Annotated in this window: 51 protein-coding genes (1 of these 51 running past the window's edge); 26 read left to right on the top strand and 25 right to left on the bottom strand. The window is 70.8% G+C overall.

Translation table 11 applies throughout. The features are described 5' to 3' along the window. The 4 genes in view from zwf to tkt are tightly spaced (at most 33 nt apart) and all read right to left on the bottom strand, a layout consistent with a single transcriptional unit that may run on beyond the window. Positions 1–1003: the 5' portion of a glucose-6-phosphate dehydrogenase gene (gene zwf, locus ACZ6SD_RS17950; protein WP_465318052.1), read on the bottom strand. It extends 530 nt beyond the left edge of the window; the window shows 1003 of its 1533 coding nt (coding positions 1–1003); the start codon lies at positions 1001–1003; its stop codon lies off the left edge, out of view. Next, positions 1000–2628, bottom strand: a complete 1629-nt coding sequence (locus ACZ6SD_RS17945; protein WP_465318051.1) for a glucose-6-phosphate isomerase — start codon at positions 2626–2628, stop codon at positions 1000–1002. Before ACZ6SD_RS17945 ends, zwf begins: the two co-directional genes overlap by 4 nt. 33 nt (positions 2629–2661) lie before the next feature. Beyond that, complete coding sequence (tal, locus tag ACZ6SD_RS17940) at positions 2662–3771, bottom strand: transaldolase (RefSeq protein WP_465318050.1); 1110 nt, start codon at positions 3769–3771, stop codon at positions 2662–2664. Then, entirely contained in the window at positions 3768–5870 is a 2103-nt protein-coding gene (gene tkt / locus ACZ6SD_RS17935; RefSeq protein WP_465318049.1) for a transketolase, read from the bottom strand. Before tkt ends, tal begins: the two co-directional genes overlap by 4 nt. A gap of 385 nt (positions 5871–6255) precedes the next feature. Here tkt and ACZ6SD_RS17930 point away from each other — a divergent pair, with 385 nt between their 5' ends. After that, a complete protein-coding gene (locus tag ACZ6SD_RS17930) occupies positions 6256–7143 on the top strand; it encodes a heme o synthase (RefSeq protein ID WP_465318107.1) in 888 nt (295 codons plus the stop codon). 15 nt (positions 7144–7158) lie between these two features. On the opposite strand, the gene ACZ6SD_RS17925 is transcribed toward ACZ6SD_RS17930, so the two are convergent. Beyond that, positions 7159–7914, bottom strand: a complete 756-nt coding sequence (locus ACZ6SD_RS17925; RefSeq protein ID WP_465318106.1) for a phosphate ABC transporter ATP-binding protein — start codon at positions 7912–7914, stop codon at positions 7159–7161. Positions 7915–8295: 381 nt separating this feature from the next. On the opposite strand from ACZ6SD_RS17925, the gene ACZ6SD_RS17920 reads away from it, so the two are divergent. Continuing rightward, positions 8296–9264, top strand: coding sequence for a substrate-binding domain-containing protein (locus ACZ6SD_RS17920; protein ID WP_465318048.1), 969 nt, complete (start codon positions 8296–8298; stop codon positions 9262–9264). Between the two features lie 77 nt (positions 9265–9341). On the opposite strand, the gene ACZ6SD_RS17915 is transcribed toward ACZ6SD_RS17920, so the two are convergent. From ACZ6SD_RS17915 to ACZ6SD_RS17870, 10 genes are all read right to left on the bottom strand, one after another. Further along, the gene (locus ACZ6SD_RS17915) at positions 9342–9905 is read right to left on the bottom strand and encodes a hypothetical protein (protein ID WP_465318047.1); all 564 of its coding nucleotides are present in this window, start codon (positions 9903–9905) and stop codon (positions 9342–9344) included. 184 nt (positions 9906–10089) lie between these two features. Beyond that, on the bottom strand, positions 10090–11010 hold the full coding sequence (locus ACZ6SD_RS17910; RefSeq protein WP_465318046.1) for a class E sortase: 921 nt from the start codon (positions 11008–11010) through the stop codon (positions 10090–10092). 28 nt (positions 11011–11038) lie between these two features. Continuing rightward, positions 11039–13639 (bottom strand): hypothetical protein, encoded by a 2601-nt coding sequence (locus ACZ6SD_RS17905; protein WP_465318045.1) that lies wholly within the window; start codon positions 13637–13639, stop codon positions 11039–11041. Positions 13640–13737: 98 nt separating this feature from the next. After that, positions 13738–15393: a phosphate ABC transporter substrate-binding protein PstS gene (locus ACZ6SD_RS17900; RefSeq protein WP_465318044.1), complete on the bottom strand. Its 1656-nt coding sequence runs from the start codon at positions 15391–15393 to the stop codon at positions 13738–13740. A gap of 38 nt (positions 15394–15431) precedes the next feature. Beyond that, positions 15432–16598 carry a phosphate ABC transporter permease PstA gene (gene pstA / locus ACZ6SD_RS17895; RefSeq protein WP_465318043.1) on the bottom strand — a complete coding sequence of 389 codons (1167 nt, stop codon included), beginning with the start codon at positions 16596–16598 and terminating at the stop codon, positions 15432–15434. Between the two features lie 13 nt (positions 16599–16611). Then, on the bottom strand, positions 16612–17634 hold the full coding sequence (pstC, locus tag ACZ6SD_RS17890; RefSeq protein WP_465318042.1) for a phosphate ABC transporter permease subunit PstC: 1023 nt from the start codon (positions 17632–17634) through the stop codon (positions 16612–16614). 126 nt (positions 17635–17760) lie between these two features. Further along, positions 17761–18096, bottom strand: a complete 336-nt coding sequence (locus ACZ6SD_RS17885; RefSeq protein WP_465318041.1) for a YegP family protein — start codon at positions 18094–18096, stop codon at positions 17761–17763. A gap of 517 nt (positions 18097–18613) precedes the next feature. Then, positions 18614–19276 (bottom strand): HD domain-containing protein, encoded by a 663-nt coding sequence (locus tag ACZ6SD_RS17880; protein WP_465318040.1) that lies wholly within the window; start codon positions 19274–19276, stop codon positions 18614–18616. 58 nt (positions 19277–19334) lie between these two features. Beyond that, the gene (locus ACZ6SD_RS17875; protein ID WP_465318039.1) at positions 19335–19970 is read right to left on the bottom strand and encodes a hypothetical protein; all 636 of its coding nucleotides are present in this window, start codon (positions 19968–19970) and stop codon (positions 19335–19337) included. A 5-nt stretch (positions 19971–19975) separates the two neighbouring features. Then, positions 19976–20980: a hypothetical protein gene (locus tag ACZ6SD_RS17870; protein ID WP_465318038.1), complete on the bottom strand. Its 1005-nt coding sequence runs from the start codon at positions 20978–20980 to the stop codon at positions 19976–19978. Between the two features lie 168 nt (positions 20981–21148). Here ACZ6SD_RS17870 and ACZ6SD_RS17865 point away from each other — a divergent pair, with 168 nt between their 5' ends. After that, positions 21149–21745 (top strand): FKBP-type peptidyl-prolyl cis-trans isomerase, encoded by a 597-nt coding sequence (locus ACZ6SD_RS17865; protein ID WP_465318037.1) that lies wholly within the window; start codon positions 21149–21151, stop codon positions 21743–21745. Between the two features lie 329 nt (positions 21746–22074). Here ACZ6SD_RS17865 and ACZ6SD_RS17860 read toward each other — a convergent pair whose 3' ends face one another. Beyond that, positions 22075–23046 carry a quinone oxidoreductase family protein gene (locus ACZ6SD_RS17860; protein ID WP_465318036.1) on the bottom strand — a complete coding sequence of 324 codons (972 nt, stop codon included), beginning with the start codon at positions 23044–23046 and terminating at the stop codon, positions 22075–22077. 104 nt (positions 23047–23150) lie between these two features. Between ACZ6SD_RS17860 and ACZ6SD_RS17855 the strand changes: the two genes are divergently transcribed. Next, positions 23151–23459: a hypothetical protein gene (locus tag ACZ6SD_RS17855; RefSeq protein WP_465318035.1), complete on the top strand. Its 309-nt coding sequence runs from the start codon at positions 23151–23153 to the stop codon at positions 23457–23459. 47 nt (positions 23460–23506) lie between these two features. Here ACZ6SD_RS17855 and ACZ6SD_RS17850 read toward each other — a convergent pair whose 3' ends face one another. Beyond that, positions 23507–24469 carry a COX15/CtaA family protein gene (locus ACZ6SD_RS17850; RefSeq protein WP_465318034.1) on the bottom strand — a complete coding sequence of 321 codons (963 nt, stop codon included), beginning with the start codon at positions 24467–24469 and terminating at the stop codon, positions 23507–23509. A gap of 335 nt (positions 24470–24804) precedes the next feature. Here ACZ6SD_RS17850 and ACZ6SD_RS17845 point away from each other — a divergent pair, with 335 nt between their 5' ends. The 3 genes from ACZ6SD_RS17845 to ACZ6SD_RS17835 are packed head-to-tail and all read left to right on the top strand — an operon-like array spanning position 24805 to position 26974. Then, positions 24805–25230, top strand: coding sequence for a helix-turn-helix domain-containing protein (locus tag ACZ6SD_RS17845; RefSeq protein WP_465318033.1), 426 nt, complete (start codon positions 24805–24807; stop codon positions 25228–25230). After that, the gene (locus ACZ6SD_RS17840) at positions 25227–25769 is read left to right on the top strand and encodes a hypothetical protein (protein WP_465318032.1); all 543 of its coding nucleotides are present in this window, start codon (positions 25227–25229) and stop codon (positions 25767–25769) included. The genes ACZ6SD_RS17845 and ACZ6SD_RS17840 overlap by 4 nt, the downstream gene beginning before the upstream one ends. Continuing rightward, on the top strand, positions 25769–26974 hold the full coding sequence (locus tag ACZ6SD_RS17835; protein ID WP_465318031.1) for an MAB_1171c family putative transporter: 1206 nt from the start codon (positions 25769–25771) through the stop codon (positions 26972–26974). The genes ACZ6SD_RS17840 and ACZ6SD_RS17835 overlap by 1 nt, the downstream gene beginning before the upstream one ends. On the opposite strand, the gene ACZ6SD_RS17830 is transcribed toward ACZ6SD_RS17835, so the two are convergent. From ACZ6SD_RS17830 to mptB, 3 genes are all read right to left on the bottom strand, one after another. Beyond that, complete coding sequence (locus tag ACZ6SD_RS17830; protein ID WP_465318105.1) at positions 26915–27631, bottom strand: ABC transporter permease; 717 nt, start codon at positions 27629–27631, stop codon at positions 26915–26917. The genes ACZ6SD_RS17835 and ACZ6SD_RS17830 overlap by 60 nt on opposite strands. A gap of 68 nt (positions 27632–27699) precedes the next feature. Continuing rightward, a complete protein-coding gene (locus tag ACZ6SD_RS17825) occupies positions 27700–28626 on the bottom strand; it encodes an ABC transporter ATP-binding protein (RefSeq protein WP_465318030.1) in 927 nt (308 codons plus the stop codon). Positions 28627–28637: 11 nt separating this feature from the next. Beyond that, complete coding sequence (mptB, locus tag ACZ6SD_RS17820) at positions 28638–30248, bottom strand: polyprenol phosphomannose-dependent alpha 1,6 mannosyltransferase MptB (protein ID WP_465318029.1); 1611 nt, start codon at positions 30246–30248, stop codon at positions 28638–28640. Between the two features lie 232 nt (positions 30249–30480). On the opposite strand from mptB, the gene ACZ6SD_RS17815 reads away from it, so the two are divergent. The 11 genes from ACZ6SD_RS17815 (at position 30481) to glmS (ending at position 40726) form a co-directional block, all read left to right on the top strand. Continuing rightward, entirely contained in the window at positions 30481–31263 is a 783-nt protein-coding gene (locus ACZ6SD_RS17815; protein WP_465318028.1) for a helix-turn-helix transcriptional regulator, read from the top strand. Next, positions 31260–32708 (top strand): Fe-S cluster assembly protein SufB, encoded by a 1449-nt coding sequence (gene sufB / locus ACZ6SD_RS17810; RefSeq protein WP_465318027.1) that lies wholly within the window; start codon positions 31260–31262, stop codon positions 32706–32708. Before ACZ6SD_RS17815 ends, sufB begins: the two co-directional genes overlap by 4 nt. Next, positions 32709–33845 (top strand): Fe-S cluster assembly protein SufD, encoded by a 1137-nt coding sequence (sufD, locus tag ACZ6SD_RS17805; RefSeq protein ID WP_465318026.1) that lies wholly within the window; start codon positions 32709–32711, stop codon positions 33843–33845. Beyond that, on the top strand, positions 33842–34156 hold the full coding sequence (locus tag ACZ6SD_RS17800) for a Rieske 2Fe-2S domain-containing protein (protein WP_465318025.1): 315 nt from the start codon (positions 33842–33844) through the stop codon (positions 34154–34156). Before sufD ends, ACZ6SD_RS17800 begins: the two co-directional genes overlap by 4 nt. A 19-nt stretch (positions 34157–34175) precedes the next feature. Next, positions 34176–34949, top strand: a complete 774-nt coding sequence (gene sufC / locus ACZ6SD_RS17795; RefSeq protein ID WP_465318024.1) for a Fe-S cluster assembly ATPase SufC — start codon at positions 34176–34178, stop codon at positions 34947–34949. A 62-nt stretch (positions 34950–35011) separates the two neighbouring features. After that, positions 35012–36304 (top strand): cysteine desulfurase, encoded by a 1293-nt coding sequence (locus tag ACZ6SD_RS17790; RefSeq protein ID WP_465318023.1) that lies wholly within the window; start codon positions 35012–35014, stop codon positions 36302–36304. Further along, complete coding sequence (gene sufU, locus ACZ6SD_RS17785; protein ID WP_465318022.1) at positions 36304–36750, top strand: Fe-S cluster assembly sulfur transfer protein SufU; 447 nt, start codon at positions 36304–36306, stop codon at positions 36748–36750. Before ACZ6SD_RS17790 ends, sufU begins: the two co-directional genes overlap by 1 nt. Positions 36751–36859: 109 nt before the next feature. Then, the gene (locus tag ACZ6SD_RS17780; protein ID WP_465318104.1) at positions 36860–37201 is read left to right on the top strand and encodes a metal-sulfur cluster assembly factor; all 342 of its coding nucleotides are present in this window, start codon (positions 36860–36862) and stop codon (positions 37199–37201) included. Between the two features lie 779 nt (positions 37202–37980). Continuing rightward, entirely contained in the window at positions 37981–38526 is a 546-nt protein-coding gene (gene mug, locus ACZ6SD_RS17775; RefSeq protein WP_465318103.1) for a G/U mismatch-specific DNA glycosylase, read from the top strand. Between the two features lie 68 nt (positions 38527–38594). Further along, on the top strand, positions 38595–38864 hold the full coding sequence (locus tag ACZ6SD_RS17770; RefSeq protein ID WP_465318021.1) for a hypothetical protein: 270 nt from the start codon (positions 38595–38597) through the stop codon (positions 38862–38864). 35 nt (positions 38865–38899) lie between these two features. Then, positions 38900–40726 carry a glutamine--fructose-6-phosphate transaminase (isomerizing) gene (gene glmS, locus ACZ6SD_RS17765; protein WP_465318020.1) on the top strand — a complete coding sequence of 609 codons (1827 nt, stop codon included), beginning with the start codon at positions 38900–38902 and terminating at the stop codon, positions 40724–40726. A gap of 304 nt (positions 40727–41030) precedes the next feature. On the opposite strand, the gene ACZ6SD_RS17760 is transcribed toward glmS, so the two are convergent. Beyond that, positions 41031–42755, bottom strand: coding sequence for a bifunctional diguanylate cyclase/phosphodiesterase (locus ACZ6SD_RS17760; protein WP_465318019.1), 1725 nt, complete (start codon positions 42753–42755; stop codon positions 41031–41033). A gap of 96 nt (positions 42756–42851) precedes the next feature. Further along, positions 42852–43946 carry a lycopene cyclase family protein gene (locus ACZ6SD_RS17755; RefSeq protein ID WP_465318102.1) on the bottom strand — a complete coding sequence of 365 codons (1095 nt, stop codon included), beginning with the start codon at positions 43944–43946 and terminating at the stop codon, positions 42852–42854. 394 nt (positions 43947–44340) lie between these two features. On the opposite strand from ACZ6SD_RS17755, the gene ACZ6SD_RS17750 reads away from it, so the two are divergent. From ACZ6SD_RS17750 to ACZ6SD_RS17740, 3 genes are all read left to right on the top strand, one after another. Beyond that, the gene (locus ACZ6SD_RS17750) at positions 44341–45897 is read left to right on the top strand and encodes a deoxyguanosinetriphosphate triphosphohydrolase family protein (protein ID WP_465318018.1); all 1557 of its coding nucleotides are present in this window, start codon (positions 44341–44343) and stop codon (positions 45895–45897) included. A 79-nt stretch (positions 45898–45976) separates the two neighbouring features. Further along, positions 45977–46639 (top strand): acVLRF1 family peptidyl-tRNA hydrolase, encoded by a 663-nt coding sequence (locus tag ACZ6SD_RS17745; protein ID WP_465318017.1) that lies wholly within the window; start codon positions 45977–45979, stop codon positions 46637–46639. Between the two features lie 49 nt (positions 46640–46688). Then, positions 46689–47192: a hypothetical protein gene (locus ACZ6SD_RS17740; RefSeq protein ID WP_465318016.1), complete on the top strand. Its 504-nt coding sequence runs from the start codon at positions 46689–46691 to the stop codon at positions 47190–47192. A 51-nt stretch (positions 47193–47243) separates the two neighbouring features. Here ACZ6SD_RS17740 and ACZ6SD_RS17735 read toward each other — a convergent pair whose 3' ends face one another. After that, the gene (locus tag ACZ6SD_RS17735; RefSeq protein ID WP_465318015.1) at positions 47244–48005 is read right to left on the bottom strand and encodes an SDR family oxidoreductase; all 762 of its coding nucleotides are present in this window, start codon (positions 48003–48005) and stop codon (positions 47244–47246) included. A 174-nt stretch (positions 48006–48179) separates the two neighbouring features. Here ACZ6SD_RS17735 and ACZ6SD_RS17730 point away from each other — a divergent pair, with 174 nt between their 5' ends. Both ACZ6SD_RS17730 and ACZ6SD_RS17725 read left to right on the top strand, forming a co-directional pair. Beyond that, entirely contained in the window at positions 48180–49808 is a 1629-nt protein-coding gene (locus tag ACZ6SD_RS17730) for an ABC-F family ATP-binding cassette domain-containing protein (RefSeq protein ID WP_465318014.1), read from the top strand. Positions 49809–49996: 188 nt separating this feature from the next. After that, positions 49997–50206, top strand: coding sequence for a helix-turn-helix domain-containing protein (locus tag ACZ6SD_RS17725; protein ID WP_026425090.1), 210 nt, complete (start codon positions 49997–49999; stop codon positions 50204–50206). A gap of 34 nt (positions 50207–50240) precedes the next feature. On the opposite strand, the gene ACZ6SD_RS17720 is transcribed toward ACZ6SD_RS17725, so the two are convergent. Then, on the bottom strand, positions 50241–51503 hold the full coding sequence (locus ACZ6SD_RS17720) for a glycosyltransferase family 87 protein (RefSeq protein WP_465318013.1): 1263 nt from the start codon (positions 51501–51503) through the stop codon (positions 50241–50243). A gap of 183 nt (positions 51504–51686) precedes the next feature. Here ACZ6SD_RS17720 and ACZ6SD_RS17715 point away from each other — a divergent pair, with 183 nt between their 5' ends. Next, entirely contained in the window at positions 51687–53531 is a 1845-nt protein-coding gene (locus ACZ6SD_RS17715) for an ABC transporter ATP-binding protein (protein WP_465318101.1), read from the top strand. A 325-nt stretch (positions 53532–53856) separates the two neighbouring features. Here the strand turns inward: ACZ6SD_RS17715 and ACZ6SD_RS17710 are convergent, their stop codons facing one another. Further along, complete coding sequence (locus ACZ6SD_RS17710; RefSeq protein ID WP_465318012.1) at positions 53857–55104, bottom strand: PucR family transcriptional regulator; 1248 nt, start codon at positions 55102–55104, stop codon at positions 53857–53859. A gap of 112 nt (positions 55105–55216) precedes the next feature. On the opposite strand from ACZ6SD_RS17710, the gene ACZ6SD_RS17705 reads away from it, so the two are divergent. Beyond that, positions 55217–56080, top strand: a complete 864-nt coding sequence (locus tag ACZ6SD_RS17705) for an SGNH/GDSL hydrolase family protein (RefSeq protein ID WP_465318011.1) — start codon at positions 55217–55219, stop codon at positions 56078–56080. Between the two features lie 699 nt (positions 56081–56779). Beyond that, on the top strand, positions 56780–57314 hold a 535-nt coding region (locus ACZ6SD_RS17700), incomplete at its 3' end, for an IS30 family transposase (protein ID WP_465318100.1).

Genomic DNA, 57314 nt, shown 5'->3' with positions numbered 1-57314 from the left:
TGGAGGTCTTCGCGAAGCCCTCTTCCTCCAGCAGCCCGAGCACCTTCTGCCCGCCCTGCCAGCCGCCGGTGTACTGGCCGCGCGCGGAGGTCTCGGCGAACGGCCCGACCGGCTTGGTCGCCTCCAGCACCTTGATCTTCTCGGTGCGCAGCGCCCGGGGCTGGAACGAGACCGGCTCCTCCATCGCGGTCAGCGCCAGCAGTTGCAGCAGGTGGTTCTGGATGACGTCGCGAGCGGCGCCGATGCCGTCGTAGTACCCCGCGCGGCCGCCGAGGCCGATGTCCTCGGCCATGGTGATCTGCACGTGGTCGACGTAGTTGGCGTTCCAGATCGGCTCGAACAGCTGGTTGGCGAAGCGCAGCGCCAGCAGGTTCTGCACCGTCTCCTTGCCGAGGTAGTGGTCGATGCGGAACACCGAGTCCTCGGGGAAGACCTCGTTGACGATCTTGTTGAGCTGCCGGGCGCTGGCCAGGTCGTGCCCGAACGGCTTCTCGATGACCACCCGGCGCCACTCGTCGGGCCCGGTCGCCTTGGCCAGGCCGGAGCGGGCCAGCTGCTTGGTCACCACCGGGAACGCGCTGGGCGGGATGGACAGGTAGAACGCGTGGTTGCCGCTGGTGCCGCGCAGCTTGTCGAGTTCGGCGACGGTCTCGGCGAGGTGGTCGAACGCGGCGTCGTCGTCAAAGGTGCCGGAGACGAACCGGAACCCCTCGGCGAGCCGGTCCCACACCGCCTCCCGGAACGGCGTGCGGGCGTGCTGCTTCACCGCCTCGTACACGACCTGGCCGAAGTCCTGGTCGGCCCAGTCGCGGCGGGCGAACCCGACCAGCGAGAAGCCCGGCGGCAGCAGGCCGCGGTTGGCCAGGTCGTAGATGGCGGGCATCAGCTTCTTGCGGGACAGGTCGCCGGTGACCCCGAAGATCACCAGGCCGCACGGTCCCGCGATGCGCGGCAGGCGCTTGTCGCGCTCGTCGCGCAACGGGTTGATCCAGGTGCGGGTCACCGACCCACCTCCGCCAGGCTCGTGACCAGGTGCGCCAATCCGGCGGCGCGGTCGGTGAAGTGCAGCCGCAGCACGGGCCTGCCGTGCTCGGCCAGGACCTGCCCGTCGCCGAGCGCCTGCGCGGTCTGCAGGACGCCGAGGGTGTACGGGCGGTCGGGGACGGCCAGGTCGTCCTCGACGACTCCGGTGATCTGCAGGAATACGCCGTTCTGGTGGCCGCCCTTGTGGTATTGCCCGGTGGAGTGCAGGAACCGGGGGCCCCAGCCGAACGTGGTCTGCAACCCGGTGCGGCGCGCGATCTCCGGGCGCAGCAGCACCGCGGAGGCGTCGTCGAGCCGGTCGAGGTAGGTCTGCACCGACAGGTAGCCGAATCGCGGCGCGGTGGCGAACAGCGCGTGCAGCGCCCCGGCGAGCGTGTCGGTTCCCTCCGGCAGCAGCCCCTCGGTGGCGTGCACCTCGACCGGGCCGTCCACAAAGGACGGTTCAGCCGCGGCGCCGTCGCCGGGGGAGTCCAGCAGCGCGCGCGCCGCCTTCTTCGCGGCCTCGACGTCGGGCTGGTCGAACGGGTTGATGCCGAGCAGCCTGCCCGCGATCGCCGTGGCGTACTCCCACAGCAGCATCAGCCCGCCCAGGCCGCCGGAGGTGCCCAGCACGGCCGCGCCTGCGGGGGAGCCGATCGCGACCGCGGTGGCGTCCTCCCCGGCGTCGGTGAAACCGGGCGCGTCCGGGCTCTCCACGACGACCGGCAGCAGGCCGGTGCCGTTCTTGCCGGTGGACTCGGCCACCAGCTGCTCGGCCCAGTCGCCGAAGCCCTTGATCCCCGAGCCGGTGTCGGCCAGGACGACCTTCTCCGCGCCGCGCGCGTGCGCCGCGCTCAGCGCGGCGGCCAGCACCAGCGCCGGGTTGTCCTCGGTGTCCGCCGCCAGCACGGCCGCCGCGGCGGCGGCCTCGTCCAGCAGCGCGCCGACGTCGGCGCCCGCGAGCCCGGCAGGCACGAGGCCGAACGCGGTCAGCGCGGAGTAGCGGCCGCCCACGTTCGGGTCGGCCTGGAAGATCCGCCGGTACCCGGCCTCGGTCGCGGTCTTCTCCAGCGGCGAGCCGGGATCGGTGACCACGACGATCCGGGATGCCGCGTCGATGCCCTCCTCGGCGAAGGCCGCCGCGAAGACCCGCCGGTGGCTGTCGGTCTCCACAGTGGACCCCGACTTGGAGGACACGACCAGCACGGTGCGCGCTAGGTCGCCCGCGAGCGCGTCGGCGACCTGGCCGGGGTCGGTCGTGTCCAGCACGACCAACGGCGTCCCGGCGGTGTTGGTGATGACCTCGGGGGCCAGCGACGAGCCGCCCATCCCCGCCAGCACCACCCGGTCGACGCCCTCCGCGCGCAGTTCCGCGCGGAGGGCGTCGATCTCGGCGAGCAGTGGGCGGGAGGTCTCGGGCAGCGTCGTCCAGGACAGCCGGATGGCGGCCTCGGACTCCGCCTCCTGCCCCCACAGCGTCGGGTCCTGCCCGGTGAGTTTCGACGCCACCTGGTCGGAGACCAGTTGCCGGACAAGCGGAGCGGCCTCCTCGGTGAGCCGCTGATCGATAATGGTTACTGCGACATCTCCGGGGTGCTCTGCCATGTGCGGCGTCAGCCCTCTCCTAGGTTCCCGAACTCAGCTCTTGGCTTTGTCGAGTTGCCCGCGGACCGTGTCGAGCAGTTCGGTCCACGACTTCTCGAACTTCTCCACGCCTTCGGTCTCAAGCGTGGCGTACACGTCGTCGACATCGATGCCGGCCGAGGAGAGCTGGTCGTAGACCGCCTGCGCGTCGCTCGCCGTGCCCGTCACCGTGTCACCGATGATCTTGCCGTGCTCGGCGACGGCGTGCAGAGTCTTCTCCGGCATTGTGTTAACTGTGTTGGCCACGACGAGTTCGTCCACGTACATCGTGTCCGAGTAGTCCGGGTTCTTCACCCCCGTCGACGCCCACAGCGGACGCTGCGGACGCGCGCCGTCCTCGGCCAGCGCCGCCCAGCGCTCGCTGGCGAACACCTCCTGGTACGCGGCGTACGCCAGCCGCGCGTTGGCCACCGCCGCCTTGCCGCGCAGCGCCTTGGCCTCGTCGGTGCCGATGGCGTCGAGGCGCTTGTCGACCTCGGAGTCCACCCGGGACACGAAGAACGACGCGACCGAGGCGATCGAGGCGAGGTCGTGCCCGTTGGCCTTGGCCTGTTCCAGCCCCGCCAGGTAGGCGTCCATCACCGCGCGGTAGCGCTCGACGGAGAAGATCAGCGTGACGTTGACGCTGACGCCCTCGGCGAGCGTGCGGGTGATCGCGGGCAGGCCCTCCAGCGTGGCCGGGATCTTGACCAGCAGGTTCGGCCGGTCGACGGTCTTCCACAGGTCCAGCGCCTCGGCCGCGGTGGCCTCGGTGTCGGCCGCCAGGCGCGGGTCGACCTCAATGGACACCCGGCCGTCGATCCGGTCGGTGGCCGCGAAGGTGCTGCGGAACAGGTCGCACGCGTCGCGCACGTCGGTGGTGGTCAGCTCGCGGACGGCGGCCTCCAGCGTCGCCCCGCGCGCGGCCAGGGCGCGCACCTGCGCGTCGTAGGCCTCGCCGTTGGACAGCGCCGCCGCGAAGATCGTCGGGTTGGTGGTGACGCCGACCACGTGCTTGTCGCGGATCAGTTCCGCGAGGTTGCCCGAGGTCAGGCGCTCACGGGACAGGTCGTCGAGCCAGATCGATACTCCGGCGTCGGACAGGGCCTTGAGGATGTCGCTCACTGCTGGCCTCCAGTCGCGGTGATGGAGCGGCGGGCCGCCGCAACGACGACCTCGGTGGTGATGCCGAACTCGCGGAACAGGGTCTGGTAGTCGGCGGACGCGCCGAAGTGCTCGATCGAGACGATCTCGCCAGCGTCGCCAGCGAAGCGGTGCCACGGCTGGGCGATGCCCGCCTCCACGATCACGCGCGCCTTCACCGACGGCGGGATGACCGAGTCGCGGTAAGCCTGGTCCTGCGCGTCGAACCACTCGACCGACGGCATCGACACCACGCGCGTCGGGATGCCCTCGGCCTCCAGGACCTCGCGCGCCTCGACCGCGATCTGCAGCTCCGAGCCGGTGCCGACGAGCACCAGCCGGGGCTCGCCGCCGGTGGCGTCGGCCAGCACGTAGCCGCCCTTGGCCACGTTCTCGGCCGCGAGTTCCTTGGTGCCCGCGAGCACCGGGAGGTTCTGCCGGGTCAGCGCCAGGGCGACCGGCTTGTCGTGCTGCGACAGCGTCGCCTTCCACGCCGCGGCGGTCTCGTTGGCGTCGCCGGGGCGCACCACGACCAGGCCCGGGATCGCCCGCAGCGAGGCCAGGTGCTCGATCGGCTGGTGCGTCGGGCCGTCCTCGCCGAGGCCGATGGAGTCGTGCGTCCACACGTAGATGACCGGCAGGCCGCTCAGCGCCGCCAGCCGCACCGCCGGGCGCATGTAGTCGCTGAACACCAGGAACGTGCCGCCGTAGGGCCGGGTCGGGCCGTGCAGCACGATGCCGTTGAGGATCGAGCCCATGGCGTGCTCGCGGACGCCGAAGTGCAGCGTGCGGCCGTACGGGGTGGCGTTCCAGTGCTTGGTCGCCGCGGACGGCGGGCCGAACGAGTCCGCGCCCTTGATCGTGGTGTTGTTGCTCTCCGCCAAGTCGGCCGAGCCGCCCCACAGCTCCGGCAGCAGCCCGCCGATCGCGTTGAGGACCTCGCCGGAGGCCTTGCGGGTCGCCAGGCCCTTGGGGTCGGGGTCCCAGCTCGGCAGCGCCTCGGCGAAGCCGTCGGGCAGCTGGTAGGCCTGCGCCCGGTCCAGCAGCGCCTTGCGCTCGGGGTTGTTGCGCGCCCAGGTCTCGAACGCCTGCTCCCACTCGGCGCGGGCGGCCTTGCCGCGCTCGCCGACCTTGCGGGCGTGCGCGAGCACGTCGGCGTCGACCTCGAAGGTCTTCTCCGGGTCGAAGCCCAGGATCTTCTTGACCGCGGCGACCTCGTCCTCGCCCAGCGCGGCGCCGTGCGCCTTGCCGGTGTTCATCAGGTTCGGCGCCGGGAAGCCGATGACCGTGCGCAGCAGGATGAACGACGGGCGGGTCGTCTCCGCCTTCGCCGCCGCCAGCGCGTCGAGGATGCCGGTGACGTTCTCGCCGCCCTCGACCACCTGGACGTGCCAGCCGTAGGACTCGTACCGCTTCGCGGTGTCCTCCGACAGCGCGATCGTGGTGTCGTCCTCGATGGAGATCCGGTTGTCGTCGTAGACGACGGTCAGGTTGCCCAGCTCTTGGCGGCCCGCGAGCGAGGACGCCTCGGAGGTGACGCCTTCCTCGATGTCGCCGTCGGATGCGATGACGAACACATGGTGATCGAACACACTCTCCCCGGGCGCGGCGTCCGGGTCGAACAGCCCGCGCTCGCGGCGCGCGGCCATCGCCATGCCCACGGCAGAGGCCAGGCCCTGGCCGAGCGGGCCGGTGGTGATCTCCACGCCCTTGGTGTGATTGACCTCCGGGTGGCCCGGGGTCTTCGAGCCCCACGTGCGCAGCGCCTGGATGTCCTCGATCTCCAAGCCGTAGCCGGAGAAGAACAGTTGGAGGTACTGGGTGAGGCTGGAGTGCCCGGCCGAGAGCACGAACCGGTCGCGGCCGATCCAGTGCGGGTCGCTCGGGTCGTGCCGCATGACCCGCTGGTAGAGCGTGTAGGCCAGCGGCGCGAGGCTCATCGCGGTGCCCGGGTGGCCGTTGCCCACCTTCTGCACGGCGTCCGCGGCGAGAACCCGGAGCGTGTCGACCGCGCGCTTGTCGAGGTCCGTCCAGTCCTCGGGCAGCGACGCGCGGGTGAGTTCGGACAGGTCTGCTGGCACTTCACTACTGACGGACACGGACTTGAGCTCCCACTTCCACATCTGGCGGTTCGTGGCGCACAGTCTTCCTTATCGGGGTCTAGATCGATCCCGCAGGCGGTGACCTGGCCCGATCCGCATGTCATCCCTGGTCCACTGGTCAGCGTAGTCCGCCCGGGTCGGCGGTGTGATCTCCGACCGACACGGGGTGGCACCCGCCACCCGATACGGGTACCCCGATACGGCGCGGTTAACATTTGACACTGCGTCGCGGCCCCTGTCGTCGGCGCGGAATCGACCGCAGTGACCGGGGTCTCACCAGGTCACGGCTGACCTGAGGAGCGAGATGTCGTCGGTGATCCCAGTGCCCGCCGACACCGTTCCCACGGCGCCGCCGCCGAGCCGGATGGACGTCGTGAAGGCGTACATCGCGCTCACCAAGCCGAGAATCATCGAACTGCTGCTCGTCACCACCGTCCCGGCGATGATGCTCGCCGCGCGCGGCATCCCCTCGCCGTGGCTGGTGCTCACCACGCTGCTCGGCGGCACGATGGCCGCGGGCAGCGCCAACGCGCTCAACTGCGTTGTCGACGCCGACATCGACGCGGTGATGAAGCGCACCAGCAACCGCCCGCTGGCCCGGCACGCGGTGCCCACCCGGGGCGCCCTGGTGTTCGGCGTGATCCTGGGTGTCCTGTCGTTCGCGTGGCTGTGGGCCACCACGAATTTCCTCGCCGCCGCGATGGCCGTCGGCGCGATCCTGTTCTACGTCCTCGTCTACACGATGATCCTCAAGCGACGGACGGCGCAGAACATCGTCTGGGGCGGCGCGGCTGGCTGTATGCCGGTCGTCATCGGCTGGTCGGCGGTGACCGGCGACGTGGCCTGGCCCGCGCTGGTCATGTTCGGCGTGATCTTCTTCTGGACCCCGCCGCACTTCTGGGCGCTGGCCATGAAGTTCCGCGACGACTACGCCGCGGCGGGCGTGCCCATGCTCCCGGTCGTGGCGACGCCGCGGCATGTGGCCAAGCAGATCGTCATCTACTCCTGGGTCATGGTCGCCTGGACCCTCCTGCTGGTTCCCGCGACCGGCTGGGTCTACGCCTTGTTCGCCCTCTTGGCTGGCGCCTGGTTCCTGATCTTCGCGCACCGTCTCAACCGCTCGGTCCGCCGCGGCGAGCCGAACAACCCGATGACGCTGTTCCACCTGTCGAACAGCTACCTCACCCTGGTCTTCGTGGCTCTCGCGGTGGACTCGGCGCTGTCCCTTCCGGTCACTGGCTGGCCGTTCTAGAGCGGTTGCGGCGTTTCAGCCGAAACGGCCGTTGACGTAGTCGGCGGTCCGGGGGTCGGCGGGGTTGCCGAAGATCGTGTCGGTGGGGCCTGCCTCCACGATGTGGCCCGGCTCGCCGGACTCGGCGAGGAAGAACGCGCAGTGCTGGGAGACCCGCGCGGCCTGCTGCATGTTGTGGGTGACGATGACGATCGTCACCTCGGTGCGCAGATCGGCGATGGTCTCCTCGATCCGCCTGGTCGAGGTGGGGTCCAGCGCCGAGCACGGTTCGTCCATCAGCAGCACATCCGGGCGCACGGCAAGAGACCGCGCGATGCAGAGCCGCTGCTGCTGACCGCCGGAAAGGGCGCCGCCCCGGCTCTTGAGGCGGTCTTTGACCTCCTTCCACAGACCCGCTTTGCTCAGGCACTCCTCCACGAAGTCCTCGCGGTCGGCCCGGGAAACCTTGGCCCCGGTCAGTTTCAGCCCGGCGAGCACGTTGTCGGCGATGGACATCGCGGGAAACGGGTTGGGCTTCTGGAAGACCATGCCGATCCGCCGCCGGGTGGCGGTGATCTTCTCGGCGGGGCCGTAGATGTCGACTCCGTCGAGCAGCACCTCGCCCGCCAGCGAAGCGCTCGGCACCAACTCGTGCATTCGGTTCAGCGTGCGCAGAAAAGTGGACTTTCCACAGCCGGACGGGCCGATGAGGGCGGTCACGGTGCCCTGGCGCATCGACAGCGACACCCGGTCCAGGACCTTGTGCGCGGCGAACCAGGCGGAGACGCGCACGGCTTCGAGGGTCGCGCCCGCCGCGTCGCGGTTCTCGCGCGCGGGCTCCCCGGCGAGGTCGATGGTGTCGGCCGGATGGGCGTCGAGCAGGGTCGCGTCGCCGCGCTTTCCGTTGGCGCCCGCGGAATCGGTGTTGATGATCACGTCGCGCGACCCTAATCGGCGTGGGCTACCGGGGTGTGAATCTCCGGTTCACCCCACATGGCCGCACCCGCCTTCACCAGGCCAGGAGGGCAGTTGGTGGCTAGTTCACCGGCGCTGCGTGTGGCCCGTGCCCAACCTTCGCCACGGTGTTGTGGAGCCGTCCCATAACCGCTGGGCACAGTGGAAAGCGGCCCGATCAGGGCCAGGAGAATGTTGACGGACAAGGGAGAACACGCAATGCGTTCCACCTTCCGGAAGGGTGCGGCCGCCATTATCGGCGCCGCCGCCCTCTCCACGATCCTCGCGGCGACCGCGTTCGCCGACCCCAGCTTCGTCCCGGACGCGAACGACGCGGTCGGCACCGGCTCGGACACCACCCAGTTCGTGCTGAACGACCTGGCGAACGCCTACAACCCGACCATCCCGTCGACCGGGACCCGGGTCGCCTCCTGGGACGCCACCGGTTCCGCGACGATCGTCCCGCGCGCGGGCGCCCCGGCGATCAACCGGCCGAACGGGTCTTCCGCGGGCATCACCGAACTCAAGCGCGTCGGCACCGCCACCAACTTCGCCCGCTCCTCCCGGGGCAGGCAGTCCACCGACGGCGCCGTGCTGTTCCTCCCGTTCGCCACGGACGGGCTCCGGTACGCCACCAACGACCCCACCAGCAACGCGCCGGTCGACCTGACCGCCGCCGAGCTCAAGAAGATCTACGAGTGCAACGCCGACGGCAACGCCACCACGCCGGACCGGTGGGTCGACCTCCGCCCCGGCCTGTCCACCGCCACCATTCTGCCGGTGCTGCCGCAGGCGGGCTCGGGCACCCGGGCGTTCTTCCTCAGCTCCATCAGCGTGACCACGGTCGGCTCGTGCGTCGACCAGACCGTGCAGGAGCACGACCCGGCCGCGATCGCGGGCAACGTCAACAAGATCGGCCCGTTCTCGGTCGGCCGCTTCAACGAGCTGCCCTCCCCGAAGACCATCAAGCTGAACACCGGCGGCTTCGACGTGTCCCGCAAGCTCTACAACGTCGTCCGGGACATCAACGGCGGCGGCGTGCTCAACGGCGGCGTCGAGACCTCGCTGCAGCCGTTCTTCGGCAACGGCGTCAACACCGGCGGCTGGATCTGCTCGGCCGCGGCCACCACCACCATCGCCAACGCGGGCTTCACCCAGATCCCCACGAACTGCGGCAAGGCCGAGTGATCCTCGCCTGACTCCGCGCCGACCGCCGGGGCCAGGGGCGACTCGCCCCCTGGCCCCGGTTTTCGTCGTGCCGGTAATTAGGCGGGCGGGGTGAGCGTGGTCTTGAGGTAGCCGTAGACGAAGCCCTCCGAGAACAGCCCGTCGAAGCCCAAGCTGTCGTTGATCGCCCGCGCGCCCGCCGCGGTCAGCACCAGCGGGCGGCCCGCGGAAGTGTTGACCCCGAAGGTGAACAGGTCGATCCGGCCGTTGAGGTTCTCCTGGGCGACCACGACACCGCGCGTCTGGTCGACCACCAGGTGCCAGAACACCTCCAAGCCGTCGTCGGTGAACAGGATGAGCGCGCCGCGGTGCTCGATGGTGCCGTCAGTGGGATCGCCGACGACGTCGAAGGTCTGGGTGATCTGACCGTCGACGGTCTGCGTTCTGCCTGCCAGCGCTTCGGAGTGGATGCCGAAGAAGGCGAACGCCTCGATGGTCGACGGGTCGACCACGATCGTGCTCGTGCCCACGACCGGGGAGGCGCCCGAGGTGGCCGCGGCCGGGACAGTGGCGGTCTCGGCCGTCGCCGTGGCGCTCATGCCGAGCAGCAGGCCCGCGGCCACCGCGCTTGCCGCGATGGCGGAAACCAGACGAGTGCGCATTTTTCCTCCTCTTGGGGCGCTGGGTGCGCCGAGACGGATGGTGGCCGCGCGCGGGGTCCGGGCAAAGGGCCGATCTGGACGGTTCGTGAAGTGGCCAGGTCGCCATAGCTGCCGGTTAACTTGCCGTGCCCGCGAAAAACCCCACGCTCCACAGTGGACCGAGGGGCGTGGGGTTCTCCGTTTCTCAGAGCAGGTTGGGCAGCAGCCGCATCGTCGTGTCGTAGACGTTCCAGAGCACCGCGGCGCACACCGGGCCGCCCATGAGCAGGCCCTGCGCCCGGCCGAACCGGTGGCGCGCCCACACCGTGGCGCCGAGGGCGAGTCCGAGCGCGGGCAGCCACACCGCGAGGGCCAGCACCGCCGAGCCGTCCGAGCGCATCGCCTTCTCCTGCGGCGGAACGATTTGCGGCCTGCGCACCGGGGCGGGCTGGGCGGCTCCCTCGACCAGGGTGGCGTCGACGTACACGGTCGACTCCGGCATGAACAGCGGGCCGTCCGCGGTCACCAGGGTCAGCCGCGCCCCGCTGTCCGCGGGCGGCGCGGGCACCGGGTCGCCGTCGCGGCGCACGCCGTCGACCAGGTAGGCGAACTCGCCCTGGCCCGTCACGACGCGGATCTCGTTGCCCGGCTTGAGTTCGGTCAGCTCGCCGAACGGCCCGCCGTAGGCGGCGCGGCGCCCGTAGAGCAGGGACACGCCGAACTGGCCGGGCAGCGCCGTGTCGCGGCGGTGTCCGACGCCCGCGGTGAGGTCCCCGGAAGCCGTGCCCTCGACCACCACCTGGCGCAGCGCCAGCGCGGGGATGTCGAGCACCGCGACCGGGGTGCCGGGCGGGATGATCGGCATCGCCCCGTCCGCGCTGAACGGCGCGGCGGTGCCGCCAGCCAGCGCCTCCCGGATCTCGTCGTAGAGCAGCTCCTGCTCGTGGTTGGCCTGCAACGGGGTGAGCACCACCGCGAAGCCGACTAGGCCGAGCATCAGCAACGCGATCATGCTCAGGGCGGTGACGGCGATCGGCCACGGCCGCCGGGGCTCCCGCTCGGGCTCTCGCGCGGGAACCACCGGCTCGGCGGGCAGCTCGGTCATCGGACTGGCGACGGCGGTCATCTGTCCACTCCGGACTCAAGGCGGGCGCTCATCGGCGACGGGCGGGCATTCGCGCCCAGACGCCGACGAAGAACCGGTTCACCGGGTTGCCCGGCCGCGATCCCAGGACGCCAAGCGGAACCGCGACGGCCGTCAGCAGCCCCAGCGCGAGCGCGACCGGCAGGCCCCACTTGAGCAGCCCGCTGCGGTCGGCGTGGGTGTCGACCACGGCCCGGGGGTTCGCGGTGTCCGAGGCCGCTGGGCCGCCAGCGGGCGGGGCGCCCGCCGCGGGCACGCCGCTCGCGTCGGGCGCCCCGCCCGCCGCTCCGCCGCCCGTCGCCGACGAGCCGCCAGTGCCGCCCGCGCCACCCGGGCCGCCCGCCGCGGTCCCGATCTGGCTCGGATCGGTGAACGGCGGCGGCGGGACCTCGCCCTTCTGCGCCCGCACCGCCGCGGCCACCGTGCGGGCCTGCTCGCGCAGTTCCGACGGCAGGGGAAGGTATCCCTGCGGCAGGTTGCCCAGGTTCGGGCCGACCGTCTGCCCGGCGTCCGCGCCGAACTCGATGACGCGGGCGTAGCGGTCGCCGACGTCGGCGGGCAGGCCGGTGGTGGGCGCTGCGGCGTAGCTGACCATCGTGCCCGGATAGCCTGCCGCGTCGAGCTTCGCGTAGTCGATCGCCACGGTGCCGGACTTGTCGTCCAGCGTCCCGGACCGCACCGCGGCGAGCATGGCCTGCTCGGTCGGGCCGGTGAAGGTGGGGGCGCCCGCGGCGTCCTTGCGGCCGGTGGAGAGTTCGGCCACCGGCAGGCGGTAGCGCACCGCGGTGGCGTGGTCGGTGATGCCGATGACCGACCGCCCGCCCAGGTTCTGCGGCGGCGGGCGCTTCCAGCCGCCGAAGTTGACGTCCCACTCGGTGGTTTGCAGGGTCTGCCCGGTCAGCAGCAGCGAGCCGATGTCGCGCAGCTTGCTGGAGCGCTGGGCGAGCAGCTCGTGCAGCTGCGCCGGGTGCCGGGCGCAGTAGTAGTCGTTGACCAGCTTGCCGGGGTCCGCGGGGTCGGGCTTCTGGCACCACCCGTCCTTGGCGGGCCGGGCGTCCCGGTTGCCGACGAAGTTGTCCCGGTAGTCGAACTGGTCGCTGGGGGTCTGCCAGTCGAGGAACGCCGGGTTGATCTTGGTGCCCCAGGGGTCGGGCCGCCCGCGCAGGAACGCCGCCGCGTCCGGGTCGGCCAGCAGCCACCTGGTCACCGCGTGCGGGATGTCGCCGTCGCCGGTGACCAGGATGGGCGTGGCCATCGTGCTGTTGTACAGCAGGTTCTTCAGCTCGGGGTTGAGCTCGCCGAACTCGGGGTCGCCGAAGAGGGTTTCCGGGTGGCCGGGCAGGAACCGGGTGGTCGGGTCGACGCCGGAGGCGTCCGGCTCGCCGCCCCATCTGCCGCGATAGCTCTGGGTGATGAGCTTGGCGACCAGCCGCGCGTTGAGCCGCAGCCGGGTGATCTGCCGCTGGTCGTCCGGGCGGTCGATCATGAAACTGAACACGAACGCGCCGATCGCCAGCGGCGCGTGCGCGGTCGGCCTGCCCGCCTCGTCGAGGGACACCGGCCTGCTGCCGACCACGAAGTTCTGCAGGGTCTGGTTGTACTGCCTGCGCGCCTCGCCCTCGCTGACCGGCGTGTAGCTGGTGGCCACCGGCGAAGCGGCGGTGCACAGCGCGGGAATCCAGCTGTAGACCGCTTCCGCGGCGATCTCGCTGCCCGCCATCGCGAGCCTGCCCGCCGCGTCGAGCGGGCAGAACCCCTCGGCGGGCAGGAACGACAGCGGGAACACCGCGCGGTGCTGCCAGTTGAATCCGGACAGGGCGAACGAGTAGCTGTTGATCAGCGTGTAGTCGGCGGAGGCCGGGTCGGGGCACCCCGCGGGCACCTCCGGGGAGGTGCACGGCATCGCCCGGACCGGGACCACGACCAGCGAGCAGACGGTCGGCGCGGCGCCGGGGGACGGGCTGCGGCCGCAGCCGAGCGAGTTGGGCATCTCGTCGCCGGTGCGCACCTCGAAGTCGATCGCGCCGCGGCCGTCGGCCCCGGTGAACGCCAGCCGCGACTGCCTGCCGAAGGTGTACCAGTCGGCCGGGTGGTCGGTGACCCCGTCGCAGTCGGCGTAGTCCGGCGGCGTGCAGTCGTCAAGCCAGTGCGTGCCGCCCCGCACGTCGGTGAACGGGATCGTCATGTAGTCGTAGACACCCGGGGTGCTCGCCTCCACCGGGTCGAACTCCGGGGCGTACCGCTCGCCGCCGAAGTCGTACCAGACGCAGTCCTCACGGGCGGGATCGGCGCCCCGGCACTGCATCACCGCGACCGGGAACCGCTCGCCGCTGGGCTGCAAAGCGTTGAACGGCAAGCCTTCGGCGTTGTTGGTCGGCAGGAAGCCGGACCACTCAACGCGCACGGTCTCCCGCCGCATGGTGTCGGTCTTGCTGACCGTGACCCGGCCGCGGTCGCCGTTCTCGAAGGTGAGGTCCTTGCTCACGCCAGCGGACTGCGCGACGGCCTGTGAGCCCTGCACGCTGACCGAGCCGAGCGCGGACGCCAGGACCAGCACGGCCACGACCAACAGGCGCGCCCATCGGTGCGGCCGGAAGCGGTGGTGGTTCATCGGTTTCCGTTCGTCGTTCGTGGTTCTCCGCGGCTGCGGCGCTCTGGTCCGGGATGGGGGAGTGGCTGGGGAGGCCACTGCGGAGGTCGCTGGGGAGATCACTGCCGTCGCCTGATTCGGCGGGCGACGAGCGCGGGCAGGATCAGCACCAGCAGCAGCTCGACCGCGACCAGGCCGCCGAACAGCGACGTGGTCGAGTCGTCCCGGAACGCCGCCAGCTCGGTCGCCGAGCCGTAGGCCGCGCCTTGTCCGCCGGTGTTGTCGGCGTTTCCGCCCAGGGGCAGCCCGGTTTCCGGGTCGACGGCGCCCTGCGCGGCCGCCGCTTCCGGCCCACCGGCGCCCGCGCCGCCCCCGGAGTCGGCGCCACCGCCGCCGCCGGTTCCGCCGCCGCCACCGCCGGCGCCGCCGCCACCGCCGCCGGTCCCGCCGCCGCCCGCGCCCGGGATGCCGCCCTCGGTCCGGCACGGGCCCTGGGCCTTGCGGTCGCAGTCCGGCGGCACCGGGGCCTTCTCCGCGAGCACGTTGCGGTTCGGGTTCGCCGGGTCGAACGTGGGGTTGTTGCACTTGCTGGGGTCCAGCAGCCGCTCCTCGTGCCCGGGAATCCGGCGGACCTGGTCGAAGCCAGCCTGCACCAGGTTCAGCGGCAGCGGCGAGTAGCCCAGCGCGCCCGCCTTCTGCTGGCCCTCGCACAGGAAGTAGAACGCGAACGCGGACAGCGTGCGGCCCCGCTCGCGGGTCATCGGCAACTCGGGTGTGGCGTTCGGGTCGTCCTGGGCGGGGACGACCATGTACGAGTAGGACGACAGTGGGTAGGACCGCGGGTCGTTGTGCGCGTAGACGCCGTCGAGGATCTGGGTCAGATAGACCTTGGGATCGCGGTCGGCGGTCTGGATTCTGGCCTGGGTGAGCGCGACGGCCACGTTGTAGTCGGTCGGCAGGGTGTAGTAGCCCGCCTCGTTGAGGATCTTCGCCACCGGCCAGTCGCGCTTGTTCTTGGCGTAGGAGTACTCGACGTAGCCGATGGCGCCGTCGCCGTAGTTCGCCGAGACGTACCCGGCGACCGCGTCGCTGCCGTTCTGCGCGATGAACTTGTTGCCAGGGTTGGGAAAGTACGAGGTCAAGCCCGGGCGGCCGAGGAACGGCCGCCAGATGTCCGGATAGCGCTTGTCCAGGAACGTGGTGAACTGGGCGGTGGTGCCCGAGCCGTCCGAGCGGACCACGGGGATGATCTTCTTGCTGGGCAGGGCCGCGCCGTTGTTGTCCGCGGTGATCGCCGGGTCGTTCCAGTTGGTGATCTGGCCGGTGAAGATCTTCGCCACGGTCTCGGTGCCCAGGCGCAGACCGCGCACCGGCTGGCCGCCGACGCGGACGTGGTACATGAACGCGGTGCCGCCCGCCACGATCGGCATGTAGCCGAACGCCCGGCCGCCCGAGTCATCGATGACGCCTCGGTCGTCCGCGCCCTGCTGGAACGGGATCTCCGAGACGCCGAACACGGTCTGGCGCTGGGCATACATGGTCCGGCCCCGGGTGGACCCGACCGCCTCGTAGTTGACCCGGATGCCGTTGGCGGCCACATCCCCGATCCAGGTGCCGATCGCGTTGGCGCTCCAGGTGGAGCCCGAGCCGTTGATGGGCTCGTAGCCCTGCGCGCTCGCCTGGCCAGCGCCCGGCCCGGCCAGGCTCGCCGTGGCCACGACCGCGGCCGCCGAGAGCAGGGCGCCCGCCCGCTTGAGCCGATGAGACAGGTGCATTGCGGCATCCCACTTTCGCGAACGACGAATCGGTGACATCAGCGGCCGTCCTTGCGGCGGGCGACCAGCCGGGCGGTGACGAACAGGGCCAAGACCAGGACCAGGAGCACGGTGGCCGCGCCGAACGCGCGGGCGGCCATGGCTTCGTCGGGGAGCTTGAACACCTGGTAGACGAACAGCGGCAGCGAGGTCTGCCAGTCGGCGAACGGGTTCGCGTTGAAGAACTGGCTGTATCCCGCGGTCAGCAGCACCGGCGAGGTCTCGCCAGCCCCTCTGGCCACCCCGAGGATCAGCGCGGTGGCGAGCCCTGGCCGGGCGGTGGGCAGCACGACCCGCCAGATCGTCTGCCACTGCGACGCCCCGAGCGCGAGACTCGCCTCGCGCAACCCGTTGGGCACCAGGCGCAGCACCACGTCCGCGGACCGGGTGATGATCGGCATCATCATCACGCTCAGCGCCAGGGCCGCGGCGAGCCCGCTGCGCGGCAGGCCCACGACCTGGATGGCCGCGACGTAGATGAACAGACCGGCCACAATGGACGGCAGGCCGGTCATCGCCTCGATGAGGGTGCGCACGACCCGCGCCAGCCTGCCGCCGACCTCGGTCATGAACACCGCGCAGGCCACCGACAGCGGCAGCGTGATGGCCACGGCGATGGCCAACTGGTTCAGCGTGCCGACGAGCGCGTGCAGGATGCCGCCCTGGCTCAGATCCGTCGGATCGGAGTAGATGAAGTCCTCGGTGTAGAAGTTCAGGTACTGCATGGCGGCCAGGCCCCGCACGACGGTGTAGCCGATGACGAACACGAGCGCGCCGCCCACGACCGCCGCGCCGGTCCGCATCACCACCGCCGCGAGCCGGTCGGACACTTCCACGAGACCGTGGCGCTGGAGCGTGACCAGCACGTAGATCAGCAGAAACGCCGCGTACCAGCAGACCGCGAAGCCGAGCAGGCCCGCGGTGGGCAGCAGGCGCTGGTAGACCAGCCAGACCAGGCAGAAACCGGCGATGGCCGAGCCGACCAGGGACGCGCGCTCCTCGATCGGCCTGCCGCGCAGGCCGCGCCGCCGCTCCGGCTCGGTGTCGACGGCGGACAGCCCGTCCTCGTCGGAGGGTTCGCGCGGCTCGGCGAGCGCGACCGTCTGTCCTAAGTCGACAGTGTCGTCGTCGCGCCGCTGCCGGTCGGCACGGGTGGGTGAGGTCATCGGTGGTGGGCTCCTAGATGTCCGTGGCGGAACCGCTGCGACTGCGGGACACCACGATCGCCGCGAGCGTGTTCACCAGCAGGGTGAACGCGAACAGCACGAGTCCGGCCGCGAGCAGCGCGGACAGTTGCAGGGCAGACGACTCGCCGAACCGGATGGCGATCAGCGAGGACACGGTGATCTCGCCGTTTTCCAGGATGCGGAAGTCGAGGTCGAACGCGGGCGAGATGATCATGGCGACCGCGATCGTCTCGCCGAGGGCCCGGCCGAGGCCGAGCATGGTGCCGCCGATGACGCCGCCGCGGCCGAACGGCAGGACGACCGAGCGGATCATGCCCCAGTGGGTCGACCCCAGCGCCAGCGCGGCCTCGCGTTCGCCCGGCGGGGCCTGCGCGAACACCTCGCGCATGATCGACGCCGCGATCGGCAGCACCATCATGGCCACCACGATCCCGGCGATGAACGCCGAGGAGGTGTAGCGCGACTGCGCCCACGCTGCCGCGTTCGGATCGGTGTCCACGCGCAGGAACGGGATGAAGCCGCCGAACGCCTGGTGCAGCCACCGGCTCAGGTAGATGACCGGCTCCTGCAGGAAGTAGAAGCCCCACAGGCCGTAGACCACGCTGGGCACCGCCGCCATCAGGTCGAGAAGGCTCACCAGGGTCGGTTTGAACCGGGGCGGGGCGTACTCGGAAATATAGAGAGCCGAGGTCAATGCCAGCGGAAAAGCGACAGCGATCGCGATCAGCGCGACCACGATCGTGCCAGGAAGGATCGCCGCGACGCCGAGGACGTTGCTCTCGGGATTCCACTGGAGTTCGGTGAAGAACTTCCAGCCGAAGGTGTCGAAGGCGATGCCGGACTCGATTGCCAGAAAGGCCCCGATGCCCGCGGTGACGGCCAGCACGAGCAGGCCCGCGCCGCGTGCCAGCCAGCGGAAAACCCGGTCGTCCCCGGTGATCCGGACGCGCAGCCTGCGCGGCCGGTCGAGGTCGGGATCCGTGGCCGCCGGCGCACGCACGTCGGTGCCGCTCACTCGCGTCATCTCCTTGCCGATTCGTTTCTTGTGCGATCAAGACAAACAGCACCGAGTGAAAGCCGGACAGTGCGAAGGTGAACTGGCGGTCAACCAGCCGCTGCTCCCACACGTCGCCACCGGCGCTCACCCTGGCCGCGCGGCCCGGCCGCGCCGATTGGGATGGAAAACGGCCACCACCTGAGTCACCTCCGCGTCTTGGGCGCCCGCTTTGAACCGGGCGGCGGCGTGCGTCGCGTCGATGCGCCTGGCGAAACCCTGCGCGGATCGAACAAGGTCCCCGGTGTCGACGCGCAGCCGCCACCACCACAGTCCGTTGTCCGCGTGGTGCACCTCGACCCACGCCGTGTGGGCGACCAGCCGGACCCGCTCGATCTCGGTCAGCGCGGCGTCCCGGCTGGCGTGATCGCCGATTCCCACTCCGAGCACGCGGTTGTTGCCGCCGAGCAGCCGCCATCGCACGCCTGACCCCTCGACTCGATAGCACTGGAAGCGTGCCACTGCGGTCCCCCGGATAGTTCGTGACCGAGCCACCAGTCGTACTGCGTACGGAGCAACCGGATAGGCCGGTTGCCAGCGAGTTGTTGACAGGTGGATCGGTGTGTCAACAACCTGCATCGGTTGCGCGGGGGAAAAAGTTTCGGCTTTCAGTCGAGTTCTTTCCACTTTTCCGGCGGCGCCGACGCGCGCGCCGGATCGAGGCGAATCGACCGCCCGACTCATGGTTACCGCAATTCGCCCGGCACGTCCGGGACATGTCTCTATTTCGCCAGTCCGGTGTTGTCGCCAATACGGACAGCCGAGATGTCACTCTATGTCGGGCTGGTGTTCGCCAGGTAGTCGCCTGTTTGACGACCCGCTATGGCCCATGGTCGTGAGGTTAGGCTGTCCTTAATCTCGAATACCCCTATTGCCGTCGGGAGACGTATTGCGCAATTCAGGGTTCGCCGCGAACCGGTAGCCGACTCTCGTTGTCGGCTTATCGCAGGGACCCGACCGCGCTGAGCAGTCGCTCCACGGTCGGGTCGTCCAGGGATTCCTTGATGCACTGCCAGAGTTCGAGATTCGCCGTGGCCCAGCGCGAATAGTTCGCGGCGGCTTCGGGGGAGTAGAAGTAGAAGCCCTCGTCATGCGCGTCCCGCTGTTCGCCGACGATCTTGTCGGCCAGTTCGCGGAGGGTCACACCGTTTTCGGCCAGGTACCGGTGGGCCAGCACGACCGGGGTGACCGGCAGCGCCTTGAAGAGGGTGTCCGCGTCGCTGAGGGCCTGGGCCTCCAGGGAGATGTCGCGGTGGCGGGTGCGCATCTCGGCCTCGTCGACCAGGGCGTCGATCCAGTCGGTCACGTCCGGGCGCACGCGGGCGTCGGTGAGGATGGCGCGCCGCAAACCGCTGCCCGCCGCCGCGGTGGAGTTGCGGCGCACCAGGTAGTTGACGTCGTGGACCAGGGCGGCGGTCTCGACCACGGACACGTCCGAGCCGTTGCCGCGGGCGAACTCGGTCGCCTTGTCGCGGACGAAGCTCACGTGGTGCCACCCGTGGAAGGGCAGCTTCGCGGCGTAGCGCTCGCACAGGGCGCGCACCCGCTGTTCTACCTGCTTGACGGCGGTGGGGTGCACCGCGCCGATGGTGGATGTGGACATGCCGACCCCTCCCGTTCCCGCGCGTTTGGACAGACGGGTGGGGCGATGGTAGTTCGTTTCAGATGCGCCTGGTCAGCTCTTCGAGCCGGGACTCGACCGGGACGTGGCGGTGGCCGGTGTGGGTGTCGGGGTCGTAGGACAGGCTCCACGGGGTCACGGGGCGGGACTTGACCAGGAAGGTCATGGTGCCGTCGACGGCGCGGGGGATGCGGTGGAACTGCTCGGCCAGCATGATCCCGGAGGCGCCCGCCTGGCAGTCGGCGCGGTGGGTGAGCGTGGCCGAGGAGATCAGGCCGGTGTCGGGGTCGACGGTGGCGTCGAACCGCTCGTGGCGGTAGCCGCCGCACAGGATGACCGTGCAGAAGTGGTAGCGGTGGTTGTGCACGGAGTCGGCGTAGCCGGGGCGCCAGTCCTGCTGCGGTTTGTACTCGTGCAGCCAGAAGGTGAACGGCTCGTCGGGGTTGTCGCGCAGGCACCACGCGAAGTGCGTCGTCGTCTCGCGGGAGCGCTCCACCAGGGCGGCGGCTTTGGCTGGCCCCAGGTCCAGCAGGTGCCTGCGCAGCACCGACCGCAGACCGGGGCCGTCGACCCAGGTTTCCACGCCAGCGTGCGCGGCGGTCCACCGCCTGCGGGAGAGGTCGATCTCGCGCATCCGCTGCGCGAGCTCGGAGAGCGCGGGGACGGACGTGGACACGGACATCAGCTCCCGAGCTGGGCTTTGGCGGAGAACTCCTGCCGGAAGGCGTGGAACTTGCCCTCCAGCTCGCGGAACTGCTCCTCGGACAGGGTGGCGCCGGTCACCTTCGCGAAGTGCGCCAGGAACTCGTCCCGGCTGGTGTCCGGGGTGAGCACGAACCGGCGCGCGTCCCGCGCGGCGCGCAGCCGGGCGAACTCGGCGCGCTGCATGTCGTAGATGAACGAGCCCTCGGAGAACCGCAGCGTGCGCGGGTACAGCGTCGGCGCGCCCGCGACCGCGCTGTAGAGGGTGATCCACACGCTGTCGTCGAACAGCTCCACCCGGTCCAGCGGCGGGTCGCCGATCACCGTGACGTCCACCGAGGTGCACCGGCTGCGGGCCAGGTACAGCCCGACGAGCCCGATCCGGATCTCCTCGTGCAGCGTGGCCTGGATCTTCTCGTAGTCGGCGTCGGCGCCCTGGTGGCGGGCGAGGTACCGGGCGCGCCCGCTGATGGCGGTGCGTTCGCACGGGTCGGCGACCACCGCGCGCACCTCCCATTCGGCGTGCGAGAGCAGCAGTCGCACGGCCGCGTAGCGCCCGGAGAAGCCGCGGAACAGGAACTGCCGGGAGTCGCGCAGGTCGGCCATCATGAGCGCGTTGAACGCCGGGTCCGGGTCGGTGCTCGCCTCGAAGACGTGGGTGGGGAAGAACTCGCGGTTGAGGGACCGGTATTCCGCGGACAGCTCGTGCAGCGCGCGCCTGCTTTCCTCGATGAGCGGGGTCACCATCGCCCGGCGGGTGGCGCTGGTGGTGATCAGCGTCTGACCGAACCCGACCACTGCGGAGACCATGGTCCCGGTGCTCAACGTGGTCAGCAGCGTCTTACCCGTTCCTGCCGCGAGACCGCTCGACACCCAGATCGACGTGCCGGAGACGACGAGCAGGATCAGCAGCAACAGCCCGGTGCGGGTCCAGAACAGCTCCTGGATCGGATGGGTGCGGGGACCCTTGGCGTCCGAAGACACGGCAGGTCACCTCCTCGGCGGTCACCCGAGCAGTCGCTGCGATCGGTGTCCACTCGGGCGCGCGCGGTTAGTTTACCGATCTTCAGCCGTTCGTGATATGCGGAGAACGGGTGAGATCCCCACAGGCGGGTGCGGCGCGGAAATCCACCCCACCTAAGCTCGCTCACCATGCGCAACGTCGGCAAACTCATGATCGCGGTGGCGATGGCGACGAGCCTCGCCGCCTGCGCCAATTCCGAACAGGCCTCCACCGCGACCCCCGGCAGCGGCGGTTCTTCTTCCGCCAGCATCAAGCCCCTGCCGAGCACCACCAGCGGCACCCCGCAACCCCACGGCGGCGGCGACGTCTCCACCGCGGTCGAATGCACCGCCGCCGACTTCAAGATCGACGGCGCGGCCAACGCCAAGCCCAAGATCACCCTCCCCGCCAACTGCTCCCCACCCAAAACAATCCTGAGCGAAGACCTCATCGCGGGCACCGGCCCCGAGGTCAAGGCAGGCGCGACCCTGGTCACCCACTACGTCCTGGTCACCTGGTCCGACAAGGCGGAAAAGGACACCTCCTGGGGCGGCACCCCCTTCCCCCTGGAAAACGTCGGCCAAGCAGGCGTGATCGACGGCTGGAACGAGGGCCTGATCGGAATCAAACAGGGCGGCCGCAGGCTCCTGGTCGTCCCCCCGGACAAGGGCTACGGCCAGGGCGGCAACGGCATAGCCCCCAACGAAACCCTCGTCTTCGTTGTAGACGCCGTCCAGGTCACCTGACCCCAACCACAATTACCCACCCCCAAAGGCCACTTGGGGACGTTCAAGCAATCAAACGTCCCCAAGTGGCCTTCAAACGCGGAAACAAATCCGCCCTCCTGTCAACCGGCACCCAAACCAAACCGGCACCTAACGCTGCCAGGTGCTCGATGGGGTGGAGTGGTTTCTTTGGGGGAGAAGGAAGATCGCTAAGCTGGCTGCGCGTGTGAGGCCGTAGGCTTCCCACCCGTCTTTCACACGGCGATCTTCCTTCGTAGGGGCCCCAAAGAAACCACTCCACCCCATCGAGCCAACCCCCGACCCAGCCACCCACAGAACCCAGCAGCCACCTACGGAATCAGCACAAGCTTCCCCGTCGTACGCCGCCCTTCAAGATCCTCATGCGCCTGCCGCGCAGCCGACAACGAATACCGCCCCCCAACCCACACCTCCAACGCCCCAGAAGCGACAGCCCCAAACAACTCCCCAGCCCGCCACCGCAACTCCTCAACGCCAGCCGTGTAATCCCCCAACTTAGGCCGAGTCAAATAAACCGACCCAGCCGCGTTCAACCGCTGCGGATCCACCGGCTCAACCGCCCCACTCGCAGCCCCGAACAAAACCAACATCCCCCGCCGCCGCAACACCGACAAACTCCCGGCGAACGTGCTTTTCCCCACCCCGTCATACACCGCCGCGACACCCTCCCCCGCAGTGAGCTCACGAGTGCGCTCAACGAAATCCTCCGAGGTGTACTCGATCACCTCATCCGCCCCCGCCGCCCGAGCCAGCCGCTCCTTGTCCGAGGTGGACACCGTCCCGATGACCCGCGCCCCCCGCGCCTTCGCCAACTGCACCAGCAGCAGACCGACCCCACCGGCCGCCGCGTGCACCAGCACCGTCTCACCCTCGGCGACCGGGTACGTGGAAGCGACCAGGTAGTGCGCGGTGAGTCCCTGAATCATCAGTGCCGCGGCGATATCGTCAGGCACATTGGCAGGCACCGGAACCGCCACAGCGGCCTTCACCACGACCTGTTCGGCATAGCTGCCCAACGCGTCCGCCCACGCCACCCGGTCGCCCACCGCGAACCCGGAAACCTCCGGACCCACCGCCTCGACCACGCCCGCCCCTTCCAGGCCCGGCCCGAACGGGAGGGGAAGCGGATACAGCCCGGCTCGGTGATAGGTGTCGATGTAGTTCACCCCGGCGACCGCGACCCGCACCAGCAACTCGCCCGGGCCTGGCGGCCGGATCTCGGTCTCGGTGTACTCCAAGACCTCGGGACCACCCGTCTTCGACACCACCACTGCCTTGGCCACAGCGGCCTCCTCCTACCTGAGCTCGTGCGGACCTCCAAGCATGCAGCAGTGGCGCCGATCACGGTGGACGGGTGAGCCCGGGTTCTAGGTCCTAAGCTCGGCCCGTGGCAGACGAGAACACTCCCCAGCAGGTCCCCGCGCAGGCCATGAAGGCGACGATCGCCTTCGTCAAGGCGCATGGCAAGCCCGCGCGCGCGGTCGTGGAGAACATCGGCCGCACGGGTGCCCGGGTGGTGCTCGTCGGCGACGACGGCGCGCTGGGCGATGTGCTCGTCCCCAACCCGGCGACCGGTGAGGCGCTGGTCGAGAAGATCGACGGCCTTGAGCTGTCCGAGTGGGACCGCGACACGGTCTCCGCCACCAAGATCGGCTCCGGGCACCGCCGCAAGATGGCCGCCCGCACCCGAGGCTGACGTTCACGCGGGGCGGCGTCCACCGCCCCGCGTGCTTTTCCCCGAAGTCAGACCGCGACCGCGCGGGGCACGTCGATCTCCGTCGTGCCGATCGGACGCTCGCGCGTGGCGCACCACAGGCTCGCGGTCGCCACGATGACCCCCATGGCGCCCAGCACGTGCAGGGACACCAGCAGTTCGGGCACGCCGGTCCAGAACTGGACGAAGCCGAGGGCGCCCTGGGCGAGCACCACGGCCACCAGGACCAGGTAGCGCCGCCACAGGCTCGACGTCGCCGGGCCGGTGCGCAGCAGGAAGCCCACGGCGACCAGCATCGCCAGGTACCCGAACATGAACCCGGCGTGCACATGGGCCAGCGTCTCCACCGGCAGGTCCAGCCGGGGGGTCTCCGGATCGCCAGCGTGCGGGCCCGCGCCGGTGACCATCGTGCCCGCGATCAGCAGGCCGCCCAGCACCGCGATCGAGGCCAGCAGCAGGCCGGGCAGCGCGCGCGGGCCGCGGGGGACCGGCGGCTCGTCGCCCTCGGCCACGGCGTGCACCAGCAGCACGGCCAGCCACACCATGATCGTGGACGCCAGGAAGTGCACCGCGACGGTCCACCACAGCAGGTCGAGCCGGACGGTCACCCCGCCCACGATCGCCTGCACGACCACGCCCAGCGGCATCGCCAGGGCCAGCCGCAGGTAGTGCCGCCGGTGCGGCCGGGCAAGGTAGGCCAGCGCGAACGCGGCGATGGCGATGACGCCGACGATGCCGGTCAGCAGCCGGTTGCCGAACTCGATCCACTGGTTCAGCGTGGCGAACTCCGGGTGGTCGACCGGCACGAGGCTGCCGGGCTGGCACTGCGGCCACGTCGAGCAGCCGAGCCCGGAGCCGGTGACCCGGACGACGGACCCGGTGACGGCGATCAGCGCCTGGGTGACGACCACCGCGACCGCCACCGCGCGCTGGGCGCGGATGCTCGGGCTGGGCAGGCGGTCGATGCGGGACTTGAGGGTTTCCAGCGGCACCCGCTGATGCTAAGCGGAGGAAACTGAGAGGTCGGACGCGGTTGTCTTTTAGCGTGCTCTGGCTCTCACCGCGCGTCGATCACGGAAAATGTGGCCATGTTCGCGAAATGCCTCCACGCAGCGATCACAGCGCACTACACTGCGTGTCGGAAGGCGAACTCCCCCATCGCCTTCCCTGGGCTACCGCCGGACGGCTCGCTCCCCCCACGACCCGTCCGGCGGTAGCGTCCTCCCCGCGGCGCGAAATCTATACTCCGGGAGTAGGGGTTTCAACAATAGTGCAATGTCCGGTGCGGGTTCGCGACAGGTGTCGAACGCCACCGGGAGGGGGCGACATGGGCGGCGGGAACACCCTGGCCGAGAAGCTGAACCGCTTGGTGGCCACCGTGCACCCGGCGGGGCGCGGGCCGTTCACCAACGAGGAGATCGCCGCGGCCATTCGCGGCGAGCAGGGGATCGAGGTCTCGCACAGCGCGATCTCGGCGTGGCGCAGAGGCGCGCGCGACAATCCGAGCTTCCGGCACTTGGAGGCCCTGGCGAAGTTCTTCGGCGTCCCTATCGGCTATTTCTCCGACGACGCCGAGTCCGCCCGCATCGATGAGCAGCTCGACCTGGTCGCCGCGTGGCGCGACGCCCAGATCCGGGCCATCGCCATGCGCGCGGGGGAGCTTTCGGAGGCGGGCCGGGCGGCGATCCTGGAGATGACCAACCGCGTGCGCGAGATCGAGCGGTCCGCCGGGAAGCCAGCGGAGCGGCCGTGAGGTCGGCGCTCGACCGCCTGCGCGCGGGCCGCGACCACCGGCGGCTGCGCGCCCGCGTGCGCGCCCTGCTCACCGAGGTCGGCGTTCCCCAGCCGTGGGATCTGGCCGAGTTCTGCGACCGGGTGGCCGCCCACCGCGGCCGTCCCATCCACCTGGTCCCGACGCGGCTGCCGCCGGGCGCGCCGGACGGCGCCTGGCTCGCTGGCCCGACCGTCGACGTGATCGTCTACGACCGCGACTCGCCCGCCCTGCGCGCCGAGCACATCGTCTGCCACGAGCTCGGCCACATGCTCCTCGGCCACCAGGGCGCCCGCCCGGGCCCGGCGCTGACTCCGGACGTGTCGCCGGACCTGCTGCGCCGCATGGGCGTGCTGCACCGCGCCGCCTATGACGACCGGTGCGAGCAGGAAGCCGAGGTCGCCGCGTCGCTGATCTGGAAGCTCGCGGGCCGCGCGCTGCTCGCCCCCCGCCGCGCGCTGGCCCCGGCCGACGCCGCGGTGGTCGACCGGTTCGGCGAGGCCATGGAACGCTTCGGGTGATGTCGCCGGAAGCGCTGCACCTGCTCATCGTCGCGGTCGTCGGGCTGGCCCTGGCCTACAAGTCGGTCGACCTGCTCCGCCGCCCTGGGCCCGCGCTGCTGGCCCTGTGCGTCGCGCTGCTGGCGCTGGTCCTCGCGCTGGTCCTGGGCTACGCGCCGGTGGGCGGCGTGCTCGACCGGGCCGTGGCCGGCTTGGGCTGGATCGCGCAGCACGAGATCGTGTTCGCCGGGTTGTTCGCCGTGCAGGTCTTCCTCGTCTGCTCGACGCACCCGCCGGAGCGGCGGCCCCGGGCGGTCGCCGGACGGGCGGTGGTCGTCACGGCGGGCATGGTCCTGCTGATCGGGGTGTGGACGGTCGCGCAGTCGGTGGAGGCCCCGGACTGGGCTGCGGTGCGGTGGGCGGAGCAGCCGTGGTCGGCGACGGCGAACCTGGTGTTCGTCGCCTGGGTCGCGGTGTCGCTGGTCCTCAACGCCCGCCTGACCGCGCACTGGGCGCGGCTGGCCGACCGCCCGTGGCTGCGCCGAGGCCTGGTCGTGTTCACCGCTGGCGGGTGGCTCTCGGTCGTCTGGGCCGGGCATCGGGTCGTCTACATCGGGGCCGTCCTCATGGGCGCGCGGCCGCCGTGGGACCAGCGGTTCGCGGAGCTGGTGCTGCTCGCGATCGGCCTGTGCACCGGGATGGTCGGCATCACCCTGCCCGCCTGGGCGCCCCGGGTCGTCGCCCTGCGCCAGTGGCTGGCCCACTACCGCTCCTACCGCAGACTCGCCCCGCTCTGGGACGCCCTGCGCCAGGCCACGCCGTCGATCGAGCTGGCCTCGCCCGCCCCGTGGTGGCACATGGAATACCGGCTGTATCGCCGGGTGATCGAGATCTGGGACGGCCGCGCGGCCCTGCGCGGGCACATCGCCCCGGCCGTCCACGCCACCCCGGAAGCCGAGGCCGCCGCCCTGCGCGCCGCCCTGGCCGCCCGGCTCGACGGCCGCCCGCCGACCGCGGCGCCCCCGCCGGAGACCCGCCCGGGAAGCCGAATCCTCGCCGACGAGGTGGCCTGGCTCGAACGCGTCGCCGCGCACTGGTCCGGCTCCACTGGTCCCACTAAATCAGCCCAGCACGCCGTCAGGGGAGATCGAGCCGCCGTGGGCCGGTCACACGAGCTTGGTCGTCCGGGTCGCCAGGAGTCCGGCGCCGAGGCCCCAGACGACTAGGGTGAGCACTGAGGACAGGGCGGGGGCGGAGCCGTCGACCAGGGTCTGGGTGAGGGCGTCGGTGAGGGCCGCGGAAGGCAGCAGCCGCACCACGTCCGCCATCCCGGCGGGCAGCGAGTCCGCCGCGACCACGATGCCGCCCGCGAGCAGCAGCACGAACCACACCACGTTCGCCAGCGCCAGCACCACCTCGGCCTTGAGCGCCCCGCCGAGCAGCACGCCCAGCGCGCCGAAGGCCAAGGCGCCCAACGCGACCAGCAGCACCGTCCACAGCAGACCGACACCGGACGGCGACCAGCCCAGCAGGGCCGCGACCGCGGCGAGCACCAGCAGCTGCACGGTCACCACCGCCAGACAGCCCAGGACCCGGCCCGCCACCAGCAGCCAGCGGGGGAGCGCGGTCGCGGCGAGGCGCTTGAGCACGCCGTAGCGGCGGTCGAAGCCCAGGGCGATGGCCTGCCCGGTGAACGCGGACGACATGACCGCCAGCGCGAAGATCCGCGGCGTCACCGAGTCGACCCGGGGCTCGGGCATGGCGATGATGTCGAGCAGGCTCAGGCCGACCAGCAGCGCCAGCGGGATCAGCAGCGTCAGCAGCACCTGCTCGCCGTTGCGCAAGGTCAGCACGGCCTCGGTGCGCGCGTGCGTGAGCAGCATCCGGGGCGCACTGCCCGCCCCGGGGGCCGGGGTGAAGGTGCCCGGGGCGAACCGCCCGACCTCGGTCGTCACGAGCGCAGCTCCCGTCCGGTCAGTTCCAGGAAAACGTCCTCCAGGCTGCGCCTGCCGACCTGGAGTTCCTCGGCCAGCACGCCCTGCTGCGCGCACCACGCGGTCACCGTGGACACGACCTGCGGGTTGACCGTCCCGGCGACCAGGTACCAGCCCGGGGTCGGCTCGGACACCCGGCAGCCCTCGGGCAGCGCGGCCACCAGCAGGGCCGGGTCGAGCCCGGACTTCGCGCGGAACCGGAGCTGCTGCTCGTGCGGGTTGTCCGCAGTGAGGTCGCTCGGGCTGCCCTCGGCGACGACTCGCCCGTGGTCGATGATGACCACGTGGTCGGCCAGCGCCTCGGCTTCCTCCATCAGGTGCGTGGTCAGCAGCACGCTCACTCCGTCCGCGCGCAGCGCGTGGACCAGCTCCCACACCAGCCGCCGGGCCTGCGGGTCCATGCCCGCGGTCGGCTCGTCGAGGAAGACCAGCTCGGGGCGGCCGACCAGCGCGCAGGCCAGCGACAGCCGCTGCTGCTGGCCGCCGGAGAGCCGCTTGTACGGGGTGCGCGCGCAGCCCGCGAGGCCGAGCACGTCGATGAGCCACGCCGGGTCCAGCGGGTCGGCGGCGCAAGCGGCGACCAGCGTCAGCATCTCGGCGGCCCGGATGCCCGGGTACGCGCCGCCGCCCTGGGGCATCACGCCGATCCGGGGGCGCAGCCGCTCGCCGTCGGTCGCCGGGTCGAGGCCGAGCACCCGGACCTCGCCGGAGTCGCGGCGCAGGAAGCCTTCGCACACCTCGACGGTGGTGGTCTTGCCCGCGCCGTTGGGGCCGAGCAGCGCCAGCACCGCGCCCCGGTCGAGCCGCAGGTCGAGCCCGTTCACGGCCGGGGTCGCCCGGTAGGTCTTGACCAGGCCGGACACCTCGACGGCGGGCGTGTTCACGACTGGGAAGCCTAAGGCGTGCCCGACGTCACGGCGTCGGCGGGAGTCGGCTGCGCGCGCGGCACGTGCCGCCAGCTGGCGGCGACCGCGATGGCGGTGACGATCGCGGCGCCGATGTAGGCGTACGGCAGGACGAACACCCGCCCGTCGAAGGTGGCCCCGGTCGGGGCGAGCGCGACCGCGAGCGTGGCGCTCACGATCATCGCCGCGGTGCGGAACCGGGTGTTTCCCGCCGCCGCGGCCAGCGGCACCGCCGCCCACAGCAGGTACCAGGGCTGCACGGTCGCGCCGAACACCAGCACCGCGCCCAGGCCGACGCCAAGGCCGGTGAGCGGGCGCAGCTTCCAGCGGAAGCTGTCCAGCAGCAGCTTGGCCGCGATCAGCGGGCCGATCACCGCGCCGACGAGCCTGCTGACGGTGATCGCCGCGTCGATGTGGTTGCCCAGCCCGAGCAGGATGCCCAGGCCGCCCGCGCCGAAGCCGAGCGCGGTCATCGGGGCCATCCAGCTCTTGATGGTGGCCGCGGTGTTCAGCGTGCTCACCCAGCCGTAGCCCAAGCCGCTGCCCAGCGACGCCGCCGTGAGCACCACGCCGAACACGACGCCGAGCCCGCCAGCCACGGCGAACAGGTGCTTCCACCGGCCGCCCATCCGGCGGGCGATCATCACCCCGAGGAAGCCCAGCGCCAGCGCGGCCGGGATCTTCACCGCGGCGCCGAGCGTGATCACCGCCGCGCCGATGGCGTACCAGGCCAGCTCGCCCCGCTGCCAGGGCGGGAACGGCCCGTCCGGGGTCACCTTGGGCATCCGGCTCAGCGCCAGCTCGAAGCCGACCAGCATCAGCCCGATCGCCAGCGCCTCGTTGTGCACGCCCACGACCAGGTGGAACAGCACCAGCGGGTTCGCCGCGCCCAGCCACAGCGCGCTCACCGGGCTCACCCCGAACCGGCGCGCCAGCCTCGGCAGCGCCCACACGATCATCGCCAGGCCGACCAGCGCGACCAGCCGGTGCGCGGCCACGCCCATCACGACGTGGTCGCCGGTCAGCCAGCTCACCGCCCGGCCGACGCTGAGGAACAGCGGCCCGTAGGGCGATGGCGTCTCCCGCCACATCGTCGGCACGCCCAGCGTCAAGGGGTGGTTGACGCCGAGCGCGGTGGCCGGGCCGGTCGTGTACGGGTCCTGGCCCATCGCCGCGATCTCGCTCTGCGCGAGGTAGCTGTAGACGTCGCGGCTGAAGCTGGGCACGGTGAACACCAGCGGCGCGATCCACATCACCAGCGTCCTGGCCATCTGCGGCACCGACACCGCCCGCACCCGGCCCGGCCGGGAGAGCCTGCCCAGCCCCAGCCAGGCGAGCACGATCATGAACACCCCGGTGAACGCGAACGCCAGCGACACCGTCGTCATCCGGCTGAACAGGCCCAACACCGGAATCCGGAAAACCGGATTGAACACCGGGGCCGCCCCGGCCCCGAGCGAGCCCACCATCAGCAGCAGCGACCCGACCGTCCCGAACCGGCGCACGGCGTCCAGCTGTCGGCGCTCCACCTCGTCCAGCGGCCCGGACTCACCGTCCGGCCGCCGACGCGCCACGCGCCGCTGCGTCTCTCCCGCCACCACGCCCGGAAGGGTAGCGGCAGCCCAGCGTCCCCGAGCCCAGTACGAGCGATCATGCCCGGCGGCGGGCGGTGTCCAGTCCGCCGCCGGGACGGGCCGGGAGCCACCGCCCACCGGAGTGCACAATGTCCCCCGTTGATCGCAGGCATCGCCCCCGAACGGCTGTGACGTGAGCCCGGTCACCGGTGTGACCTCCATCTTTGCTGTCTCGAACGAAATAAGACACACTTGTGTTGTGAAAAAGACCGCCCCCGCTCCGCGTGCCTCGGAGGAGACCGACGCCGGTCCCGCCGCGGCCGGGCAGCAGGCCGACGGCCGCACCCGCCAGGGCGTGGCCAGGCTGCTGCTGGAGCAGGGGCCGGTCACGGCGGTCGCGATCGCCGAGGCGCTGGGACTGAGCCCCACCGCCGTCCGCAGGCACTTGGACGCGCTGGTTGCCGACGGAGAGGCGTACACCCGTGACGCCCCCCGCCTCGGCCACCGCGGCCGCGGACGGCCGGCCAAGCTCTTCCTGCTCACCGAGGCCGGTCGGTCGCGGTTCGGGCACGCCTACGACGACCTCGCGATCTCCGCGCTGCGCTTCCTCGCCGAAAGCGGGGGGGAGCAGGCGGTCCGCGCGTTCGCCGAGCGCCGGGTGGCCACTCTGGTCGACCGGCACCGCGACGCCGTGACCGCGCCGGGAGACCCCGCGGCGCGGGCCGAGGCACTGGCCTTGGCCCTGACCCGCGAGGGCTATGCCGCGTCGACGCGCAGCGTCGGCGCGGGGGAGCAGCTGTGCCAGCACCACTGTCCGGTGGCGCACGTCGCGGCGGAGTTCCCCCAGCTGTGCGAGGTCGAGACGGCGGCGTTCGCCGACCTGCTCGGCACCCACGTGCAGCGGTTGGCGACCATCGCCCGCGGCGACGCCGCGTGCACCACCCACGTCCCCCACGCGCCTGCCGACCAGGCCGCCGCCGGGGACGAGCCGCCTCCCGGCACCACCGCACCACCCGTTCCGGATGGAGGGAAGTCCCTATGACTGCCGCTGCCGAGCAGCGCACCACCACGCCCCAGCCGCTGACCCAGGAAGAGACTCTGGAGACCCTGGGCCGCTACGAGTACGGCTGGGCCGACTCCGACACCGCGGGCTCGACCGCCCAACGCGGGCTGTCCGAGGCCGTGGTTCGGGACATCTCGGCCAAGAAGAGCGAGCCCGAGTGGATGCTGGAGTCGCGCCTCAAGGCGCTGCGCCTCTTCGACCGCAAGCCGATGCCGAGTTGGGGCGCCGACCTGTCGGGCATCGACTTCGACAACATCAAGTACTTCGTGCGCTCCACGGAGAAGCAGGCCCAGTCCTGGGAGGACCTGCCCGAGGACATCAAGAACACCTACGACAAGCTGGGCATCCCCGAAGCCGAGAAGGCCCGTCTGGTCTCCGGTGTCGCCGCCCAGTACGAGTCCGAAGTGGTCTATCACAAGATCAATGAGGAGCTGGAGCGGCAGGGCGTCATCTTCCTCGACACCGACACCGCGCTCAAGGAGCACCCGGAGCTGTTCGAGGAGTACTACGGCTCGGTGATCCCGCACGGGGACAACAAGTTCTCCGCGCTCAACGGCGCGGTGTGGTCGGGCGGCTCGTTCATCTACGTGCCCAAGGGCGTCCACGTCGAGATCCCGCTGCAGGCCTACTTCCGGATCAACACCGAGAACATGGGCCAGTTCGAGCGCACCCTGATCATCGTCGACGAGGGCGCCTACGTGCACTACGTCGAGGGCTGCACCGCGCCGATCTACTCCTCGGACTCGCTGCACTCCGCGGTGGTCGAGATCGTGGTGAAGAAGGGCGGCCGCTGCCGCTACACGACCATCCAGAACTGGTCGAACAACGTCTACAACCTGGTCACCAAGCGCGCCAAGGCCGAAGAGGGCGCGACCATGGAGTGGATCGACGGCAACATCGGCTCCAAGGTCACCATGAAGTACCCGGCGGTGTTCCTGATGGGCGAGCACGCCAAGGGCGAGGTCCTCTCGATCGCCTTCGCTGGCGAGGGCCAGCACCAGGACGCGGGCGCGAAGATGGTCCACCTCGCGCCGCACACGTCCTCGACCATCATCTCCAAGTCGGTGGCCCGCGGCGGCGGCCGCACCTCCTACCGCGGCCTGGTCCAGGTCAACAAGCGGGCGCACCACTCGAAGTCCACGGTCAAGTGCGACGCGCTGCTGGTCGACACGATCAGCCGCTCGGACACCTACCCCTACGTCGACATCCGCGAGGACGACGTGTCGATGGGGCATGAGGCCACGGTGTCCAAGGTCAGCGACGACCAGCTGTTCTACCTGATGTCGCGCGGCCTCACCGAGGACGAGGCCATGGCCATGATCGTGCGCGGCTTTGTCGAGCCCATCGCGCGCGAGCTGCCCATGGAGTACGCCCTTGAGCTGAACCGCCTGATCGAACTGCAGATGGAAGGGGCCGTCGGCTAAATGACGACCGCTGTTGTTGTTCCCGAGGCCTCCCGCGCGGAGTGGTTCACCTCGTTCGACGTCGAGGCGTTCGAGCAGCCCACCGGGCGAGAGGAGATCTGGCGCTTCACGCCGATGAAGCGGCTCGCCGGTCTGCACACCGGCGCCGCCGCGACCGGGGCGGCGTCGGTCGAGGTCGACGCGCCCGCCGAGGTGACCGTCGAGACGGTGGACCGCGCCGACGCCCGGCTCGGCGCGGGCGGCGTGCCCGCCGACCGGGTCGCCGCGCAGGCGTACAGCTCGTTCACCGCCGCGACGGTGCTGACCGTGGGCAAAGAAGTCGTCGCGTCCGCGCCGGTCACCGTGACCGTCACCGGGCCCGGCGCGGGCAAGCTCGCCTACGGCCACCTGCAGATCCGCGCGGAGCGCTTCGCCGAGGCCGTCGTGGTCATCGACCACCGCGGCTCCGGTGTCTACGCCGACAACGTGGAGTTCGTCCTGGACGACAGCGCCAAGCTGACCGTCGTGTCCATTCAGGACTGGGCGGACGACGCGGTGCACGTCTCGGCGCACCACGCCAAGATCGGCCGCGACGCGCGCCTGCGGCACACCGTGGTCACCCTCGGCGGCGACGTCGTGCGGGTCTCGCCCACGGCGGCCTTCGCCGACAAGGGCGGCGAGGTCGACCTGTCCGGCCTGTACTTCGCCGACGCGGGCCAGCATTTCGAGCACCGCACGTTTGTCGACCACGCGGTCCCGAACTGCACTTCCAACGTGACCTACAAAGGCGCGTTGCAGGGCCAGGACGCGCACACGGTGTGGATCGGCGACGTGCTGATCCGGGCCGCGGCCGAGGGCACCCAGACCTACGAGCTCAACCGGAACCTCCTGCTCACCGACGGCGCCCGCGCCGACTCGGTGCCGAACCTGGAGATCGAGACCGGCGAGATCGCGGGCGCGGGCCACGCCAGCGCCACCGGCCGTTTTGACGACGAGCAGCTGTTCTACTTGCAGGCGCGGGGAATCCCGGAGGACCAGGCCCGCCGCCTGGTCGTGCGCGGCTTCTTCCACGAGCTGCTGATGAAGATCCAGGTTCCCGAGGTGCGCGAGCGCCTGGAGGCCGCGATCGAGGCCGAACTGGAAGCCGTCGGAGCATGATCCCCGTCTGCGCGCTGTCCGAACTGGACGACGGCAAGCCGCACGCCGTCGAGGTCGGCGGCGTCGCCGTCGTGCTGGTGCGCCAAGGCGACGAGGTGCACGCCCTGCGCGACGAGTGCTCGCACGCCGCGCTGGCGCTGTCCGAAGGGGAGTTGGCGCGCAAGGGGCTGGAATGCTGGCTGCACGGGTCGTGCTTCGACCTGCGCACCGGCGTTCCCTCCGCGCCGCCCGCGACCGAACCGGTCGATGTGTACCCGGTGTCCATTGTGGACGACCAGGTGCGCGTCGATGTCACCACCACACTCAACTGACTTTTAGGAAACAAGCGCAATGGCCACGTTGGAGATCAAGGACCTGCACGTCTCGGTGAGCACCGACGACGGCCCTAAGGAGATCCTCAAGGGCGTCGACCTCACCGTCAAGGCGGGCGAGACCCACGCGATCATGGGCCCGAACGGGTCCGGCAAGTCCACCCTGTCCTACGCCGTCGCCGGTCACCCCAAGTACGAGGTGACCTCCGGCTCGATCACCCTCGACGGCGAGGACGTGCTGGCGATGAGCGTGGACGAGCGCGCCCGCGCTGGCCTGTTCCTCGCCATGCAGTACCCGGTCGAGGTGCCCGGGGTGTCGACGTCCAACTTCCTGCGCACCGCGGCCACCGCGATCCGCGGCGAGGCCCCGAAGCTGCGCCAGTGGGTCAAGGAGGTCAAGGAGTCGATGAAGGAACTCGACATGGACCCCGCCTTCGCTGAGCGCAGCGTCAACGAGGGCTTCTCCGGCGGCGAGAAGAAGCGCCACGAGATCCTGCAGCTCGCCCTGCTCAACCCGAAGATCGCCATCCTGGACGAGACCGACTCCGGCCTCGACGTCGACGCGCTGCGCGTGGTGTCCGAGGGCGTCAACCGGTTCAAGGCATCCGGCGAGGCGGGCGTGCTGCTGATCACCCACTACACCCGCATCCTGCGCCACATCGCGCCGGACTTCGTGCACGTGTTCGCGGGCGGCCGCATTGTCGAGTCCGGCGGACCCGAGCTGGCCGACCAGCTTGAGGCCGAGGGCTATGTGAAATACGCGGGCATCCAGGAAGCCGCGAGCGCTTCCTGACGTTGCACCGAGCAGAGGCTTCCCCACTGAGACAGCGAGCACAGACAGGAGGTGCCGGTCAGGTGACCACCGCGACATCGCCGCTGGACGTCGACGCCGTGCGCGCCGACTTCGCCATCCTCGGCCGCACTGTCCGCGACGGCAAACGGCTGGTGTACCTGGATTCCGGCGCCACCTCGCAGCGGCCCCGGCAGGTCCTCGACGCCGAGCGCGCGTTCCTCGAACAGCACAACTCGGCCGTCCACCGCGGCGCGCACCAACTCGCCGAAGAGGCCACCGACGCCTACGAGGACGCCCGCGCCCGGATCGCGGCCTTCGTCGGCGCCGAGCCGGGGGAGCTGGTGTTCACCAAGAACGCCACCGAGGGCATCAACCTCGTCGCGTACGCCATGGGCAACGCGGCGACTTCCGGCCCGGAGGCGGCCCGGTTCGTGCTCGGTCCCGGCGACGAGATCGTGGTCACCGAGATGGAGCACCACGCGAACCTGGTGCCCTGGCAGCAGCTCGCGCAGCGCACCGGGGCGACCCTGCGCTGGTTCGGCGTCACCGACGAGGGCAGGCTAGATCTGTCCGATTTGGACTCGCTGGTGACCGAACGGACCAAGGTCGTCGCGTTCACCCACCAGTCCAATGTGCTCGGCACAGTCAATCCGGTCGACGTGCTGGTCGCGCGGGCCCGCGCGGTGGGCGCGCTGACCGTGCTCGACGCGTGCCAGTCGGTGCCGCACTCCGCGGTCGACTTCCCCGCGCTGGGGGTCGACTTCGCGGTGTTCTCCAGCCACAAGATGCTCGGCCCGTACGGGCTCGGCGTGCTCTACGGGCGCCGTGAGCTGCTGGAGACCATGCCGCCGTTCCTCACTGGCGGGTCGATGATCGAGATGGTCGAGATGGCCAAGTCGACCTTCGCGCCGCCGCCGCAGCGGTTCGAGGCGGGCACGCCGATGACCTCGCAGGCGGTCGCGCTGGCCGCTGCGGTCGACTACCTGTCCGTGCTCGGCATGGACCGGGTGGCCGAGCACGAGCACGAGTTGACCGTGGCCACCCTGCGCGGCCTCGCCGAGATCCCCGGCATCCGGGTCCTCGGTCCCACCTTGGACGCCGCAGGCGAGGTCGCCGGGCGCGGCGGCGCCGTGTCGTTCGTGGTCGAGGGCATCCACCCGCACGACGCGGGCCAGGTGCTCGACGACCAGGGCGTCGCGGTGCGCGTCGGGCACCACTGCGCGTGGCCGCTGCACCGGCGGCTCGGGGTGCCCGCGAGCGTGCGGGCGAGCTTCTACATCTACAACGACCTCGCCGACGTCGACGCGTTCCTCGCCGGGGTGCGGGCGACGCGGGCGTTCTTCGGGGTGGTGTGATGCAGCTCCAGCAGATGTACCAGGAGATCATCCTGGACCACTACAAGAACCCGCACGGCCGCGGCCTGCGCGACCCGTTCGACGCCGAGTCCTTCCAGGTCAACCCGACCTGCGGCGACGAAGTGACGCTGCGGGTGAAACTCGACGGCGCGACCGTGGCGGACGTGTCGTACGAGGGCCAGGGCTGCTCGATCAGCCAGGCGTCGACCTCGGTGCTGACCGACCTGGTGGTGGGCAAACCGGTCGCGGAGGCGTTCACGAAGCTGGACGCGTTCGTGGAGCTGATGCAGGGCCGGGGCAAGGTCGAGCCGGACGAGGACGTGCTGGAGGACGGCATCGCCTTCGCGGGCGTGGCCAAGTACCCGGCGCGCGTGAAGTGCGCCCTGCTGGGCTGGATGGCTTTCAAGGACGCGGTTGCCCGTGCCGAAGGAGTGACGACAACATGAGCGAGCTTGCGAGCGAATCATTGACACAGGGTGTTGGCGCGCGCAGCCCCCGAACTTGTGAGGTGGCCGCATGAGCGACAACGATGAGATCCAGCGCGGCGCGGCGGGCATGCCCGACCAGGCCCCCCGAGCCGACGTGGCCACGTTGGACGACGTGGAAGAGGCCATGCGCGACGTGGTCGACCCCGAACTGGGCATCAACGTGGTCGACCTGGGCTTGGTCTACGACATCCGAGTCGAGGACGACAACACGGCCACGATCGACATGACGCTGACATCGGCCGCCTGCCCGCTGACCGACGTGATCGAGGACCAGACCCGCACCGCCCTGACCGGCGGCGGCCTGGTGAACGACTTCCGCATCAACTGGGTCTGGATGCCCCCGTGGGGCCCGGAGAAAATCACCGACGACGGCCGTGAGCAGCTCCGCGCTCTCGGGTTCACCGTTTAACGGGGTTTCGCAGCGGCTCAATGCTCAGCCGTAAATCCGTGATACCGCGCACTGCCCGGTCGCGGTCCTGCCTAACCGCAGCCCCGACACACGGCGGTTCGCGGTCAGGCTGCGGTCCCGCACCGAGCCGCTGACCATTGGCAGTCCCGCGCTGATCAACCCCGAGGCCGCTTTCCCACGTTCCGCGTGGTGAAAGCGGCCTCGGTCTTTTCCAGCACGCTCCGCCACCGGTAGGCGCACCCCGCCCTCCCACCCACTCGTTCCTCACTTCCATCCTCCTTCTCCTTCTCCTTCTCGCTCTCCTTCTCGCTCTCGCTCTGTTTCCTTCCCATCGCTTCCTTCGCTCACTTCCCCCTGCCGTTCCCTGCTTCTGCGCTCACTCCCTCTGTCGCTGTCGCCTCCCTCTGTCCCTGCCTGCTGGTCCTTCCCTCTGCTCGGCTTGCCCCCTGTTCCATCGCGCCTTTCTGTCCCTGCCCGTCTTCCCCTGTGTACTGCCGCAGCACCTTCGCCCTGGTACCGAAATCAGCATTGCCCTACTTCCTATCAAGATAATTGATGGTAATCGGGGGTGGGAAAAAGAGAGGGGGGAGAGATCCTGGCTGGAGTGGCATCGCCCGCTTACCTTGGTGCCGCCAGTGTTCCGGTGGTTGATTTGAGTCCGTCCGCTGATCCTGCGCGTGGTCACAAAGGACGCAAAGGAAGCGTGGGGCCCAATCCCGAGGTGGGTCGCAAGGATGCCTTTGTCGGTGGCGGCGGTGATCGTCTTCTGTTCCCATGAGGTGGTGCCCCGACCCACTCGTGACCAGCTTGCCGCCGCCAAGGACCGGACCATCGCCGACGTGCTCGCGCCGGGCTTGGACGTCCTGTTCTGCGGGATCAACCCAGGGCTCTACTCCGGCGCCACCGGTCACCACTTCGCCCGGCCTGGCAACCGGTTCTGGCCCGCGCTGCACCTGTCCGGCTTCACCCCGCGCCAACTGCGGCCGGATGAGCAGGACCTGTTGCCCGCCTTCGGTTTGGGGGTCACCAACCTGGTCGCCCGGGCGACCGCGCGGGCGGACGAACTCGACGTCGGCGAGCTGACCGCGGGTGGCGAGCGGCTGCGGCGGGTCGTCGCCGAATATGGGCCGCGGGTGGTGGCGGTGGTCGGCGTCACCGCTTACCGCACGGCCTTCGCCGTTCCGAAGGCCGCGATTGGCCCCCAGCCCGAACTGATCGAGGGGGCCCGGGTGTGGGTCTTGCCCAATCCGAGCGGATTGAACGCGCATTACCAGTTGCCTGATTTGGCGGCCGAGTTCCGCGCGCTGCGGGAGTCCCTGCTCTGACGTTCGTGTGCCCGAATCCGGGCAGGAAAGTTGCGTCAAGGGCCCGTCTGCTGCCACTGTCGGCACCCGTGACCGAGTCACCGCCGCCGGACCTCGTCCGGCACGTCGTCGGGACCACCGGGCTGCCGCCCGCGGTCGCGGCGCGGGTTGTCGCGGACGTGATCGGCTATTTCGGGGAGACGGCTGAGACCTACGTCCGCCGCAGGCACGCTGAGCTGCGGCGCAAGCAGTACCGCAACGCGCAGATTTGGAGTGCGCTGACGGCCGAGCTCGCCGCCCGGCCGGTGGCCGCGCCCGAGCTGTCCGAGCGCCAGTTGCGCCGCATCGTCTATGGCTGAATCGCCACAATGATCGTTTCAAGGCAGGAGAATATATGTGCGGGATCGTCGGGTACGTGGGGGCCAAGGCGGCCACCCCGGTGCTGGTGGAGGGGTTGCACCGGCTGGAGTACCGGGGGTACGACTCGGCCGGTGTCGCGGTGGTGCGGCGGGGGCGGATCACGGTCACCAAGGCCGCGGGCCGGGTGCAGGAGCTGCGTGACCGGCTCGCCGAGTCGGCACCGAGCCCGGCGACGATCGGGATCGCGCACACCCGCTGGGCCACCCACGGGGAGCCGTCGGACCGCAACGCGCATCCCCACCTGGACGCTGACGGCCGGATCGCGGTGGTGCACAACGGGATCATCGAGAACGCCGAGCAGTTGCGCGCCCGGCTCACCGCCGAGGGCGTGACCCTGGTGTCCGAGACGGACACCGAGGCGCTAGCCCACCTGATCGCGGCCGAGATCGAGACCGGCTCGCTTGAGGACGCGGTCCGGTCCGCGCTGCGCCACGTCGAGGGGACCTACGGCCTGGTCGTGCTGGACCGCACCCGCCCCGACGAGCTGGTGGTGGCCCGCAACGGCAGCCCGATCGTCCTGGGCATCGGCGACGGCGAGATGTTCGTGGCCTCCGACGTCGCTGCCCTGGTGCACCACACGCAGCGGGTGGTGTTCCTCGATGACGGCGAACTGGCCACTGTCCGCGCCGGCGACTACCGGACGTCCACTTTGGAGGCTCGGCGCACCAGCAAGCAACCGACCACAGTGGACCTCGCCGCCGACGACTACGAGTTGGGCGGCCACCCCGACTTCATGCGCAAGGAGATGGCCGAGCAGCCGGAAGCCGTCGCCCGCGCCCTGCGTGGCCGCCTCGACGAGCGCTTCGCCACCGCTCACCTCGGCGGCCTCGGCTTGGACCCGATGGCCCTGCGCGCGATCCGCCGGGTCAAGTTCCTCGGCTGCGGCTCGGCCTACTACGCGGGCCAGATGGGCGCGACCCTGGTCGAGGAACTGGCCCGCATCCCCGCGGACGCCGAACCGGCCTCGGAGTTCCGCTACCGCAACCCGGTTGTCGACCCGGACGCCCTGTACGTCGCCATCAGCCAGTCGGGCGAGACCCTGGACACCTTGGCCGCGGTCCAGGAGTTGCGCCGCAAGGGCGGCCGCGTGATCGGCGCGGTCAACGTCGTCGGCAGCGCCATCGCCCGCGAGTGCGGCAGCGGCGTGTTCCTGCACGCGGGCCCGGAGGTCTCGGTCGCCTCGACCAAGGCCCTGACCAACATGACGGTCTCCTTCGCCATGCTCGGCCTGCTGCTCGGCCGGGTCCGCGACTTGTCGACGGCTTCCGGCCAACGGATCGTCTCCGGCCTCCGCGCCCTACCGGCCCAGATCGAGGAGATCCTGGCCGAGGACGGAAAGGTCCAAGAGGTCGCGAAGCGCTACGCCCACGCCCGCCACATGTTCTTCCTTGGCCGCGTCCGCGGCTGGCCGGTAGCCCGCGAAGGCGCCCAAAAACTCAAGGAAATCTCCTACGTCCACGCCGAGGCCTACCAGTCGGCAGAACTCAAGCACGGCCCCCTAGCCCTCATCGACCCCGACATGCCCAGCGTGGTCGTCGTCCCTCACGACGACTTGCTGGCCAAGAACATCGGCACCATGGAACAAATCCGAGCCCGAGGCGGCCCCGTCATCGCCGTCACCAACGCAGAAATCCCCGAGGGCCTAGCAGACGAGGTGATCCGAGTACCACGCGGCGAGCCAGAACTGGACCCCATCCTCCTAACCATCCCCCTGCAACTACTGGCCTACCACATAGCCGCAGAACTGGGCCGAGACATAGACAAGCCCCGCAACCTGGCCAAGAGCGTCACAGTCGAGTAGCCCCCAGAACCCCCAAGAGCCCCAGCCCCCAGTCACTCACTGACTCACTCACCCACCCACCCACCTGCCAGGCCGCACGGACCCTGCCAGGTGCTCGATGGGGTGGAGTGGTTTCTTCGGGGGAGAAGGAAGATCGCTAAGCTGGCTCCGCACGTGTGAGGCCGAAGGCATCCCACCCGTCTTTCACACGGCGATCTTCCTTCGTAGGGGCCCCGAAGAAACCACTCCACCCCATCGAGCAGACCCCACGAAACGCAGCCCACGGAACCCCATCGAGCCCACGACGAAACCCCGGAACCAACCGTCAGCCAGCAGCATGCAGAGCATGCCGAGGCGGCGCAGGAGGAGCCCCCGGCCGCCCACGCAGAATCTCGACCCGATCAGTCCCCGGCCGCCCAAGCACCCAGCTCGACCCGTGCACCGCCTTGGCCGCCTTCTTCAGCGGCGCCAGCAACCGGGAAGCCTCCCGGTACGAGGCCACCGACCGCACCCCGCACACCAGCGAGGCCAGCGACACGCTCACCGACATGCCCTCGGTCATCCACGGCCGGTCCACCAGCCGGGAAGCCAGCGCCGCGATTTCGTCCAGGTCCGCCACGATCAGGAAGTCGTCGCCGCCCACGTGGGCGACGCGCGTGCCGGGTAGTTCGCGTGCGGCGTCGCTCAGCGCGCGGCCGATGGAGCGGATCAGGTCGTCGCCCGCGGCGAAGCCGACCGTGTCGTTGACCGCCTTGAACGAGTCGACGTCCAGCCAGGCCACCACGAACATCTCCAGCCGCTCGATGCGGCGGTCGATTTCGCGGTCCACCGACTCGCTGCCCGGCAGCCGGGTCAGGGGGTTGAGGGCGGCGGCCTGTTCGATTTTGGCTTCTGCGACGCCGCGGACGACCTCGGTCAGGCGGACTACGCCGATGCACACGTCGTCGGCGTCGACGACGATGACGTCTTCGCCGGAGCGTTCCCAGTCGGCGTCGCTGACCATTTCCAGCAGTTGCAGGCCGGTCGCGTCGGCGTGGATGACGCGGGGGGTGTCGGCGTGCCGGGACGCGGGCTTCTTCGCGTTCAGCGCGTGCCCGTAGGGGCCGGTGACGGCGATCAGGAAGCGGCTGCGTTCGACGCTGAAGACCGGCCTGCCCTCGGAGTCGACCAGCACCACGCCGTTGACCTCGGGCTGCTCGGCGAAGGCGTCGCGGACCTCTTCCGCGGTGGCGTATTCGGGCATCGTCGTCGCGGGCCGCAGGAAGTCGGCGACCAGGGGCACCTGCGAGGGGACACCGCCGGTGTGGGTGTTGAGTTCGATGATCTCGGCGACCGGGCGGGGCAGCGGCAGCGAGATTCCGTTGCCCTCGCTGGCTCCGCAGAGCAGGTTGCCCTGCGCGAGGCGCACGCCCAGCCGGTTGAGGCACAGCAGTTGGTCTTCGGCTTCGACGCCGACGGCGGCCAGCCGGGTCCCGGTGCGGGTGCAGTACTGGGCGAGGGATTCGACCACGGCCAGGCTCGCGGTGTCGTCGGGCAGTCCGCTGATCAGGTGCGCGTCGATCTTGACCAGGTCGGGGCGGACGTCGACCAGCAGCGACAGCGGCAGGTCGCCGTCGCCGACGGAGTCGAACGCCAGGCGGTAGCCCTCGTGCCGCAGCCGGGCCAGCCCGTTGACCAGTTCCGCGCGGTGGACCCGGCTGAACGGCGGGGTGATCTCCAGGACGATGTCCCTGGGCTGCCGGTCGGTCTGCGCCAAGACGGGGCGGAGGAACCGGGTCAGGTCGTCGGGGGTGGTCGCGGTGGCGGCGACCAGGTTGAGGTGCAGCGGCAGCTCGCCCTCCCCGGCGGCGAGGACCGCGCGGCAGGCCAGCGAGATGTCGGTCTCGATAAGCTTGCCCGCTTTGCCCGCTGCCCTGAGCAGGTCGTAGATCCCACCGGATTTGGGTCGGGCCAGCGCCTCGACGGCCACTGGCTCGCCCGTTCGAGTGCTGAGCAACGGCTGGAACGCGAAGTCGACGTCCGGCACCACGGTCACACCGATATCGTGCATGGTATTGGCGATAATGGAAGCCGTTGTCACCATCTGTTCATCTAGCTGTGTGGCGGATAACGGCGCTCCGCTGACCTGCGGCAATCTGGTCGGCAACTATCGAGATAGGGCCAGCTTCGCGCGAATTTCCCACGGGGAGTTCCGGAAGATCGCGGCCATGGCGGCGACCGTACCGCGGACGTCTTCCCGCCCGCTGAGATAGGCCCGCTGGAGATCGTCGGGCAGGGCGAAGAACGCGTCGAAGAACGCGGGCATCCGGTTGGGCGGCAGCGCCAGCAGCGCGCGCAGCCCACGCTGCCGCAGCGCGTGCACGGCCCGCGCGGCGGGCGTCCAGACCGCGGCCCGACCCGCCGCCGCGGCCGCCCGCGCCCCCCGGGTCGCCACGATCGCCTCGGCCACCTTCGGCGCGGTCGCCAGCGCGTCCCCCACGCTGTAGCCGGTCGCCGGATGGACCATCCCCGCCGCCGCCCCAAACGGCACCGCCCCCCGATGCCACGGCGGCGTAGGCGCGATGTCCAACGGAAACCGCACCCGCTCCACCCCCAGCGGCCGCACCGCCGCGCCCAGCCGAGCCTCCAGCCGCGCCCGAAGTTCCGCGAACCCCACCCCCGGCCGACGGGCCAACGAGGTCTCCTCCACCAGCACCCGGTCGCCAGGGAGCGGAACCGCGTAGAGAAACGTCGGCGGCGCACTCCAGTCCATGAACACCACCTCACCCGGCGCGACCACCCCACTCACCACGTCGGCGGGCAACACCATCCCGTAAGCGGTCTGCTCCACCCGTTGCCCCCGCAGGGGACCCCCCGACACCACCCGCCGCGCCCCGCTCGCGTCCACGACCACCCGGCAAGCCACCCGCCCACCCGAACCCAACGCGACCGTGGCCCCACGCCCCCCGAACTCAGCCCCTACCACCCGGTCCTTCCTGACCCGAACACCCCCCTGAGCAAACGCACTCACCACCGACGCGTTGTCCAACACCGCGTACCCCCGCCCCAGCGCCCGCCCACCCGCCCACACAACCGACGCCCGAACCACCCGAGCCCCCGAGGGAAGGTCACCGCACTGGTCGTCCCACACCCCATAGGTAGCAGGCCACACCCCACACGGATCAGGATCGACGAGCAACACCTCACCCCCCAGCCGAGCACAAGCGTCGGCCACCGCCCACCCCGCGGGCCCACCCCCCACCACCACGACATCCACCTCCCGATCCCACCACGCAAACCCCTCCACCACCGCAAGCGGCCCACCCCGCCTGTATCGAGAACCTGCCCTCCTACCAACCGCCTCTTGCCAACCGCCCGACTGCCAACCGCACCTAACGCTGCCAGGTGCTCGATGGGGTGGAGTGGTTTCTTCGGGGGAGAAGGAAGATCGCTAAGCTGGCTGCGCGCGTGTGAGGCCGTAGGCTTCCTACCCGTCTTTCACACGGCGATCTTCCTTCGTAGGGGCCCCGAAGAAACCACTCCACCCCATCGAGCAGACCCCGCAACCCAGCCAGGGAACCACTCCACCCCATCGAGCCAACCAACACAGCCAGCCCCGCACGTACCGAGGATGAGACCGCCCTAGGCTCAGCCACATGGTCGACCACTTGCGACAGCGCGAGTCCCGCCGCGACCGCGGCGCTGGCAGCGCCGACCTCGCCGCCAGCCCCTTCCGCGTCGATCGGGACCGGATCGTCGCCTCTCCGTTCTTCGCGCGGCTAGGCGGTGTCACCCAGGTGGTCAGCCCCAGCGGGTCCGGCTTGCTGCACAACCGGCTCACGCACAGCCTCAAGGTCGCCCAGGTCGGCCGCGCCATCGCCGAGCGCCTGGTGTCCGATCCGGACTTGGCGCCGCTGCTGGAGGATCTCGGCGGCTGCGATCCCGATGTGGTCGAGGCCGCGGCCATCGCGCACGACCTGGGGCATCCGCCGTTCGGCCATCTCGGCGAGCAGGTGCTCGACCGGCTCGCCCGGCACCGGTTCGGGCTGCCGGACGGGTTCGAGGGCAACGCGCAGAGCTTCCGGATCGTCACGACCACCGACACCCGGGGCCCGCTCGCGGCGGGCCTCGATCTCACCGCAGCCGTGCGGGCCGCGATGCTCAAGTACCCGTGGACCCGCCTGTCGCACCCCGCCCCGCACCCGCGCGACCTGCCCGACCCGCCGCGCGGCGCCGCCGAGCCCCGGGACGCGCCGGGCACCGGGTCGAGCAAGTTCTCCGCCTACGTGACCGAGTTGGACGACCTCGCCCAGGCCCGGGTGCCGTTCGCGGGCCGGATCGAGCAGTGGCAGCAGACCGTCGAGGCGTCGGTGATGGACAACGCCGACGACATCGCCTACGCCATCCACGACTTGGAGGACTTCCACCGCATCGGCGTCCTGCAGCACGCCCCGGTGTCGGCGGAGCTGGGCCAGTGGGAGGCGGAGCGGGCCGAGTTCGCCGCGCTCGACACCGCTGAGCTGTCCGCGCGCCAGCGCAAGCCCGGCCAGTCCCTGGAGACCCTGCGCAGGCGCCTGCACACCCGCGACTCCTGGATGGTCGACGACGACGCGTTCGCCGCCGCGGTCTCCCGGGTCCGCGCCGAGCTGGTGGACGACCTGCTCGCCGCCCCCTTCGACGGCTCGGTCGCCGCTGAACAGGCGTTCGGCCGGTTCTCCTCGGGCTGGACCGCCCGGCTGGTCGCGGGCATGCACGTCGTGGCGAACCCGTCGACCCGTTCCGGACACGTGCTGCTGGGCAGGCAGCAGTGGCATGAGGTGCAGGTGCTCAAGTTCGTGCACCGCCGGTTCGTGCTGCTGCGCCCGGACCTCGCGCTGCACCAGCGCGGCCAGGCCCGCCTGCTCACCAAGCTGGTGGAGGCGCTGGAGCAGTGGCTGGGCGACCGCTACGAGGCCGACCGCCTGCCCCGCCGCCTGCATGACCTGGTGGAGCTGGCCCGCGCCGAGTACACGGACCTGGCCGAGCACCAGCCCGAGACCCTGGTCGGCGCGACCGGGGAGGCGACGCGGGGACCGGCCGCGGTGTCGTCGCTGGCCAAGGGCCGCGCGGTCATCGACTTCGTCGCGTCGCTGACCGACGGCCAGGCCGCTTCCCTGCTGGAGGCCCTGTCCGGCCGAACCGGACAGTTCTGGTCGGACGCGTTCGTGCTGTGATGGCTGACTCGGAGCGGCGGAGGCTTGGGAAGGTGTCAGGGGAGTGGGCTAGTGGCCGGACGGTGAGAGTGGTGGGTCGGTGAGCAAGGCCAGGGCGGTCGCGGGCGGCGGGCGGGCGGTCGAGGTCCCGGCCGAGCGGCTGTCCGGGTGGTTCGACCGGTTCGCCGAGCGGCACGGCGGCATCACGCGGACGGCGCTGGGGCCGGGCGAGGTCGTCATCGAGGCGGCGGACGGGGCCACGGCCACCGCGGCGGTCCCGTTCCCGCCGCTGGCGGAAGCGGCGGGGGAGCCGGTCGCGGCGTTGGTCCGGCACTTGGCGCTGCCGCGCCGGGTGGGGCTGCTGCTGGTGCGGCTCGGCGGGCACAGCGTCGGCGTCGCCGAGGCGGGCCGGGTCGTGGTCTCGCGGACCGACCGCACGCTCGTCCACGGCCGCAGCGCGGCGGGCGGCTGGTCGCAGAAACGGTTCGCCCGGCGTCGGGAGGGGCAGGCGCGGCACGCGCTGGAGGCGGCCGCCCAGGATGCCGTCGAGGTGCTCGGGACGCGGGTGTCCGAGTTGGATGCCGTGGTGCTCGGCGGCGACCACAAGGCGCTGGAGACGTTGCGCGCCGACCGGCGGCTGGCTCCGGTGTTCGCCTTGGCCCAGCCCCGAGTCCTGGCCGTGCCCGACCCCCGCCGCTCGGTGCTGGACGACGCCGCCACCCGGGCGTTCTCCGTCGAGATCGTGGTCCGCGACCCCAAATGACTTAGGCCACGCACAGCGCGGACACAGGTTCAGGGCGCATCGTGTACCCATGAGTGACAACCCCAGGCCCGACGACGGGCCGCAGCCGACGCAGCCCCTTGGCTCGCCGAGCCCCGACGACACCCCCGCCGGGACCGCCGACCCCCAGTCCACGACGCGAGCCGAATCCCCGTCCGCCCCGGCGGCCGGATCTTCCGCTCAGGACGCCGCTTCCCCGGCCCAGAGCGGTCCGCCGGTCCCGCCGCAGGCGCCGCCCGCCCAGCCCGCTCGGTCAAAGCGCACCGTGAGCCTGCTGGTCGCCGCACTGGTCGGCGCGGGTCTCCTCGTCGCGGGCGGCGTGGCGGGGTACTTCATCGGGGACGCGGGCGACCGCCGTCCCGGCCATTCCCGCTTTGAGCACTTCCGCGGCGACCTGCCCGACGGCGTGCGCCCGGACTTCCGGCCCGGCGACCCCCGCCCGCCGTTCGGTCGCGGCCCGTGGGGGGAGCCCTCGCCCGCCCCGTCGACCACGACGACCCCCGCGCCCACGACCACGCCGAGCCCCACGGCCTAGCCATCGGGGACATCGGGCCACGCGCCCGCGCTCAAGGCGCGGCCGGGGACGTCAGCCCAGGGTGCCGGTGGCCAGGAGGCCGCCGTCGACCCGCACGGTCTCGCCCGAGATCCAGGCCGCCTGGTCCGAGGCCAGGAACGCCACCAGCCGGGCCACGTCCTCCGGCTCGCCGAGGCGCTTGAGCGGGTAGACGTCCGCCGCGTCGGTCTCGCGGTCGGTGTAGAGGGCTTCGGCGAAGCGCGTCTTCACGACCGCGGGCGCGACGGCGTTCACCCGGATGCGCGGGCCGAGCTGCCACGCGAGTTCCTCGGTGAGCCGGATCAGCGCCGCCTTGCTCGCCCCGTACGCCGCGATCACCCCGGAGGACCGCAGACCGGCCACCGAGGCGACGTTGATCACCGCGCCGCCGTGCTCGGCCATCCAGGCCCGGTACGCCAGTTGCACGAACCCGAGCGCGGCCACCACGTTCGTGTCGAAGATCTTGCGGACCGCGGTCAGGTCGGCGTCCATCAGCGGGCCGTACACCGGGTTGATCCCGGTGTTGTTGACCAGCACGTCCAGCCCGCCGAACTCGGCGACGGTCCGCTCTACGACGGCCGCGCGGTCTTCGTCGCGCCCGGTGTTGCCCGCGACGGACAGCACGCGCGCGCCCGGCACCGCCGCGCGAATGTCGTCCGCGGCGGTGTCGAGGGCTTCCTGCTTGCGCGCGGAGATGGCGACCGCGGCCCCGCCTCGGGCGAGTTCGGTGGCGATGGCCAGGCCGATTCCCCGGCTGGCCCCGGTGACGAGCGCGGTCTTCCCGGTGAAAGTCATGCCGGGACTCTAGCTAAGCGAGCGCTTAGTATCGAACGGGGGCAAAACCGGTGGCGGCCCCTGCGTAGACTGGGCCTCGTGCTCCTCATCGACTGATGCGCAGGCGGGCTCGCGAGCCACTGCTCGTGAGCGCATCACCCCTGCCCACGACCACGCTAGCGACGGAGCCTTCACTTGATCACCGCCACTGATCTCGAACTGCGCGCGGGTTCGCGCATCCTGCTGTCCGACGCGACCCTGCGCGTCCAGGCGGGCGACCGCATCGGCCTGGTCGGCCGCAACGGCGCCGGGAAGACCACCACGCTGCGCGTCCTCGCTGGCGAGGGCGAGCCCTACAGCGGCGACCTGCGCCGCTCGGGCGAGCTGGGCTACCTGCCGCAGGACCCGCGCGAGGGCGACCTGTCGGTCACCGCGAAAGACCGGGTGCTCTCCGCGCGCGGGCTGGACGAGCTGCTGCGCGAGATGGAGAAGGCGCAGACGGCCATGGCCGAGCACGCCGACGAGAAGGTCCGCGACGCCGCCGTGCGCAAGTACGGCCGCCTGGAGGAGCGCTTCTCCTCGCTCGGCGGGTACGCCGCCGAGAGCGAGGCGGCCCGCATCTGCTCCAACCTCGGCCTCGCCGACCGAATCCTGGCGCAGCCGCTGCGCACCCTGTCCGGCGGACAGCGCCGCCGGGTCGAGCTGGCCCGCATCCTGTTCGCCGCGTCCGAGGCGGGCGCTGGCGGCGGCGCGGGCACGATCCTGCTGCTGGACGAGCCGACCAACCACCTCGACGCCGACTCGATCACCTGGCTGCGCGGCTTCCTCAAGGGCCACAGCGGTGGGCTGATCGTCATCAGCCACGACGTGGAGCTGCTCGCCGACGTGGTGAACAAGGTCTGGTTCCTCGACGCCATGCGCGGCGAGGTCGACATCTACAACATGGGCTGGCAGCGCTACCTCGACGCGCGCGCCGCCGACGAGAAGCGCCGCAGGCGCGAGCGGGCCAACGCGGAGAAGAAGGCGTCGGTCCTGATGGACCAGGCCAACAAGATGCGCGCCAAGGCCACGAAGGCCGTCGCGGCGCAGAACATGATCAAGCGCGCGGAGAAGTTGGTGTCCGGCCTCGATGAGGTCCGCCAGGCCGACCGGGTGGCCAAGATCCGCTTCCCGGAGCCCGCGCCCTGCGGCAAGACCCCGCTGATGGCCGAGGGGCTGAGCAAGTCCTACGGCTCGCTGGAGATCTTCTCCGGTGTCGACCTGGCCATCGACAAGGGCTCCCGGGTCGTCATCCTCGGTCTCAACGGCGCGGGCAAGACCACCCTGCTGCGCCTGCTCGGCGGCATGGAGAAGCCCGATTCCGGCGGCATCGTCCCGGGCCACGGCCTGCGGCTGGGGTACTACGCGCAGGAGCACGAGACGCTGGACCACTCCGCGAGCGTGTGGACCAACATCCGGCACGCCGCCCCGGACACCCAGGAACAGCAGTTGCGGTCGCTGCTGGGCACGTTCCTGTTTACCGGTGAGCAGTTGGACCAGCCCGCGGGCACGCTCTCCGGCGGCGAGAAGACCCGTCTGGCGCTTGCCGGGCTGGTTTCCAGCGCGGCCAACGTGCTGCTCTTGGACGAGCCGACGAACAACCTCGACCCGGCCAGCCGCGAGCAGGTCCTCGACGCGCTGCGCCGCTACACCGGCGCCGTCGTCTTGGTTACACACGACCCCGGTGCGGTGGAAGCACTGGAACCCGAGCGGGTGATCCTTCTCCCAGACGGCACCGAGGACCACTGGTCAGCGGAGTACCTCGAACTCGTGCAGCTCGCCTGAAATTGGCCGTTTTGCTGGGATCTTGTATTCCGTCATCACGCAGAGTCCCGACTTGGGGCCGTGGACGTGAACGAAGGATCTCTCACTTTTTTCGCCATCTCGTCTGGCATTCCGCGCCACCGTGTTCGATCATTGCGGCGGTAGGGGGCATCCGTGGCCCCCACCACTCGCGACGGAAGGCGGACAACGTGGCTGACCTCAAGAAAGGCGCGCGGATCACCGGTGCCACGCGCGACAAGCTTGCCACCGACCTGAAGAAGAAGTACGAGAAGGGAGCCAGCATCCGAGCGCTCGCGGAAAGCACGGGCCGCTCCTACGGATTCGTGCACAGAGTGCTCTCGGAGTCCGGTGTGACCCTGCGCGGACGCGGCGGTGCGACGCGCACGAAGAAGAAGTAGCCGCCAGCCCGACTGCACCGGTTCAGAGTGGACATCACGTCGGTCGCGACGCCTCCGCCGCGCTGTCCACACCGGAATCGAACGCCGAAACAGGTTCTCCGGTCTGCTCCCGCGCGGCAGGCGTGAACGCGATCATCGCGCCGAGCAGCGCCACCGGGTAGACCAGATATCCCCATCGGGTGGCTGGTGCCAACGCGATCGCGGCGCCAAGTCCCGTCGCGACGCGCAGCATGGCGTCCGCCGGTGTCCGAGGTGGACGCAGGGTGACCCACGCGGCCACGGCGCAGGCCGCCAGTCCCAACAGGACTAGAGCGGCGGTGTGGCCCACGGGGCCGATGCTCGCCACCAGGTGCCCCGGCAATGGGCTCGACGCGGGGGAACTCGCCCGGCCGAGCCCGACCGGGAACTTGACGACGTGCTCGACGAACGCGGCCGGATCGGCGGCCAGGACCGGCAGCACGATCGCCACGCCCACCGCGCCCAGCGCGCAGATGAACGCGGCGAACGCGCGGCTGCCCCGGCTCGCCAGCACGCCGACGGCCAGCACGGCCGCGGCGGGCAGGGCGGTCAGCTTCATGGTCACCAGCACCGCGCACAGCGCGCCGCTCCAGGCTGGACCGGCGCGGTAGGCGAGCACGCCCGCCAGGACGATCAGCGCGATCACCGCGACGTCGTCTCCCGCGACGGTGAGGGTGAGCGCGGTGAGTGGGCTCACCACGGCCAGATGCGCGGCGCGCACCGGCACCGGCGGCCTGCCCAGCAGGCGCCAGGCCGTCGCGATCGCCGCCACGCTGACCAGCAGGAACATCACCCGTGAGTCGGTGAGCGGGTGGTCGCCGAACCATGCCCGGGGGAAGCCGAACAAGGTCATGGCGGGCCCGTATGGGGTGTAGTCGTCGGGGTGCGGCGCGCGGCCGAGGGTGTCGAGGTCGAGGTAGGGCGTTCCCTCGGCGAACAGCGCGCGCGCGGACCGCTCGATCACCCACACCTCGGGCTGCGCCGGGAACGACCACGGCCACGGCCCCCACACGAATGACGGCGCCCGCCGGAACACCAGGAACAGCATCGGCGCGACCGTGCCCGCCGCCCACGCCACCCACACGGGTGTCCACCGCGACCCTCGGCCGGTCAACCAGATCCGGACGGTGAGCGCGAACGCGGCCAGGTAAGCCGGGGCGGCGAAGTTGCCCCACACCCGGTAGCCGTAGAACTCGGAGGCGAAGGCGGTCACCAGGGCGGCGACGGCGGCCACCGCGTAGAGCGCCACGTCGAGCCGCAGTGTCCACCCACGCCGCATCCCCGGCCCGCCCTCCCCGTCGCCCGGTCCGCAGGCTACCCAGCCCGCCGCGCGCCCCTCGTGCGCGGGGCACCGGCGGTGCGCGGCCTCTCGTCGGGGAAGTTGTCAGACCCCTGTGGTGTTCTAGTGGGGTCACAGTAATTTCGGAGCGAGGGGAACGACGTGGAAAGCCCGCGCAGACTCATGGCAGGCGCGATGAAGGCCGCCGACATGCCCAAGGGGCTGCGCAAGGGCACCGTGCGCCGGGTGTTCCAATTCAGCGCCCGGCACCGGCCGCGGCTGGTGGTGTTCCTGCTGCTCACGGTCGTCTCGGCGGTGCTCGCGGTCACCTCGCCGCTGTTGGCGGGCCAGGTGGTCGACGCGATCGTCAACCGCGAGGGCGTGTCGGTCGTCGTGTGGCTCGCGGTCGGCATCGCCGGTCTGGCCATCGTGGGCGCGGGCCTGGGCGTGGCCGAGCGCTGGCAGTCGGCGCGGATCGGCGAGGGCCTGATCTACGACCTGCGGCGGGCGGTGTTCGAGCACGTGCAGCGGATGCCGGTCGCCTTCTTCACCCGCACCAGGACCGGCGCGCTGGTCAGCCGACTTAATAACGATGTTATCGGGGCGCAGCGCACCTTTACCTCGACTCTCTCGGGGCTAGTCACCAACGTGATCCAGTTGGTGCTCTCGCTCGCGGTGATGATGACGCTGTCCTGGCAGGTCACCCTGCTCGCGCTGGTCTTGTTACCGGTCTTCGTCCTGCCCGCGCGCCGCATGGGCCGCCGGATGGCCGACCTCCAGCGCGAGGCGGCGGGACTGGCCTCGGCCATGACCACGCAGATGACCGAGCGGTTCTCCGCGCCCGGCGCGACCCTGGTGAAGCTGTTCGGTCGACCTCAAGTAGAGGTTGAGGAGTTCGGCGCCCGCGCGGGCCGAGTGCGCGACATCGGCGTGCGCACGGCGATGGCCACCCGCTGGTTCATGACCAGCCTGCAACTGGTGTCCGCGCTGGCCCAGGCCCTGGTCTACGGCCTCGGCGGCTACCTGGCGCTGACCGGCGAGCTGGCGCCCGGCACGGTCGTGGCGCTGGCCCTGCTGCTCACCCGCCTCTACACCCCGCTGACCGCGCTGGCCAACGTCCGGGTCGACGTGATGACCGCCCTGGTGTCGTTCGAGCGGATCTTCGAGGTCCTCGACCTCCCGCCGATGATCGCCGAGAAGCCGGACGCGCGGGAGACGCCGCCCGGCCCGGTGTCGGTCGAGTTCGACGGCGTCCGCTTCGGCTACCCGGCAGCGGACAAGGTGTCGCTGGCGTCGCTGGAGGAGGTCGCGGTGCTGGACCAGCGCGGCGGCCAAGAGGTGCTGCACGGGGTGTCGTTCCGCGCCGAGCCCGGCCAGATGGTGGCCCTGGTCGGCCCGTCCGGGGCGGGCAAGTCGACCATCGCCGCACTGGTGCCCCGGCTCTACGACGTTGACGCCGGTGCGGTCCGGCTGTCCGGAGTGGACGTGCGGGACCTGTCGTTCGCCGCGCTCCGGTCGACAGTCGGCGTCGTCACCCAGGACGGCCACCTGTTCCACGACACCATCCGCGCGAACCTCGCCTACGCCCGCCCGGACGCCACCGACGCCGAGATTCACGAGGCGCTGCGCCGCGCTCGGCTCGCCGCGCTGGTCGAGTCCCTGCCCGACGGGCTGGACACGGTGGTGGGGGAGCGCGGCTACCGGCTCTCCGGCGGCGAACGGCAGCGGCTGACCATCGCCCGGCTCTTGCTCGCCCAGCCCCGGGTCGTGATCCTGGACGAGGCCACCGCCCACTTGGACTCCGAGTCGGAGGTGGCGGTCCAGGAAGCCCTGGCCCACGCCTTATCCGGCCGCACGGCGCTGGTGATCGCGCACCGGCTGTCCACCATCCGAGCCGCCGACCTGATCCTGGTTGTGGAGGGCGGCCGGGTGGTCGAGCGCGGCACCCACGACGAGCTGTTGGCCACGAGCGGTCGCTACGCGGATCTGTATCGGACCCAGTTCGCCCACGAGGAGGCCGCGGCCTGACCGGTCGCGGTGCGGGTCGGCATCCGGTGTTCGGGCAGTCGGCGGTGGTGATTGCCCGGCGGGGTTGATCACCATCGGTGGTGCTGGCTTGACCCCGGTTGGGATGGGCGAGCGCGGTCCCCATGGCTGGCCGCCTGCAGAAAGCGGTCGCTGACTCTGTCGGACCCAGGTCGTCATGAGGACGTCGCGCCTGAGTGGCGTCGGCGCCGGGCGGTGGCCAGCAGGTCCTAGTGCATGTGTCGGACGGAGAGAGCGCGCCGGGCTTCGGCCTTCGGGTCGCAGGCCTGATTCTGGTCGTGCTGGTGGGGAGGGGTGGTGGAGCGAGTCAGCGCCGTGCGGTCGCGTCGAACGCGGATAGGGCGGCGCGGACGGTGAGCAGGTCTTCCTGCCGGGTGAAGTCGAGCCCGCTCAAGGTGGCGATCTTGCGCAGCCGGTAGTCCACGGTGTTGGGGTGCACCAGCAGGCGGGTGGCCGTCTGCCTGCGGTTGAGGCCGGTGGTGAGGAACGTGCGCAGGGTGAGCAGCAGCTCGGGCTTCGTGGCCGCCGGGGCGAGCAGCGCGGCGAGCTGGTCGCGCGCGGGGCTGGGCCGGGTGAGCTGGTACTCCAGCAGCAGGTCGGACAGCCGGTAGACGCCTGGCGGCTTGTCGAACACGTCCGCGACCTCGCGCAGCTCACCGGCCAGCCGCGCGGCGGCGGCCACGTCCTGCGGCTCGGTGGGCGCCACCGCCGCGACGATGTCGGCCCCGGCCGCCCTGGCCAGCCGCGCCACGAGCGCGTCGAGCCAGTTCCAGTCCTCGGCGGACAGCTTGGCTGGCGGCACGTGGTAGGGGACGAGGGCGAGCCCGCCGTCGATCGACAGCGCGGTCAGCGCCGGTTCCCGGGTGAGCCGGTTCAGCTCGGACCGCAGCCTGCGCAGCTTCCGCCGGGCGGCCACCGACCGGTCGACGTCGGGATGGCCCTCGTCGGGGTGCGGGCCGACCGTCATCCCGAGCACGAGGTAGCACGCGGGCAGCTTGATCCCGGCCCACTCGGCGACCTCGTCCGCGGGCTGCCCGTCGAGCAGCGCCGAGAGCAGTGACTGCCGGGCGTCGTGCTCCTCACCGAACGACGACCGGCGCTCTTCGAGATAACCCGCCGCCACCACGCCGCCGACCAGGGCGAGGTAGTCGAGCAGGAGCCGATGCGCGGCGAAGACCGAGACCAGGTCCTCCGGTCCCGCCGCGGGCTCCATGATGTCGAGGCAGCACTGCGCTCCGGCGTAGTAGGCCGCGATCACCGCCTCGATCGGCAGCCCCTCCTCGGCGCGCTTGGCCGCCGACTCACGGATCTCAGCCAACTCGCCCGGCCCGGGCACCCGCCGGTCGCGCAGCACCTCGCTGAACCGGCGGATGGTCTGCTCCACGATTGTCCGCACGTCCCCGTCCAGTTCCTCCGCGGGGAGCCTGTCGTAGACCGGGACCTGGTCGACCAGGCGGTCGATGACCGCGGTCGCGAGGGCGGGCAGCGCGACCGTCAGCCGTTCGTGCAGCGAAGTTCCACCGAAGGTGATCGCGTTGGCGTTGGGCGCTGTCACAACGGCCCTCCATGATGTTTGGGGGAACTTCCAGCTCACCGTCCTGGCTGTGCCCCGCACCATATGACGACCGGGTTACCGATTGGTAGCCCCAACAATCGTGGAGGCTCACATGCGGGTACGAGGACCGATCGCCGTGGTGGCTGCCGCGGCGACCGCCGTCGGGCTGATGCTGCCCTGGGGCCCCGGCGCCCAGGCCGAGGACCCCCTGAACTACGTCGCCCTCGGCGACTCGGCCGCGGCGGGCCCGCTGATCCCGAACCAGACCTCCCTCGCCTGCTTGCGCTCCGACCGGAACTACCCCACGGTGGTCGCCAAGGCCCTCGGCGCGACCCTCACCGACGTCTCCTGCTCCGGCGCGGAACTCACCGACTTCAGCGCCAGGCAGTCTCCCGCCGTCGCCCCCCAGTACGACGCGCTCACTGCGGACACGGACCTGGTGACCCTCACCATCGGCGGCAATGACGTCGACCTGGTCACCCGCGCGCTGACCTGCCTGAACCTCCTGCCCGAACCCATCGGCTTCTCCTGCGCCGACCGCTTCACCGCGGGCGGCAAGGACGCCATCGCCGCCGCGATCACCGCGTGGACCCCCAAGCTCAGCGCGGCCTTGGACGAGATCCACACCCGCGCCCCCAAAGCGGACGTGGTCGTCGTCGGCTACGGCACCTACATCAGGAACAACGGCTGCTACCCCACCCAACCGATCTGGGCCCGCGACGCCAACTACATCCAGGGCTCGATCAACAAACTGAACGCCACCCTCCGCGCCCAAGCCGAAGCCCACGGCGACACCTTCGTAGACATCGCCCGCGTCTCCATGGGCCACGACACCTGCGCCGCCCCCGCTGACCGCTATCTGGAGGGCATCCTCCCCACCAGCCCCGCCGCTCCCTTGCACCCCAACGCCACCGGCATGGCCGCCTTCGGCACAGCCGTAGCAGCGGCCATCACCGCGAACAGCCCCAAGCCCTGACAGTCTTCTCCCGCCTTGTCCCGAAGCCCCACCTTCGGGACAAGGCGACCCCACAAGGTCCACTTCCCGCACGACCCCACCCCAAGCCCCCAAGCCCGGCCCCCTCCCGTGCCCCAACCGCCCCCTGGCTCGCCAAGCGCCTGCCCCGCCAAGTGCTCGCGGTGACCGCGCCGCCGGTACTGGTGGTAGTGGCAAGGGTGACGTGATGAAGGAGCACACCCGAGCATCTGCCAGCCCGAACGAAGACCCGCCAGGTGCTCGATGAGTGGAGCAGCAACAAGCCACCCTGCTGCCAACCGCCGCCCACCCTCTGCCAGGTGCCAGAGGGTGGGACAAGGAGCAAACCCGCCCTTCCGTCAACCAGCACCTCAAGCTGTCGAACGCTCGGTGGGAGCGGAACGGCACACCGCTCCCTGCCAGGCAGACCAACGCTCGCCCAGTGTTCGATGGGCAAGACCGGGCAGCGAACCTGCCCTTCACGAAGCCGCACCCGACGCTGCCAGGTGCTCGATGGGGTGGAGTGGTTTCTTTGGGGGTGAAGGAAGATCCCTAAACTTGCCGTGGTCGTGGGGCCGAAGGCTCCCCACCCGTCTTTCCCACGACGGGATCTTCCTTCGTAGGGGCCCTTGGTCTCAACTGGTCGGTGCGACGCTGTGGGATGATCTTGGGGATTGATCGGGGTGTCGCCTGGTGGCGTTGATGGTGCCGTTGTCTTCGGACGAGCGGGAGACGATTTCGCGGGAGCTGGCCGTTGGTCGCTCTCACCGGAAGATCGGGTTGTTGTTGGGCAGGCATCATTCGGTGATCTCTCGGGAGGTCGCCCGCAACGGCGGCAACCAGAGATACCGGGCGACCGCGGCGGGGAAGCGCGCGAAGGCGATGCGGGCTCGGCCGAAGGACCGGAAACTGGAGCGGCCGGGCCGGGTCCGCGACTACGTGGTGGAGAAACTGGGGTTGCGGTGGTCCCCGGGTCAGATCGCGACCCGGTTGCGGGCCGATCACCCGGATGATGGGGAGATGCGTATCTCGCACGAGACGATCTATCAGACTCTGTTCGTCCAGGGCCGGGGTGAGTTGCGGGCCCTGCTGTACCGGGCGTTGCGGTCGGGGCGGGCGAGGCGGGTCTCACCTGCGAAGAGGGTTCCGGCGCATGATCGGATCGCGGGGATGGTCTCGATCAGCGAGCGCCCGAAGGAGGCCGAGGATCGGGCGGTGCCCGGGTTCTGGGAGGGCG

The sequence above is a fragment of the Actinokineospora sp. NPDC051303 genome (assembly GCF_055586285.1).
Note: the sequence above shows the minus strand (reverse complement) of the source record. Positions and strands in the feature narration are given on the sequence as shown.

What these genes read in the sequence shown, in the direction of transcription:
- ACZ6SD_RS17930 (WP_465318107.1), top strand. Translation starts at nt 6,256, where the DNA reads ATGGACGTCGTGAAGGCGTACATCGCGCTCACCAAGCCGAGAATCATC.
- ACZ6SD_RS17720 (WP_465318013.1), bottom strand. Translation starts at nt 51,503, where the DNA reads ATGCGGCGTGGGTGGACACTGCGGCTCGACGTGGCGCTCTACGCGGTG.
- sufC (WP_465318024.1), top strand. Translation starts at nt 34,176, where the DNA reads ATGGCCACGTTGGAGATCAAGGACCTGCACGTCTCGGTGAGCACCGAC.
- ACZ6SD_RS17900 (WP_465318044.1), bottom strand. Translation starts at nt 15,393, where the DNA reads ATGCACCTGTCTCATCGGCTCAAGCGGGCGGGCGCCCTGCTCTCGGCG.
- ACZ6SD_RS17920 (WP_465318048.1), top strand. Translation starts at nt 8,296, where the DNA reads ATGCGTTCCACCTTCCGGAAGGGTGCGGCCGCCATTATCGGCGCCGCC.
- ACZ6SD_RS17830 (WP_465318105.1), bottom strand. Translation starts at nt 27,631, where the DNA reads ATGCTGCTCACGCACGCGCGCACCGAGGCCGTGCTGACCTTGCGCAAC.
- sufU (WP_465318022.1), top strand. Translation starts at nt 36,304, where the DNA reads ATGCAGCTCCAGCAGATGTACCAGGAGATCATCCTGGACCACTACAAG.
- ACZ6SD_RS17865 (WP_465318037.1), top strand. Translation starts at nt 21,149, where the DNA reads ATGCGCAACGTCGGCAAACTCATGATCGCGGTGGCGATGGCGACGAGC.
- ACZ6SD_RS17915 (WP_465318047.1), bottom strand. Translation starts at nt 9,905, where the DNA reads ATGCGCACTCGTCTGGTTTCCGCCATCGCGGCAAGCGCGGTGGCCGCG.
- ACZ6SD_RS17760 (WP_465318019.1), bottom strand. Translation starts at nt 42,755, where the DNA reads ATGCACGATATCGGTGTGACCGTGGTGCCGGACGTCGACTTCGCGTTC.
- glmS (WP_465318020.1), top strand. Translation starts at nt 38,900, where the DNA reads ATGTGCGGGATCGTCGGGTACGTGGGGGCCAAGGCGGCCACCCCGGTG.
- ACZ6SD_RS17735 (WP_465318015.1), bottom strand. Translation starts at nt 48,005, where the DNA reads ATGACTTTCACCGGGAAGACCGCGCTCGTCACCGGGGCCAGCCGGGGA.
- ACZ6SD_RS17740 (WP_465318016.1), top strand. Translation starts at nt 46,689, where the DNA reads ATGAGTGACAACCCCAGGCCCGACGACGGGCCGCAGCCGACGCAGCCC.
- ACZ6SD_RS17945 (WP_465318051.1), bottom strand. Translation starts at nt 2,628, where the DNA reads ATGGCAGAGCACCCCGGAGATGTCGCAGTAACCATTATCGATCAGCGG.
- ACZ6SD_RS17905 (WP_465318045.1), bottom strand. Translation starts at nt 13,639, where the DNA reads ATGAACCACCACCGCTTCCGGCCGCACCGATGGGCGCGCCTGTTGGTC.
- pstA (WP_465318043.1), bottom strand. Translation starts at nt 16,598, where the DNA reads ATGACCTCACCCACCCGTGCCGACCGGCAGCGGCGCGACGACGACACT.
- ACZ6SD_RS17750 (WP_465318018.1), top strand. Translation starts at nt 44,341, where the DNA reads ATGGTCGACCACTTGCGACAGCGCGAGTCCCGCCGCGACCGCGGCGCT.
- ACZ6SD_RS17910 (WP_465318046.1), bottom strand. Translation starts at nt 11,010, where the DNA reads ATGACCGCCGTCGCCAGTCCGATGACCGAGCTGCCCGCCGAGCCGGTG.
- ACZ6SD_RS17800 (WP_465318025.1), top strand. Translation starts at nt 33,842, where the DNA reads ATGATCCCCGTCTGCGCGCTGTCCGAACTGGACGACGGCAAGCCGCAC.
- sufB (WP_465318027.1), top strand. Translation starts at nt 31,260, where the DNA reads ATGACTGCCGCTGCCGAGCAGCGCACCACCACGCCCCAGCCGCTGACC.
- sufD (WP_465318026.1), top strand. Translation starts at nt 32,709, where the DNA reads ATGACGACCGCTGTTGTTGTTCCCGAGGCCTCCCGCGCGGAGTGGTTC.
- ACZ6SD_RS17780 (WP_465318104.1), top strand. Translation starts at nt 36,860, where the DNA reads ATGCCCGACCAGGCCCCCCGAGCCGACGTGGCCACGTTGGACGACGTG.
- ACZ6SD_RS17880 (WP_465318040.1), bottom strand. Translation starts at nt 19,276, where the DNA reads ATGTCCACATCCACCATCGGCGCGGTGCACCCCACCGCCGTCAAGCAG.
- ACZ6SD_RS17845 (WP_465318033.1), top strand. Translation starts at nt 24,805, where the DNA reads ATGGGCGGCGGGAACACCCTGGCCGAGAAGCTGAACCGCTTGGTGGCC.
- ACZ6SD_RS17705 (WP_465318011.1), top strand. Translation starts at nt 55,217, where the DNA reads ATGCGGGTACGAGGACCGATCGCCGTGGTGGCTGCCGCGGCGACCGCC.
- ACZ6SD_RS17715 (WP_465318101.1), top strand. Translation starts at nt 51,687, where the DNA reads ATGGCAGGCGCGATGAAGGCCGCCGACATGCCCAAGGGGCTGCGCAAG.
- ACZ6SD_RS17835 (WP_465318031.1), top strand. Translation starts at nt 25,769, where the DNA reads ATGTCGCCGGAAGCGCTGCACCTGCTCATCGTCGCGGTCGTCGGGCTG.